The organism is Allobosea sp. TWI1241 (assembly GCF_039673065.1).
Classification (GTDB): Bacteria; Pseudomonadota; Alphaproteobacteria; order Rhizobiales; family Beijerinckiaceae; genus Allobosea.
The window spans coordinates 334,672-390,765 of record NZ_JBDJKW010000002.1; the positions used below are offsets into that span (position 1 = coordinate 334,672).

Sequence of the window (56,094 nt, forward strand, 5' to 3'; positions counted from 1 at the left end):
GCTCCAGCGCCAGCGCGACGGTGAAGCCGAGATTGGGAATGAACGGGAAGGGATGCGCCGGGTCGATCGCCAGCGGCGTCAGCACCGGGAAGACGTAGTGCAGGAAGCGGTCCTCGAGCCAGACCCGATCCTGCGCGTCGATATCGCCCTGCCCCAGCAGCACGATGCGGTTGGCCTGCAGCTCCTGCTTCAGCTCGCTCCAGCGGGTCTGCTGGTCCCGCGTCAGCGCCGCCACCGCCTCGCCGAGCGCCGCGAGCTGCTCGGCCGGGCTCAGCCCGTCCTGGCTCGGGGTCACGACACCGGCCTTAAGCTGCTCGCGCAGGCCGGAGACCCGCACCATGAAGAACTCGTCGAGATTGGCCGCCGAGATCGACAGGAAACGCAGCTGCTCGAGCAGCGGATGATTGCGGTTCGACGCCTCCTCCATGACGCGCCGGTTGAACTGCAGCCAGGAGAGCTCGCGGTTCATGAAGCGCTGCGGCGAATGGCGCAGCGCCTCGTCCATGGCGAGAGCCGCCGGCACCGGCGCGATCGGGGGGGTGATCTGCTGGTCCATCTGCTTCGCTCTCGCCCTCGACGCCGTCCGTGCCACTGCGGGCCCCTTACCTGTCGTTCGTGACAATCGCGTGCAGCGATCGGCCGCCCGCCCGGCCTTGAAGCCATCACCGCGTGACGCTTCGATGACACTCTGGACGATCGGCGCCGTTCGGCAAGAGCCGCGCGCGGCGCCGCCCGTCCTCAGTCGCCCGCCGGATCGAGGCTGCCGACGACTTCGGCCGCCATGGCGCGGGTGACGCGCCGTCCGCGTTCGAGCGAAAGCCGGTCGAGCGCATCGACGAGATCGCGCGCGGCGGCGAAAGAGCGCTCCATCCTGAGCGCCAGCGCCTCGATCGTGCCGGTGTCGACGATGAGCTGGCGGTCGACGAAGAGCTTGACCAGAAGCGCCCGCAATAGCGCGTCGTCCGGCGTGGCGATCTCGGCGCCCGGCGCCAGGCGCAGCCGGGAGAGCAGGTCGGGAACCGTCAGCCCCCAGCGATCCGGCGGGGTGCGCGCGGTCAACAGGACATGGCCGCCGCGCGCCTTCATCGCGTTGAGCAGGTGGAAGAGCGCCGGCTCGTCGAGCGTGCCGGTGTCGCAATCCTCGACGACGAGTGCCCCGCCAGAGACCAGATGCGGCACCTGCGCCGCGCCGATCTCGCGCGCCGGCACGGTCCAGGCATACGAGCGCGTCGCCCAGATCGCCGCGAGATGGGTCTTGCCCGCGCCCTCGGGCCCGACGAGGCGCAGCCAAGCATCGGGCCAGGCCGGCCAGCGCTCGACCAGCGCATAGGCCTGCTCGTTGGACGGGCCGACCAGGAAGTCTTCGACGCCGTGGCGGCTTTCCACGGGCAGGTCGAAGGCAAGCTGGCGGGGGCGTGCGGTCAGGTCAGCGGGCGACATCGTCTTGGGTATGGATGGCGGCGGCACGGGCGACGTCGCCTCCATGATAGAACTGGCTCTGGAGATACTGGCGCAGCGCGAAGCGCGCCAGCACGCCGATGATCGCGGCCAGCGGAACGGCGAGCAGCAGCCCGACGAAGCCGAACAGCGAGCCGAAGGCGAGCAGCGCGAACATCAGCCAGACCGGGTGAACGCCGATCGAATCGCCGACCAGCTTGGGCTGCAGGATATTGCCTTCGAGGAACTGGCCGGCGAGGAAGATCGACAGCGTCACCGCCGGCATCACCCAGTCCGGCCAGAACTGCACGGTGGCGACGCCGACCGACAGCACGAGCCCGGTCAGCGAGCCGACATAGGGGATGAAGGAGAGGAAGCCGCTGATGATGCCGATCAGCGCGCCGAAATTCACGCCCGCCAGGGTCAGGCCGACGGCGTAGAAGCCGCCGAGCAGGACGCAGACCAGCGCCTGGCCGCGCAGGAAGCCGGAGATCGAGGTGTCCATCTCGCGCAACAGCCCGCGGATGGTCTCGCGGTGGTCGAGCGGCAGCCAGCCGTCGACGGTGCGCACCATGCGGTCCCAGTCGATCAGCAGGTAGAAGGCGATCACCGGGGTCAGGACCAGCAGCGAGAACAGGCCGACGATGGCCGTGCCGCCGGACCAGAGCGACTGCAGCAGCCCGGCGACCCATTTGGTCGCGTCGGCGACGAGTGTGCCGAGCGAACTCTGCGCGTCCTCGGCCAGCTTGGAGCCGCCGAGCTTCTCGAGCATCGGCGCGCCGCGCTCCATCACCAGCGCCTGGAGCTTGGCGGCGTCGGCGGGAAGCCGCGCCACCAGCCCGGCGAATTGCTGGCTGAGCAAGGGGGCGAGTAGCACCAGCCCGGCGATGAACAGCAGCAGGAAGAAGCAGAGGATGACGATGGTCGCCGCCAGACGGCTCATGCCCATCCGCTCCAGCCTGTCGGCCAGCGGATCCAGCAGATAGGCCAGCGCGAAGGCCGCAATGAAGGGCAGCAGCACGTCCTGCAGCACCAGCAGCGAGACGATCAGGATCACGAGCGCGAGCGCCCAGAAGGTCATTTGCCGCTGAAGACTCATCTGCCCCGATCCGTCCTTGCGACTGCGTCCGCCTGTCGCGCCCCGTTGCGCCAGAACTAGGGAGCGATGGGCGAGGTTCCAAGCCTCACGATGCGAGATGGCGCATGCCGAAGGCGAGGTAGGCCCCCAGCGAAGCGAGCGTCAAGATGGTCACGACCAGCTCGGCGGCCGTGACGACATGGCCGCCGTCGATCCCCGCCGCCCGGAGGCCGAGCACCAGCGCGGCGAAGCCGATCTGCGCGGCGGTGTTGAGCTTGCTGACCAGGAATGGGGCCATCTGCAGCGGCCTGGCCAGGAGCCAGGACAGGATGACGCCGGCGACGATCATCACGTCGCGCGAGACGATGAGCACCACCAGCCATACCGGCACCACACCGACCAGCGCCAGCGTGACGTAGATCGAGACGATCAGCGCCTTGTCGGCCAGGGGATCGAGGAAGCCGCCGAGCTCGCTGCGCATGTCGAAGCGGCGGGCGATGAAGCCGTCGAGCGCATCCGAGAGCCCGGCCAGCACGAACAGCACGAAGGCGAGCTGCCACAGCCCGCTGGCGATCGCCATGATGACGAGCGGCACGAGGCCGAGCCGGCCGATCGTGATCAGGTTGGGCAGCGTCATCGCGGCTCCTTCCGCCTCGGGCCGACAGTGTAGCCCAGGCACCCTGCCGGGGCGAAATCCCGCCGGACAGGGCCGGATCGCGCCCCCGACCCTTGCCAGCGGCCCGTCCCTTGCCTATCGCTCCGGCGACGAAACGGAGCCATCCCATGAGCGAAGCCGGCAAGAACGGATTGACCTATGCGCAGGCGGGCGTCGACATCGATGCCGGCAACGCCATGGTCGAGGCGATCAAGCCGCTGGTGCGCGCGACGCGCCGGCCGGGCGCGGATGGCGAGATCGGCGGGTTCGGCGGCCTGTTCGACCTGAAGGCCGCCGGCTTCAGCGACCCGATCCTGGTCGCGGCCAATGACGGCGTCGGCACCAAGGTCAAGATCGCGATCGAGAGCGGCCGCCACGGCACGATCGGCATCGATCTTGTCGCCATGTGCGTCAACGACCTCGTGGTGCAGGGCGCCGAGCCCCTGCTCTTCCTCGACTATTACGCCACCGGCAAGCTCGACCCGCAGGCCGGCGTCGAGATCGTCCGCGGCATCGCCGACGGCTGCCGCCAGGCCGGCTGCGCGCTGATCGGTGGCGAGACGGCCGAGATGCCCGGCATGTATGCCGGAAGCGACTACGACCTGGCCGGCTTCGCCGTCGGCGCCGCCGAACGCGGCAGCCTCTTGCCGCAAGCCGACCTCGTGGCCGGGGACGTCGTCTTCGGCCTGCCCTCCTCTGGCGTGCATTCCAACGGCTATTCGCTGGTCCGCCGCATCGTCGCGCTCTCCGGCCTCGGCTGGGAGGCGCCGGCGCCGTTCGCGCCCGACCAGACGCTGGCCGAAGCGCTGCTGACCCCGACGCGCATCTATGTGAAGCCGCTGCTGCAGGCGCTGAAGACCGGCCCCGGCATCAAGGCCCTGGCGCACATCACCGGCGGCGGCTTCCCCGACAACATCCCGCGCGTGCTGCCGGACGATCTCGGCGTCAGCCTCGACCTCGGCAGCATCCCGGTGCCACCGGTGTTCGGCTGGCTCGCCCAGGTCGGCGGCGTCGCCGCGCACGAGATGCTGCGCACCTTCAACTGCGGCATCGGCATGATCGTCGTCGCCGAGGCTGCGCAGGCGGATGCGGTGGCGCAGGCGCTGCGCGAGGCCGGCGAGGCGCCGGTGCGTCTCGGCGAGGTCGTGCCGCGCGGCAGCGACGGCGCCGTGGTCTATCGCGGGGCGCTCGGGCTGTGAGCGGCGAGCGCCGCCGCACGCGCACCGCGATCCTGATCTCCGGGCGCGGCTCCAACATGGTCGCGCTGATCGAGGCCGCCCGCGACGAGGCCTACCCGGCCGAGATCGTGCTGGTCGCCGCCAACCTTCCGGATGCGGGCGGGCTGGAGCGGGCCGCCGCCGCCGGCATCGCGACGGCGAGCGTCGACCACCGCCCCTTCGGCAAGGACCGCGAGGCGTTCGAGCAGGCGCTCGACGCCGTGCTGCGCCAGCACGACATTGAGCTGGTGGTGTTGGCCGGCTTCATGCGCGTGCTGACGCCCTGGTTCGTCGGCCGCTGGCAGGGCCGCCTGCTCAACATCCATCCCTCACTGCTGCCGCTGTTCAAGGGCACGCACACCCATGCGCGGGCGCTGGAGGCCGGCGTCGCCGAGCATGGCTGCACGGTGCATTTCGTGGTGCCGGAACTCGATGCCGGCCCGACCATCCTGCAGGCCAGCGTCCCCGTGCTGCCGGGCGACGACGAGGCCAGCCTTTCGGCCCGCGTGCTGGCGCAGGAGCACCTGATCTACCCGCAGGCCGTGGCGCAGGTCGCCGCCGGCACTGTGCGGCTGGAGAACGGGGCTGTCGTCAGCGCCTGACAGCCCAGTGGGAAACGGCCCGTTTCCCAAATTCTTGTGTCACGACGCTCAAGTCCGCAACGAACACGTTATCGCTGCGGCCGCTACTGCACGGTGACCGGCTGCGGCGCGTCGAGTCGCTCGGAGGCGCGCCGCTCGGCGGCTTCCTGCTCCTCCTTCTGTTCCTTCTGCCAGCGGCGCAGCAGCTCGGCCCGGCGCGCGGGGTAGCGCTCCTCGCGCACCGTCATCTCGGCGATGCGGTCGGTGCGGAAATGCCGGAAGGCCTGGCGCAATTCGCACCAGGCGATGACCATGCGCACCCGCTCGTAGAAGGTCAGGCCGATCGGCCAGATCACCCGGCGGGACGGATTGCCGGCCTCGTCGCGATAGCCGATATCGAGCTTGCGGCCGTTGCGGATCGCCGCGCGCACCGCGGCGACATCGACCTGGTCGACCACCATGTCCTTGCAGAAGGCCGGCGCGAACAGCGCCCCGTCGAGCAGGATCGGCCGCAGGTGGCTGGGCAGCACGGCGGCGACCTTCGACAGCACGTCCTCGGCGGCGCGCGCCAGCGTCGGGTCGGCCCGCTCGGTGAGCCAGCGCATGCCGACCAGCACCGCCTCGATCTCGTCGGGCGAGAACATCAGCGGTGGCAGGTCGAAGCCGGCGTCGAGGACATAGCCGATGCCGGCCTCGCCGCGGATCGGCACGCCCTGGCGCAGCAGGGCGGCGATGTCGCGATAGACGGTGCGGACCGAGACGCCGAGCTCCCCCGCCAGCGTTTCGGCCGTGACGGGGCGACGCCTGCGGCGCAGGCCCTGAATCAGATCGAGCAGACGTTCGGCGCGCTGCATGGCGGACACCCATCGCGACAGGAGAGCACGGCACTCTGCCCCATCCTGCTGACATCTCTTGTCAACAGGATGGCAGCAGAACGCCAGGGCGTGCACTGGAACACAAAAGGATCAAAAAGGGAACAAAAATCTGCGAGACGTCAGGCGGCACCGCATGCCAAGCAGGTGCAGAGCCCCTCACCTGCGGATGTTGCCGGCGATTGCGGCTGTTCCGTGGAGGTTTCGGCGCGTGGGGACATGACGAGAGCCGGCGGAGCGCGACATGGCCGCCCGGCAGGTCGTCACGGTGAGCAGGATGTCAGGAAGCGGGCGATCCGGCGCCCGGGTCGGCCTGTCGCGCTGGGGCGAGCCCGCCACGCCGCGCGATCACCCGGCGCGACTACCGGGCGGATGGATGCGCCCCGGCGTACCTTAAGCGGGGCGCAGCCGGGCGGTGGTCGTCAGGGCCGCTTGAGCTTGCAGCTGTCGATGAAGCGATAGCCCTTCTCGCGGGCGGAATCGTTGAAGTAGCCGGTGTCGCGGAAGGCCTGGAGCTCGTCCTTGGTCATGGCGTTCACCGTGCCCTTGGCGTAGCAGCTGCAGGCGGAATGCACCGCCTCGCGGGTGGTGTTCATCAGGCGCGCCTGCGTGACCAGGCAGGCGTCGAAGGCGCGCAGCTGGATCATGTAGGGCGTGAGATTCTTGGCGGTCGGGTCGGGCGGCGGCAGGGCGCTCGGCCCGCTGGCGGCGAACGCCGCGCCGGCCATCGCCATGATCATGACACCCGCAGCTCCGAGAGCCGCAGAAAACCGCCGCTTCGTCATCGTTCGCTCAGCCCCATTTTTCGCGCACAGCCGATCGGATTCCGCGAATCCGTCCATCGAACCGGCAAGACCAGCATCGTCGCGGAGTGGACACAGTGCAACGCAAAACGCAAGCGCCGGATGATCACATAAGCTTGCGGAGCCAGACCTTGTTGTCGTGGAAGGCGGCGCCGCCATAGGGCGCGACCGCATCCGCCCCGGTGATGGTGTTGATGCCGCGCCCGCCGCGATGGGCGGCGTTGGGCCAGATCGATTCGGCGATCACCACGCCGCGCACCAGCCCGTCGAACAAGACGGCGTCGAGCTCGACCGTGCCGCGGCGGTTGCCGACGAGAATCGGGTCGCCCTGGGCGATGCCGAGCGCAGCCGCGTCTTCCGGGTGGATCATCAGCGTCGGTCCGCCCTCCTTCTTCAGCGAGGTCGGGGTCTCGGTGAAGGTCGAGTTGAGGAAGTTGCGCGCCGGGCTGGTGGCGAGGCGGAACGGATGCTCGGCCTCCGCCTGCTCGATCACCGCCCAATGGTCGGGCAGCGCGGGAATCGCCTCGTGCGGCCCGACGAGGCCGGCATTGGCGTTGGGAACCTTCGACCAGTCGGGCTTGAAGCGGAACTTTCCGTCGCGCCAGGCGAAGCCCCGGCGATAATGCGCCGTCTCGAAATCCGGCTGCACATCCTTGAAGTCGCTGGCGATCAGCTCCTCCAGCGTGCCGTGGCCGCTCTCGCGCAGCGTCCAGTCGACGATCTCGCGCGGCGACTTGGCGAAGCCGGGATGATCGGCGCCGAGGCGGCGGGCCAGCTCGCAGATCAGATCGTGGTTTGAGCGGCACTCGCCCGGCGGGTCGACCAGTTTGCCGCCCCACATCACATGCTGGTGGCCGCCGCCCTGATACAGGTCGTCATGCTCCATGAACTGGGTCGCCGGCAGCACGATGTCGGCCATCAGCGCTGTCTCGGTCATGAAGTGCTCGTGGACCACGGTGAAGAGGTCTTCGCGGGCGAAGCCGCGCTTCACCAGCTCCTGCTCGGGCGCGACCGTCACCGGGTTGGTGTTCTGGATCAGCAGGGCGCGCACCTGGCCGCCCTGGCGCAAGGCTTCGGCATCGCCGGTGAGCACGCGGCCGATCTGCGACTGGTCGAGCTGGCGCACGCTGTGGTCGACCTTGTCGAGCCCCTCGATCAGGCTCTTGCGCCAGTGATAGATCGCGCCGTTGTTGTGGAAGGCGCCGCCACCCTCGTACTGCCAGGCACCGGTAACGGTGGCGATGCAGGAGGCGGCGTGCATGTTGACCGCGCCGTTGCGCTGGCGGGCAAAGCCGTAGCCGAGGCGGAAGAAGGTCCTGGGCCGGGCGCCGACCAGCGCGGCAAAGGCCTCGATCTCGGCGACGCTCAGCCCGGTGATGGCTGACGCCCATTCCGGGGTGCGGGTGGCGAGATGGGCTTCCAGCTCCGCCGGCGCATCGGCGAATTCGGCGAGATAGGCGCGGTCGGCATGACCGTCGCGAAACAGCACGTGCATCACCGCGCAGGCGAGCGCACCGTCCGTGCCGGGCCGCAGGACCAGCGCCAGGTCGGCCTGGTCGAGCGTGGCGTTGCGGTAGATGTCGATCGCGACGATCTTGGCGCCGCGCTCCTTCCGCGCCTTGATGGCGTGGTGCATGACGTTGACCTGGGTGTGCACGGCGTTCGTGCCCCAGATCACCACGCAGTCGGCCTTCGACATCTCGCGCGGATCCGGCCCGGCGAGGCGGCCGGTGCCGGCGATGTAGCCGGTCCAGGCCATGGTGGTGCAGATGGTCGAGAACTGGCCGGAATAGCGCTTGGCGTGGCGCAGGCGGTTGATGCCGTCGCGCATCACCAGCCCCATGGTGCCCGCATAGTAATAGGGCCAGACCGCTTCAGCGCCGTGCTCGGCTTCGATGGCGAGGAAGCGGCTGGCGATCTCGTCGAGCGCCTCGTCCCAGCTGATGCGCTCGAAGGCGCCCGAGCCCTTGGGGCCGACCCGCTTCAGCGGATGCAGCAGCCGGTCGGGATGATGGATGCGCTCGGCATAGCGGGCGACCTTGGCGCAGATGACGCCGTCGGTGTAGCTCTGGCGCTTGTTGCCGCGCACGCGGCCGATGCTCTTGCCGTCGATGACCTCGACCTCGAGCGAGCAGGCCGAGGGGCAGTCATGCGGGCAGACGGAGGGCAGGCGCGCGACGCTGGAAAGCTCTGTCATGCCCTTTTCCTAGAACAGGTCCAGGATCGCCGGAAGAGCGAGGATGCGGGGCCGGGGCGCCGCGCGCGCAAGGCTGCCGGGCATCAACCCTCGATTAAGACTAATGTTTCAGATTGCGACCAACCACCTGAGACATGGCGCCGAGGCGCCGGAGTTCGTGCTGATGCGTCGCGTTGCGTACCTGGCCGCCGCCACGGCGGGCCTTACTGCCGCCCTGTCCGCCCCCGTCCGGGCGCAGTCCCCCGAATACACCCAGTACACCTCGCCGCAGCCGGCGCAGAACTGGCACCTGACGCTTGGCGCGGCCCTGCGCTACCAGCCCGACTATATGGGCTCGAACGACTACGTCTTCCGCCCGCGGCCGATCATCTCGCTGGGGCGCGGCACCAAGAGCACCTGGTGGTCGGCCGAGGACGATGCGATCAGCATCGGCTTCTTCTCCGGCTCGGCCTGGCGCGTCGGCCTGTCCGGCAACCTGCTCTGGGAGCGCAAGGCGAGCAGCTATCCGGCGCTGGCCTTCTCGGGCGTCGGCGACGCCAAGTTCGGCGCCGAGGCCGGTGCGTTCGTCGAGTTCTATCCGACCTCCTGGCTGCGCGGCCGCGTCGACGTCCGCCGCGGCATCGTCGCCCATGACGCGATGATCGCCGAGGTCAAGCTCGACGCCTTCCAGCGCATCGGCGCCTGGACGCTGGGCGTCGGCCCGCGCATGACCATCGCCGGCGCGGACTATGTCCGCACCTATTTCGGCGGAGCCTGGGCCGGCAATGGCGGCGTGCTCAAGCGCTACAATGCCGGCGTGCACACGGTTGGCGCCATCGCTCAGGCGACCTATCACTGGACCGAGAAGTTCCAGACCACCGCCTTCGTCGAGTACAAGCGCTATATGGGCGACGCCGCGCGCTCGCCGGTGGTCAGCGTCTTCGGCTCGCGCAACTCGGTCACCGTCGGCATCGGCGCGAGCTACGCCTTCGATCTCGGCTTCTGACGCCGGGCTGCAACAGCCGAGCAGTCACGAAAAAGGGCGGGTCCTTGCGGACCCGCCCTTCGTCGTTTCAGGACCGGAGAGGTCGGCTCAGCCGACGATCTCGTTGCCCGAGAAGAACTGCGCGATCTCGATCGCGGCGGTCTCCGGGGCGTCCGAACCGTGCACGGTGTTCTCGCCGACCGACTCGGCGAAGAGCTTGCGGATGGTGCCCTCGGCGGCGTTGGCCGGGTTGGTGGCGCCCATCACCTCACGATACTTGGCGATCGCCTCCTCGCCCTCGAGGACCTGCACGACGACGGGGCCGGAGGTCATGAACTCGACGAGCTCGCCGAAGAAGGGACGCTCCTTGTGGACGGCGTAGAAGGTCTCGGCCTGGGCCTTGGTCATCTGGATGCGCTTCTGCGCGACGATGCGCAGGCCGGCCTTCTCGATCACCGCATTGACGGCGCCGGTCAGGTTGCGCCGGGTGGCGTCGGGCTTGAGAATGGAGAAGGTACGCTGGACAGCCATCGTCGTTTCCTTGCGGCAAATCTGGAGATTGTGGCGCGCTTATAGCGATGGCCTCGGCCGGCCACAAGGCTCCGCGGCGGCGTGGCAGGCGCCGGCGCCTTTCCGCTTGGAAGGCGCGGCGCGATCGCCTACGGTTCACATCTAAACCATAACAAGCCGGCCAAAGTCATATGGGAGGAACGTCATGCGCAGAAGCATCATCGCCACCGCTCTGTTCGCCTTTGGCCTCGGAAGCGCCGCCGCCCAGGACGCCACCGGGACATGGCTGCGCGAGGGGGGCGGCTCGCGCGTCCGCTTCGCGGCCTGCGGGCAGGCGCTCTGCGGCACCGTCGCCTGGCTGCGCGACCCGTCGGGGCCGTCCAAGGTCGGCCAGCGCGTCTTCTTCGACATGAAGCCGGACGGCGCCGGCAAATGGAGCGGCAGCGCCTTCAACCCGGAGGACGGCAAGACTTATTCGGGCACGATGACGCTGTCGGGCAATGCGCTCACCACCTCGGGCTGCGTGCTCGGCGGGCTGATCTGCCGCTCGGTGAAATGGTCGCGCGTCAACTGACGCCGGACCTGCCGTGACATCCGACGAAAGCCCGCCTCACCGAGGCGGGCTTTCGCTGCTTCAGCGGGCCTTCTGGCCGAAGAGCACGTCGCGCTCTTCCTGCGTGCTCGGTCCGGCCGGGTTGCGCAGCTCCTGCGCCACGGCGAGCCCGCGCTGCACGGCCGGACGGGCGAGCATGGTCTCGAGCCAGCGCGCGACGTTCGGGAACTGCTTGATGTCCTGGCCCTGCTTCTCCCAGCCGCGGGCCCAGCCGATGCAGGCCATGTCGGCGATCGAATAGGCGTCGCAGATATACTCGCGGTTCTCCAGGCGCCGGTTCAGCACGCCGTAGAGGCGGTTGGCCTCGTTGGTGTAGCGGTCGATGGCGTAGGGCACCTTTTCCGGCGCGTAGATGCGGAAGTGATGGGTCTGGCCCAGCATCGGGCCGAAGCCGGACATCTGCCAGAACAGCCACTCGTCGACCGCGACGCGGGCGCGCTCGTCGGCCGGGTAGAACATACCGGTCTTGCGGCCGAGATACTGCAGGATCGCGCCGGATTCGAAGACCGAGATCGGGCGGCCGTCCGGCCCTTCCGGGTCGATGATCGCCGGCATGCGGTTATTCGGCGAGATGGCGAGGAATTGCGGCTTGAACTGGTCGCCCTTGCCGATGTTCACCGGCACGATGTGATAGGGCAGCCCGCACTCCTCGAGCATGATCGTGATCTTCCAGCCATTCGGGGTCGGCCAGTAGTAGAGATCGATCGGCTTGGCCTGCGACATGGTCGGCGTCCTCGTTGCTGAAAGCCTCGGCGGGAGGTTTAGGCGGTTTCGGGCATTTGCGAAAGGCGGCGCCGGGATGGCGCGGCGGCTCAGCCCAGCTCCTTCTTGAAGCCCTCATGGCTCTGGTCGAAGCCGAGGCGGCGATAGAAGCGGTGCGCGTCCTGGCGGGTCTTGTTCGAGGTCAGTTCGACCAGCCCGGCCCCCCTGTCCGCAGCGAAGGCGGTGGCGAAGGCGACCATCTGCGCGCCAATGCCGCCGCCGCGCAGCGCCGGGTCGACATGGACGCTCTCCAGCTTCGCCCGCCTGCGACCGCGCGCCACGAGGCCCGGAATCAGCGTGACCTGCAGCGTCCCGACCACCTCCCCGTCGCGCTCGGCAACGAAGAGCGTGTTGTCGGGGCTCGCGGCGACGGCATCGAAGGCCGCGAGATAGGCCGGGTCCGCCGCCTCTGCCTCGATCTCGGCGCGGGTGAGGCGCTGGACGGGCGCGCCCAGCATGATCAGTGCGGCGATGCGCGGGACATCGGCGCGCACTGCCTCCCGCATGGTGACGGAAGAGGTCGGGCGAGAGGCGTCGTCGGTCATGCTGAACTCCGGCCGTGCGGGCGGCGAGGCTTTATCAGGCGAGCTCGGGGAAGGGAACGATGGTCGACTTCACCGTCTTCATCGCCATCGCGTCGGCCACCGCTTGCGAAACGCCCTCCTCCGTGAAGGGATAGACCGTCTGCATCGCGAGCCAGGGATACTTGTCGCGCGTGCGATAGAGCATGTCGACGCCGAGCGGCAGGTCGTTGCCGGTGAAGGCCCAGGAGCCCAGCAGGTTGATGTCCTTGGTGCAGATGCGGTGCCAGTTGGTCTCGATCGCGCCCGCGTCGGTGAACTGGCCCATCTCGACATAGGTGCCGCCGTCGCGCAGGAACTCGATGCCCTCCGGCCCGGCGGTGGGGTGGCCCGAGCAGTCCATGACGAGGTCGGCCCCGAAGCCGCCGACGATCTCGCGGACACGCGCGATGCGCTCGGCCGCCGTGGCATAGGCGCCGATATCCACCGTCGCCTCCGCGCCGAAGCGACGCGCGAGTTCGAGGCGCGGGCTTTCCGGCGCGCCGACGCAGATCACCCGACCGGCGCCCATCTCCTGCGCGGCGGCTACGGCGAGGATGCCGATCGGCCCGGAGCCCTGGATAACGACGGTATCGCCCCAGTTGAAGCCCCCTGCCCGCTTGGCACGGTTGAAGGCGCGGATGCACGAGGTCAGCGGCTCGGAGAGCGAGCCGAGGCGCAGGCTCATGTCGTCGGGCAGCTTGTAGACCTTGGTGCCGGGGAGCATTTCGAGGTCGACATAGACGTATTCGGCCCAGCCGCCCCAGAGATGCGGCGCCTTGTCGAAGCCGAGATAGCGCCCGTAATAGACGGGCGTCAGGCATTTGTTGGCGCTCTCGGGGTAGTGCACGCAGTAGTTGCAGCGCCCGCACGGCATCAGCGGCGGGATCATCACCTTGGAGCCGACGGCGAGCGGCTTGCCCATGAAGTCCTCGGTGAAGTCGGCGCCCTTCTCGACGATCACGCCGCCGATCTCGTGGCCCAGTGTGAACGGCCAGGGCAGTGGCTTCGGCCAGTGGCCCTTCAGGATGTGCTGGTCGGTGCCGCAGACGCCGCAGGCGCCGATCTTGATCAGCGCGGCCTGTCGCGGCACCGCCGGCCAGGGCACCTCGCGGATGGTCGGCTGGCCGCCGGGACCGTCATAGGTAGCGACGCGGATCGGGTTGCGCTGCATATCGTTCCTCCCTCGGCCGACTTTGGCGCGGCTCTGGAGGGATTACGGCATCGGCAGGCGCCGCTCGGCAAGTGCGTCGGGGGAATGGCGCGGCCGAGCCCGGCGCTCAGGCGATGACCAGCCGCTTGGCCATCACCAGCGTATCGGGCTGGTCGTCGCGGCCGCCGAGCCGCGCCTGCCGCTGCAGGAAGAAGCCCATGCGCTCGTAGAAGGCGATCGCCGCCTCGTTGCGGCTCTCGACCTCGAGGCGCACCACGGGCGCCTCGGGAAAGCAGGCGAGCGCAACCTGGAGCAATGTGCGGCCGATCCCCTGTCCCTGGCGCACCGGCAGCACGTAGAGCCGCGTCAGGAAGGCGGTGCCGTCCGGCTCGCGCCGGGCCGATGCCGTCGCCACGATCTCCTCGCCGAGCAGCGCGACGAGGAAGGCGCCGCCGTCGCGCCCGAGCTGCGCCGCCAGCGCCTCGGGCGAATGCCAGGCATTGGTCAGCTCGGCGACGCGGCGCCAGCCATAGAGCCCGTCATAGGTGGCGTGCCAGGTCTCGACCAGGAGCGAGCGCACCGCCGGCAGATCCGCCGGCGTCGCATCGCGGATGGCGAGGCCCGGCGCGGTCACTCGATCCCGAGCTTGGCTTTCAGGATCTCGTTGAGAGCCTGCGGGTTGGCCTTGCCGCCGGAGGCCTTCATCGCCTGCCCGACGAACCAGCCGAGCATGGTCGGCTTGGCCTTGACCTGCTCCACCTTGTCGGGATTGGCGGCGATGATCTCGTCCACGGCCTTCTCGATGGCGCCGGTGTCGGTGACCTGCTTCATGCCGCGGGCCTCGACGATCGCCCGCGGGTCCAGAGGTCCGCTTCCTGCTTCTGTCCAGAGGATCTCGAACAGGTCCTTGGCGATCTTGCCGGAGATGACGCCTTCGCCGATCAGGTCGACCAGGCCGCCGAGTTGGGCGGCGGAGACCGGCGAGGTCGAGACCTCCCTGCCCTCCTTGTTGAGCCGGCCGAACAGCTCGTTGATCACCCAGTTGGCGGCCGCCTTGCCGTCCCGGCCCTTCGCCACCGCCTCGAAATAGTCGGCCTGGTCCCGCTCGGCGACGAGCACCGAGGCGTCATAGGGCGACAGGCCGTAATCGGCGATGAAACGCGCCTTCTTGGCGTCCGGCAGCTCCGGCAGCCCGGCCTTCAGCCCGGCCACGAAGGCGTCGTCGAATTCGAGCGGCAGCAGGTCGGGATCGGGGAAATAGCGATAGTCGTGCGCCTCTTCCTTCGAGCGCATCGAGCGGGTCTCGCCCTTGCCCGGATCGTAGAGGCGGGTCTCCTGGTCGATGCTGCCGCCATCCTCGATGATGCCGATCTGGCGGCGGGCCTCGACCTCTATCGCCTGGCCGATGAAGCGGATCGAGTTGACGTTCTTGATCTCGCAGCGCGTGCCGAAGGGCTCGCCGGGCTTGCGCACCGAGACGTTCACGTCGGCGCGGAGATTGCCCTTCTCCATGTCGCCGTCGCAGGCGCCGATATAGCGCAGGATGGTGCGCAGCTTGGAGACATAGGCCTTCGCCTCGTCGGCCGAGCGCAAATCGGGCTTGGAGACGATCTCCATCAGCGCCACGCCGGAGCGGTTGAGGTCGACGAAGCTCATGGTCGGATGCTGGTCGTGCATCGACTTGCCGGCGTCCTGCTCCAGATGCAGGCGCTCGATGCCAACGGTGATCTGCTCGGTCGGCGACAGGTCGACCGCGATCTCGCCCTCGCCGACGATCGGGTGCTTGTACTGGCTGATCTGGTAGCCCTGCGGCAGGTCCGGATAGAAATAGTTCTTCCGGTCGAAGACCGAGCGCTTGTTGATCTGCGCGTTGAGGCCGAGGCCGGTGCGCACCGCCTGCCGGACGCATTCCTCGTTGATGACGGGCAGCATGCCGGGCATGGCGGCGTCCACCAGGCTGACATGGTCGTTCGGCTCGGCGCCGAAACCGGTGGCCGCGCCCGAGAACAGCTTGGCGTTCGAGGTGACCTGCGCATGGATCTCGAGGCCGATCACCACTTCCCAGTCGCCGGTGGCGCCCTTCAGCAGCTTCTTGGGATCGGCGGGACGGGCATGGGCATTCATGACGAAATCCGGACTGGACGGCGGCGCGGGGCGCCGACGGAGACAAGAACGATGCGACTGAGGTAAATCCTTGTCGCTGTTGCAGCAAGCTTCTGTTGCGGCAGCGTAACACTAAAGGCACAGTGGTGCGCCGCAGCGCGCCTCCGAGGCATGCTGTCGAGTGACGGAACTTGACAATCGTCAGCGCCTGAGGGTTCTTGCCGCAACGGCCGGAATCCCGGAAAGGGTCTGCCGTGCCCGCATTCTCGGAGTTTCCCATGATCCGCCGCCGCTCCAGCCGGGTGTTCGTCGCCTTGGCAGTCCTGTTCCCGGGGCTGTCCGCCATGGCGCTCGCTCAGGGCGCCCCGCCCGCTCCGCCCGTTTCGGTGTCCGAGCCGCTCGCCAAGCGGATCGTCAACTGGGACGAGTTCACCGGCCGATTCGAGGCCAGCGAGCAGGTCGAGGTGCGCGCCCGCGTCTCCGGCTTCCTCGACAAGGTGCATTTCCGCGATGGCGACCTGGTGAAGGCCGGCGACCTGCTGTTCACCATCGATCAGCGCCCCTATGCGCTGGCCGTGGACGCCGCGCGCGCCGAGGTCGCCCGCGCCAAGGCCCAGGTCGACCTGACCCAGAACGAAGTCGAGCGCGCCGAGGCCCTGACGCAGAACCGCACCATCACCGCCCGCGACATCGACCAGCGCCGCGCCAACCTGAACAGCGCGCTCGCCTCGCACCAGGCGGCCGAGGCCAATCTGAAGACCGCCGAGCTCAATCTCGAATGGACCCAGGTCAAGGCGCCGCTGACCGGGCGGCTGTCCAACCGCCGCGTCGACGTCGGCAACCTGATCGCCGGCGGCCAGTCCGGCGCGACGCTTTTGACCACCATCGTCGCCGTCTCGCCGATCTACTTCACCTTCGACCTCTCGGAAGCCGACTATCTGCGCTATTCGCGCCTCGCCAGCCTGCGCCGCGAGAGCACGGACCAGAGCGAGAAGGGCACGCCGGCGATGGTGCGCCTCGCCGACGAGCGCGAGTGGACGCGCAAGGGCTCGGTCGACTTCATCGACAACGCCCTGAACGCCCGCAGCGCGACGATCCGCGGCCGCACGGTCTTCGCCAACCAGGACCAGTTCCTGACGCCCGGCACCTTCGGCCGCATGCGGCTGTTCGCCGGCGAGGGCGACGCCCTGCTCGTGCCGGATTCGGCCATCGTCTCGGACCAGGCCCGCAAGATCCTGCTGACCGTCGGCCCCGACAACAAGGTGGTGCCGAAGCCGGTGGAGCTCGGCCAGATGGCCTATGGGCTGCGCGTGGTCCGCAGCGGTCTCGACGCCAAGGACAAGGTGATCGTCAACGGGCTGGCCAATCCGATGGTCCGCCCGGGCGCGGCGGTCACGCCCAATCCCGGAGAGATCAAGGCTGCCGCGCAGCCCTGACGGCCGAAAGACGACACGACGCGCGCGGCGAAGGCGCCGCGCGCCCTGCCCTTCCGGCCAGGATGAAACCATGTTCCGCTTCACCCATTTCTTCATCGACCGCCCGATCTTCGCCACCGTGCTCTCGGTGCTGCTGACGATCGCCGGCGTCGTCGTCCAGCGCACCCTGCCGATCGCGGAATATCCCGAGATCGCGCCGCCGACCGTCTCGATCTCCGCCAGCTATCCCGGCGCCTCGGCCGAGGTCGTCGCCGCCACCGTGGCGACGCCGATCGAGCAGGAGGTGAACGGCGTCGACGACATGCTCTACATCACCTCGCAGTCGACGGGTGACGGGCGCGTGACGATCAACGTCGTCTTCAAGGCCGGCACCGATGTCGACCAGGCGCAGGTGCTGGTACAGAACCGCGTCGCGGCCGCCGAGCCGCGCCTGCCGCAGGAAGTGCGCAATTTCGGCATCCAGACCCGCAAGGCGTCGCCGGACCTGATGATGCTGGTCAATATGGTCTCGCCCGACAAGTCGCGCGACGCCCAGTATCTCTCGAACTACGCCACGCTCTACGTGAAGGACGTGCTGACCCGCGTCGACGGCGTCGGCAATGTGCAGGTCTTCGGTGCGCGCGACTTCTCGATGCGCATCTGGCTCGACCCCGCCAAGGTCGCGGCCCGCAACCTGACCGCGGGCGACGTGGTCGCGGCTCTGCGCGCCGCCAACGTCCAGGTCGCGGCGGGCGCGCTCAACCAGCCGCCGGCGCAGTCTGACGGCGCCTTCCAGCTCTCGGTCAACACGCTCGGCCGCCTGACCGAGATCTCGGAGTTCGAGAACGTCGTCGTCCGGGCCGACCCCGATGGCGGCACGATCCGCGTGCGCGACATCGCCCGCGTCGAGCTCGGCTCGCAGGACTACACCACCAACGCCTATCTCGATAACCAGGACACGGTCGCCATCGGCGTCTTCCAGCGTCCGGGCTCGAACGCGCTCGCGACCTCCGAAGCGCTCAACAACGCGATGAAGACGATGGAGCGGGACTTCCCGCCCGGCGTCGGCTACCGCATCATCTACAACCCCACCCAGTTCATCTCGCAGTCGGTCGACGCGGTGGTCAGCACGCTGATCGAGGCCGTGCTGCTGGTCGTGATCGTCGTCATCCTGTTCCTGCAGTCCTGGCGCGCCGCCATCATCCCGATCGTGGCGATCCCGGTCTCGCTGGTCGGCACCTTCCTGGTGATGAGCGCGGTCGGCATCTCGTTCAACACGATCTCGCTGCTCGCCATGGTGCTCGCCATCGGCATCGTGGTCGACGACGCGATCGTCGTGGTCGAGAACGTCGAGCGCTACCTCGCCGAGGGCATGACGCCGAAGGACGCGGCCCACAAGACCATGGACGAGGTCGGCGGCGCGCTGCTCGCCATCGCGCTGGTGCTCTGCGCTGTGTTCCTGCCCACCGCCTTCATCAGCGGCCTGCAGGGCACGTTCTACCAGCAGTTCGCTGTCACCATCGCCGCTTCGACCGCGATCTCCTGCTTCGTCTCGCTGACGCTGTCGCCGGCCATGTCGGCGATCCTGCTCAAGCCGCACAAGGCGCATGAGGAGCACGAGAAGCACGGGCTGTTCTACAAGCTCGGCGCGCCGGTGCGCGGCTTCTTCCACTACTTCAACAAGGGCTTCGACTGGCTCTCGCGCGCCTATGGCAAGGTGACCGCGCGGCTGATCCGCCTCTCGGTCATCCTGTTGCTGGTCTATGCCGCCCTGATCGCCGTCACCGGCCAGCGCCTGGCCTCGACGCCGACCGGCCTCGTGCCGCAGCTCGACCGCGGCTACTTCATCGTCGCGCTGCAGCTGCCGCCGGGCTCGTCGCTCCAGCGCACCGACGCGATGATCCATCGCGCGGCGGAACTCGCCCTGTCGCGTCCCGGCGTGGCGCACGCGGTCTCGATCGCGGGCCTCGACGGCGCCACCTTCACCATCGCGCCGAATGCCGGCGTGGTGTTCGTGACGCTGAGCTCCTTCGAGGAGCGCGCCAAGGCGGGGCAGACGCCGGCGGCGATCCTCAACGATTTGCGCCAGCAGATGGCGTCGATCGGCGAGGCCTTCGCCCTGGTGATCGAGCCGCCGGCGGTGCCGGGCATCGGCTCGGGCGGCGGCATCAAGGGCTATGTGCAGGACCGCGGCGGCCGCGGGCTGGCGGCGCTCGAGCAGGCGGCGTGGATCGTCGCGGGCTCGGCCGGCCAGACGCCGGGCATCCAGCAGCCCTTCACCCTGTTCTCGACGCGGACCCCGCAGATCTTCGCCGATATCGACCGCACCAAGGCGGAAATGCTCGGCGTGCCGATCAGCCGGATCTTCGAGACGCTCTCGGTCTATATGGGCTCGGCCTATATCAACGACTTCAACATGCTGGGCCGCACCTACCGGGTGACGGCACAGGCCGACAATCCGTTCCGCCTCGATGTGCGCGACGTCGCCAATCTGAAGACGCGCAACAATGACGGCGAGATGGTGCCGATCGGCTCGGTCGCCCGCTTCGAGAACCAGACCGGCGCCTATCGCGTGCCGCGCTACAACCTCTACCCGGCGGCCGAGGTGCAGATGTCGATGGCGCCAGGCTATTCGACCGGCCAGGGCATCGCGGCCGTCGAGAAGATCGCGCAGGAGCGGCTGCCCTCGGGCTTCGGCTTCGAATGGACCGAGATCGCGCTGCAGGAGAAGCTCGCCGGCAACACCGCGATCATCGCCTTCGGCCTCGGCGTCGTCTTCGTCTTCCTGCTGCTGGCCGCGCTCTACGAGAGCTGGCTCCTGCCGCTGGCGGTCATCCTGATCGTGCCGATGTGTATCCTGGCGGCGATGATCGGCGTGAACCTGCAGGGGCTCGACCGCAACGTCCTCGTCGATATCGGCCTGGTGGTGCTCGTCGGATTGGCGGCGAAGAACGCGATCCTGATCGTCGAGTTCGCCAAGCAGGCGGAGGACGAGGGCATGAACCGGCGCGACGCGGCGATCGCCGCGGCCCGCACGCGCCTGCGGCCGATCCTGATGACCTCGCTCGCCTTCATCCTCGGCGTGCTGCCGCTGACGATCTCCACCGGTGCCGGCGCCGAGATGCGCCACTCCATGGGCGTCGCCGTGTTCTCCGGCATGCTGGGCGTGACGCTGTTCGGCCTGCTCTTCACCCCGATCTTCTACGTGGTGGTGCGCTGGGTCGCCTCGCTCGGCCGCAAGCCGGCGGCGCCGACGCCGCAGCAGCCGCAAGCCCAGGCCCACTGAGCGGCGCTGCCGGACGATCCCGAACCCCGCCCCCGCCGTCCGGCGCGGGCGGGGTTTTTCGTTGGGTGGCAGGTTTGCGCGCGGCGCGGTGAACCCATCGGCCACGCCGTGCGTATGGAGAGCGCATAAGGATACCGCCCGTGACTGCCGCTTCGCTGTTCTGGTTTCGTGACGACCTTCGTCTTGCCGACAATCCGGGCCTGCGCGCCGCCTGCGCCAGGGGCGAGGCGCTCCTGGTCTACATCCTCGACGAGGGCGGCGACCGGCGCGCGCTCGGCGGGGCGGCGCGCTGGTGGCTGTCGCGCTCGCTGGCGGCGCTGGCGGAGCAGATCGCCCGGCGCGGCGGCGAGCTGCTGATCCTGCGCGGCGACCCGGCCACGCTGCTGCCCGACCTCGTGGCCAAGGCCGGCGTCGACTACGTCGCCTGGAACCGCCGCTACGAGGATGGCGCGCTCAGGCTCGACAAGGCGCTGAAGACGCAGCTGCGCGAGGCCGGGGTGACGGTCGAGAGCTTCAACGCGGCGCTGCTCAACGAGCCCTGGGAGGTCACCACCATGACCGGCCAGCCGATGAAGGTGTTTACGCCCTACTGGAAGGCCGCCCGTGCGCGCGGCGAGCCGGCGACGCCCCTGCCCGCCCCCGCCAAGATCCGGCCGGCCGGGATCCCGGCCAGGCTCGCCGGCCGGGTTCGCGACGTCGCCGCGCTCGGCCTCGAACCGACCGGCCCCGACTGGGCTGGCGGCCTGCGCGAGGCCTGGTCGCCCGGCGAGGCCTCGGCACGTAAGCGTCTCTCCGATTTCCTCGATAGCGGGCTTGCCGGCTATCGTGACGGGCGCGACAGCCCGGCGCGCGCCGCCACCTCGCGCCTCTCCCCGCATCTGCGCTTCGGCGAAATCGGCCCGCGACAGATCTGGCATGCGCTCGCCGCCGCGCGCGAGGCGGGCGAAGCGGCGGGCAGCGCGGCCGATGCCGAGAAGTTCCTGAGCGAGCTGGGCTGGCGCGAATTCAGCTACCACCTCCTCTTCCACAATCCGGGGCTGGAGACCCGCAGCTACAATCCGCGCTTCGCCGCGTTTCCGTGGGAGACGGACGCGGCCGCGCTGCGCGCCTGGCAGCGCGGGCTCACTGGTTATCCGATCGTCGATGCCGGGATGCGCGAACTCTGGCAGACCGGCTGGATGCACAACCGCGTGCGCATGGTCGTGGCCTCCTTCCTGATCAAGCACCTGCTCACCGACTGGCGCGAGGGCGAGGCTTGGTTCTGGGACACGCTGGTCGACGCCGACCCGGCGAACAATGCCGCGAGCTGGCAATGGGTCGCCGGGTCCGGAGCCGATGCGGCGCCCTATTTCCGGATCTTCAACCCAGTGACGCAGGGCGAGACGCACGACCCGGACGGCAGCTATGTCCGCCGCTTCCTGCCGGAGATCGCCGGGCTCCCCGACAGCCGCATCCACGCGCCCTGGACCGCCAGCGCCAAGGAGCTGAAAGCGGCTGGGATCACGCTCGGCGAAACCTATCCGCGACCGGTGATCGATCTCGCCTTCGGCCGCCGGCGCGCGCTCGAGGCGCTCGCCAGCCTGCCCGATACGCGCGGGGACGCCGCCGGGAACTGATCAGCCTGGGCCACGGTTGCGGCCCTTGCCCAGCCGGCGGTCGAGCCGCGCGACCAGCCAAGCATAGGCGGGATAGGGCAGGACGCGCAGCAGCTTGACCAGCCAGGCCATGCGGCGCGGAAAGGCGATCTCGAAGCCCGGCCGGCCGAGCCCGTCGACGATGCGGCGCGCCGCGTCCTCGACGGCGATCATCATCGGCTTGGCGAAGGACTGGCCCGCGACCATCGGCGTATCGACGAAGCCCGGCGCGACCAGCTTCAGCGCGATGCCGTGGCGCGCGCAATCGAAGGCCAGGCTCTCGCAGAGGTGGATCGCGGCCGCCTTCGACGCGCCATAGGCGGCGGCCCCAGGCAGGCCCCGATAGCCGACCAGCGAGGCGTTGACCGCGATGGTGCCCTGCCCGCGCGCCGCCATCCTGTCCATCAGCAGCGACAGCGGCCGGGCCACGCCCATCAGGTTGACGGCGAGCGCCTGCTCCAGCGCCGCGAGGTCGAGCCCGCCGGCATCGGAGCCGGGCGCGACACCGGCATTGAGGAAGGCGAGCGTGATCGGCCCGTGCACGCGCTCGATCGCGTTGACGGTCGCGGCGAGCCCGTCGGCATCGGTGACGTCGACGGGATGGGCGACGATCCGGCCTGACGCCTCTCCCGGCAGCGATTGCGCCAGGGCCTCCAGGCGCTCCGTCCGCCGGGCGGAGGCCGCGACCGTCCAGCCGCGGCGGGCGAGCTCGACCGCGACGGCCGCTCCGATCCCGGAGCTTGCGCCCGTGACCCAGGCGACGCGCGGGGCCGTGCCGGCGAGGCGATCGATTTCGAGACTCGTCACAATCGTCCGTTCCAGTTTACCTAAAGTCAGTCCGCGCCGTGCCTGCCTCGCGCCCGGCATCATCGCAGGGCCAGGGAGAACTTGCATGACAAAAACCATCACCGCGGCGCTCCTGGGCGGGTTGGCTGGCGCCGCGATGGCGATATCGGCCGCCGGGGCTGCCGAGCCGACACGCGCGCGCATCGACGCGCTGCTGCCGGAATTCGAGCAGCAGGTCGCCGCCGCGATGAAGGCCTTTTCCGTGCCTGGGGTCGCGATCGGCATCGTCCATGACGACGCGCTGATCTACGCCAAGGGCTTCGGCCTGCGTGCGCAGGGCAAGCCGGACAGGGTGACGGCCGATACGGTCTTCCAGGTAGGCTCGACTACCAAGGCGTTTCTCGGCGTCACCTTCGCGCAGGCTGTCGATGCCGGGCGGCTCGCCTGGGCGGACCGCGTCGTCGACCGTCATCCAGCCTTCCAGCTCGCCGATCCCTGGGTGGCGCGCGACTTCCGCATCCTCGACATCGCAGCCCAGCGCTCGGGGCTGACGCCCTATGTCAATGACGGGCTGGCCATGCTCGGCTTCGACGCCGCCACCATGATCCGGGCGATGCGTGCGGCCCCCCAACTGGGGCTGTTCCGCTCCGACTTCCGCTATCTCAACGTGCCGCACCTGGTCGGCGGCGAGATCGTCGCCACGGTCAACGGCAGCGCGAACTGGTTTGAGTCGCTCAAGGCGAGCGTGCTCGATCCGCTCGGCATGACGGCCACCAGCGCGAGCCCGGACGCGATCATGGCCGCCGCCGACCATGCGATCGGCCATCGGCTGGCCGAGCAGCCGGTCGCGGTGCCGTTCCACCAGGCCTTCCCCTATGCGCTCGGCCCGGCCGGGGCGCTGAACTCGACCGTGCCGGACATGGCGAAATGGCTCAGGCTCCAGCTCGGACGCGGTCATTTCGGCGACAAGGTCGTTGTCTCGGAGGATAATCTCGACGTGACCTGGACGCCGCGCGTCGCCATCAACGAGCGCAGCGCCTATGGCGTCGGCTGGGTGATCTCGACGACGCCGCGCGGGCGCATCATCTGGCACAATGGCGGCACGATCGGCTTCGGCGCCCATGCCGGCTTCCTGCCCGACGCCCGCACCGGAATCGTCGTCCTGACCAATCTCGAGAATGGCGGCATGCCGGACGCGCTGGCGCAATGGTTCTACGACCGGGTGCTCGGCAATCCGACGGTGGACAATATCGCGCTCGGCGCCGAAGCGGCACGGGAGCGCTACGCCGCGGCGAAGGCGGAGATCGAGAGCTTCGTCACCGGGCCGCTGCCGGCCAAGGCGGCCGATCTCGCCGGCACCTACACCTCGCCGATTCTCGGCAGCGCCACCGTCACGCGCGCCGAGGGCGGCCTGCGCCTCGTGCTGGAGAAGACGGATGCGGTGATCGCGCTCGCGCCGAACCGGGACGATCCCTTCCTGTTCCAGGCGACGCTGACGCCGGAGGGCGACTATGCCGGGCCCGCCGCCCTGTCGGGCGGGATGCCGTTCACGCGCGTGCGCTTCGAGACCGACAATGCCGGGCGCGTCGCCACGATGCGCTGGCTCTCGCCGGAGCTGCCGCACAGCTTCGACCGCAGCGCGGCGCCTTGAGGAGGTTGCAGCCATGACGTGTCCGTTCCCCACCCGTCGCTTCGGCGTCCGCCCTCTACCCGTCATCGCTCTCGGCGCCATGTTCCTTGCGCCCTTCGCCGTGAGCGCACCGGTTCTCGCCGCCCCGTTCCCGGTGGCGCTGCCGGCGGCCGTTCTCGCCTCGCCGGCCGAGCCCGCCCGCTCGGCGCTGCGCAACTTTCTCGATGCGCTGGCCGAGGACGACGTGCACGACGACCATTACGACGGCTACGGCTATCGTGAGCCGATGTCGCGCAAGGAGCGCATGCGCGACTATTTCGAAGCGCAGCGCGAGATGCAGAAGGACTACTGGAAAGGCCAGAAGGAGATGCAGAAGCGCGCGATCAAGGCGCAGCGCGGCTGGTAGCCGCCCACACCCGACACGTCAGACGCGCGCCAGCTCGACCGGCACGGAATGCGAGTGCTTCACCTTGCCGAGCGCGAAGCTCGATTCGATCGAGGCGACGTTGTCGAGCCGGGTGAGCTTGTCCTTCAGGAAGCGCTCATAGGCCGAGAGGTCGCTGACGATGATGCGCAGCAGGTAGTCGCGCTGGCCGGTCATCAGGTAGCAGTCCGCCACTTCCGGCCAGCGCGAGACCGCTGCAGCGAAGCGGTCCAACTCCTCCTCGCGCTGCCGTTCCAGCTTGATCGAGGCGAAGACGGAGACCGGCAGGCCGAGCTTCTCCTGGTTGACGATGGCGACATAGCCCTCGATCACCCCGGCATCCTCGAGCAGCCTGACGCGGCGCGCGCAGGGTGAGGGCGAGAGCCCGACGCGGCTCGCCAGATCCTGCACGCTCATGCGCCCGTCCGCCTGGAGCGTCTGGATGATGCGGCGGTCGATCTCGTCCAGCCGGTGCTCTGCCATATTCCGTCATCCCTGCCGCCCGTCCTTGGCGGAATCCGCCAAGGACGAAAGCGCGGGCCGACAACTTTGGCAAGTATCGCCACACGCAGCGGTGCATGATGTCAGGGTTGGAGGAAACGATGACCGATACCCGCCTGCCCGCGCTCGCCGAGCTGGAAAAGAAGATCCTGTGGCTCGCCGCCTGGACGATCCACAACGCCAACCATCTTCGTCCCAGCGAGGACGGCATGAAGGTCGGCGGCCACCAGGCCTCCTCGGCCTCGCTGGCGACGATCATGACGGCGCTCTACATGGCGGCGCTGCGTCCGCAGGACCGGGTCGCGGTAAAGCCGCACGCCTCGCCGATCTTCCACGCCATCAACTACCTGATGGGATTGCAGACGTGCGAGAAGCTGGAGAATTTCCGCGGCTACAAGGGCGCGCAGAGCTATCCCTCGCGCACCAAGGACATCGACGACGTCGACTTCTCGACCGGCTCGGTCGGTCTCGGCGTGGCCCAGACGCTCTTCTCCTCGCTGGTGCAGGACTATGTGAAGGCGCATGGCTGGGCGAAGGAGCACCCGGAAGGCCGCATGGTCGCGCTGATCGGCGACGCCGAGCTCGACGAGGGCAACATCTTCGAGGCCCTGATGGAGGGCTGGAAGCACGGGCTGCGCAACACCTGGTGGATCATCGACTACAACCGCCAGTCGCTCGACGGCGTGGTCCGCGAAGGGCTCTACGACCGCTTCGAGACCATGTTCCGCAATTTCGGCTGGGACGTCGTCACGCTGAAATACGGTTCGCTGCAGCAGGCCGCCTTCAAGGAGAAGGGCGGCGACCGGCTGAAGGCGTGGATCGATTCCTGCCCGAACCAGCTCTATTCGGCCCTGACCTTCCAGGGCGGCGCCGCCTGGCGCAAGCGGCTGATGGACGATCTCGGCGACCAGGGCCCCGTCACCAAGCTGATCGAGAAGCGCAGCGACGCCGAGCTCTCGGCGCTGATGTGCAATCTCGGCGGCCACGACATGCCCTCGATCCTCGAAGCCTTCGAGAAGATCGACCATGACCGGCCGGTCTGCTTCCTGGCCTACACCGTCAAGGGCTTCGGCCTGCCGCTGGCGGGCCACAAGGACAATCATGCCGGGCTGATGACCAAGGAGCAGCTCGACGGCTTCCGCAAGGCCAACGGCATCCGCCCCGGCCATGAATGGGACCTGTTCGAGGGGCTGGACCTGCCCGAGCCGGAGCTGCGCGACTTCCTGGCCTCTGTGCCGTTCTTCGCGGAAGGCCGGCGGCGGCTCTCGGCGCCGGCCCTGCCCGTCCCGGCGCGGCTCGAGGCCGGCATCCAGCCGGTGATGTCGACGCAGATGGGCTTCGGCAAGGTGCTCGACGAGATCGCCAAGGCCGGCGGGCCGCTGGCCGAGCGCATCGTCACCACCTCGCCGGACGTGACCGTCTCGACCAATCTCGGCCCTTGGGTGAACCGCCGCGGCCTGTTCGCGCGCGCCTCCATGGCCGACACCTTCCGCGACGAGCGCATTCCCTCGATGCAGAAATGGGAGTTCTCGCCGACCGGCCAGCATATCGAGCTGGGCATCGCCGAGATGAACCTGTTCATCAACCTCTCGGCGCTGGGCCTCTCGCATTCGATCTTCGGCGAGCGCCTGATCCCGATCGGCACGCTCTACGATCCCTTCATCTCGCGCGGCCTCGATGCGCTGAACTATGCCTGCTACCAGGACGCCCGCTTCATGCTGGTCGCCACGCCCTCGGGCGTGACGCTGGCGCCGGAGGGCGGCGCGCACCAGTCGATCGCCACCCCCCTGATCGGCATGAGCCAGGACGGGCTCTGCGCCTTCGAGCCGGCCTTCGTCGACGAGCTTGCGGTGATGATGCGCTGGTCGTTCGAGTACCTGCAGAAGGATGGCGAGGGCGACCCCGACGAGCGCACCTGGCTGCGCGACGAGACCGGCGGCTCGGTCTATCTGCGCCTGTCGACCCGCCAGCTCGAGCAGCCCTCGCGCGCAATGACGCCGGAGCTGGAGCGCGACATCATCGACGGCGCCTACTGGCTGCGCAAGCCCGGCCCCAACGCCTCGGTGGTCGTCGCCTATACCGGTGCTGTCGCGCCGGAGGCGATCAAGGCGGTCGGCCTGCTGGCCGAGGACCGGCGCGATGTCGGCCTGCTCGCCATCACCTCCGCCGACCGGCTCAACGCCGGCTGGCAGGCGGCCGAACGCGCCCGCCAGCGCGGCAACCACGCCGCGACCAGCCATATCGAGCGGCTGCTCGGCGAACTCTCGCGCGATTGCGGCATCGTCTCGGTGCTGGACGGGCACCCTGCGACCTTGGCCTGGCTCGGCAGCGTGCACGGCCACCGCCAGAAGGCGCTTGGCGTCGAGCATTTCGGCCAGACCGGCACGGTCGCCGACCTCTACCGGCATTTCGGCATCGACGCGAACGCCATCGTCCACGCGGCGCAGTCGGCGGCGCCGGGCCGCCCGGTGCGGTATCTGAAGGCGCTGCCCTGACGCACGCCGCCATGCCCGGGCCTTGGCCGGGGCATGGTCGTCTAGCGCTCGCGCCGGACGCTGACGCCGGCAATCAGCCAGGCGCCGAGCAGGAAGAAGCCGATCAGCACGGCCAGCCCTGCGCGCTGGCTGGCGAAGATCGTCGTCATCAGCGCGACCAGCGTCGGGCCGAGGAAGGACGTCACCTTGCCGGCGAGCGCGAACAGGCCGAAGAACTCGCCGATCCGCGCCGGCGGCGCCAGCCTGGCGAGCAGGCTGCGCGACGAGGCCTGCAGCGGGCCCGCCACCAGTCCGATCAGCAGGCCTAGCCCGAGATAGGCCTTCTCGGCCGCCGCCGCGAAGAGCCCGTCGCCGGGCACCGGCGGCGCCACCTCCACGACGAAGGCGAGATGGCCCGGCCCGAGCGAGAGGATGCCGAGGCAGGCGATCAGCAGGCAGGCGAGCGCACCGAGGATCACTGGTTTGCCGCCGATCAGATCGTCGAGCTTGCCGCCGAGAAAGGCGCCCAGCGTGCCGGTGATCGTCAGCAGGATGCCGAAGACGCCGAGCTCGATCGTACCCCAGCCGAACACGCCGGCGCCGTAGATGCCGCCGAAGGCGAAGAGCGCCACCAGCCCGTCCTGGTAGACCATGTTGGCGAGCAGGAAGCGGCCGAGGCCCGGCAGGCGCGGCAGCTCGGCCAGCGTATCGCGCACTCGGCGCACCCCGCCCTTGGCTGCGACCTTGAGCGAGACGCCGCTGCGCGGGCTGTCCGGCGTCAGCAGGAACATCGGCAGCACGAAGACCATGAACCAGAGCGCGGTCAGCGGCCCGGAGAAGCGATCGCCCTCGCGCGCGGCCGCGTCCAGCCCGAAGAGCGGCGTGAAGCCGGCCAGCGTCCGCCCGGTCAGCGGATCGGCGGCGAGGAAGCCCAGCGTCAGGGCGAGCGAGATCAGCCCGCCGAGATAACCGACCGCCCAGCCTGTGCCCGACAGCCGCCCGAGCCGCTCGGGCGGGACGAGGCGGGTCATCATCGCGTTGTTGAAGATCGTCGCGAATTCCGCGCCGATCGTCGCCAGCACGAAGCCTGCGAGCGCGATCGGCACCGCGATCGGCGAACCCGGCCGCGCATACCAGAGCATCGCCGAGCCGACGACCAGCATCGCGCCGAACACCGCGATCCACGGCTTGCGCGGGCCGGTCGCATCGGCGATGCCGCCGAGCAGCGGCGACATCAATGCGATGGCGAGGCCGGCGAAGCCGGTGGCATAGCCCCAGAGCGCCTGCCCTTGAGCCGCGTCGGCGGCCAGCGCGGACGCGAAGAACGGCGCGAAGACGAAGGTCGTGACCAGGGTGAAGAAGGGCTGCGCCGCCCAGTCGAAGAAGATCCAGGCGACGACGGAGCGCCGTGGCGGATAGGTGACGGGCGGGGTCCCGGCCGCGCTGCTTGCCTGCGTCATCGTCCACCCGATCCGGCGTCATGGTGCGGGTGGGCGACGCTGGAGGCGCGCCTCGTCCCGGGCTGGGCCGCCGCCCTTACGGCGGCGCGCCCGTCACTGCAGCGTGGTGTCCGACCCGGAACCGCCGCGCGCCAGCTCGATCTCGGTGATCGCGACCAGCACCTCGGCCCGGTGCTTCAGGCTCGGCGCCTCGAGCAGGGCCTGCTTTTCGCGCGGCCCGAACGGACACATCATCGATAGCGCGTTGACCAGCGCCTCGTTCGGCGCCTCGTTGACGCTCTTCCAGTCGATCTTGAGCTCGTTCGCTTTGGCGAAGCTACGCAGCGCCTGGACTAGGCCGGTGCGGTCGACCTCCTCCTCGCCGGCGCGCGCCTCGAAATCGACGGCGAAGAGCGTGTAATCCACCCGCGCCTGGCGATAGGGCGTCGTCACCGACAATTCCTCAACCAGCCGGAAGCGCGAGACGCCGGTCAGCGTGATCAGATAGCGATCGTCGCCCGTCTCGGCGAACTGCGTGATCCGGCCGAGGCAGCCGACTCCGACCAGCGGTGGCGCGGCGCCCTGCCCGTCGCTGTCGGGCTCCGGCTGGATGATGCCGATGAGTCGGTGCGTGCGCAGCGCCTCGTCTACCATGGCGAGATAGCGCGGCTCGAACACGTTGAGCGGCATCTGGCCGCGCGGCAGCAGCAGCGCCCCCTCCAGCGGAAACAGCGGAACCACGACCGGGCAATCGTCCGGGCCGCGATAGACTGCGTTCATCGCCATGCCGCCGCGCTCCCTACGCTCACGAGAACAGGACCGTCGAGAGCTTGCGACGGCCGGCGACGCTCTGCTCGTCCATCGGGCCCCACGCCTCGAAGAACTGCAGCAGCTGCTTGCGCGCCGCCTGGTCGTTCCAGGCGCGATCGGCCTTGATGATGGCGATCAGCTGGTCGACCGCCTCCCCGCGTCGTCCGCCGGCATTGAGCGCGATCGCGAGGTCGAAGCGGGCCTCGTGATCATTGGGATCGGCGGCGATCCGGGCCTCCAGCCCCGCGGTATCGCCGAGCGAGGCGGCCTGCTCGGCCAGCTCGATCGCAGCGCGGATGGCGGCGATCGCCTTGTCCTGCGCCTTGTCGTTCGCCTTGGCCTCCGGGACCATGGCGAGGAAGCCCTTGGCGCCTTCGAGATCGCCGGCGTCGAGATGCAGCCGGGCGAGCCCGGCGATTGCGGTCAGGTTCTCCGGCTCGGCCGCCAGAACCTCGGCATAGAGCTGGCTGGCGCCGGCGGCATCGCCCTGCTCGGCAGCCTCGGCCGCTGCTGCGAGCACCTCCTCCACCGGGCTCGGCCCGGCGGGTCCGGCGATGCGGTCGATGAAGGCCTTGATCTGGCTCTCGGGCTGGGCGCCCATGAAGCCGTCGACAGGCTGGCCGCGCTGGAAGGCGATCACGGCGGGAATCGACTGGATGCCGAGCTGGCCGGCGATGGCGGGATGCTCGTCGATGTTCATCTTGACGAGCTTGACCTTGCCGCGCGCGTCGCGAACCGCCTTCTCGATCACCGGCGTCAGCTGCTTGCACGGGCCGCACCAGGGAGCCCAGAAATCGACGAGCACCGGCTGGTTCATCGACTCGGCGATCACGTCCTGTCGGAACCCCTGCGTCGTCGTATCCTTCACCAGCTCCCCGGCGGGAGCCGCATCGCCATTGACCAGCATGGGCCGTCCTTCATCCTGTCTGCCGCCGCCCCTCGGGGCGCTATCCTGTCGAGCCTTTTAGGCGATCCCTGCCGTATTCGAAACCTCGGCGCGCATCTCGGGCGCCGCCCAGGCCAGGCTCTCCCGCCCTAGATGGGAAGCGCGGGCGCCGCTGTCCATCACCCGGCGTCGCTTTGCGCCGCAGGTGGCGCCGGCAGCGCCAGGATGCGCGGCGCGTGCCCGACGGCCTCCAGGAAGCGCAGCATGTCCTCGCGCGCGATCGTCAGGGTCGCGGTGTTGACCAGCGGGTGGAAATTGAGCGGCGCCCCGTCCATCAGCGCGGCGTCGAGCACCATGGTCACCGCTCCTGCCCGGTCGTTGGCGACGGCGAAGGCCGTGACCGAACCCGGCGTGACGCCCAGCGTCGCCATCAGCAGCTCGGCCGAGCCGAAGGAAAGCCGCCCGGAGGCGCCGAGCGCTTCGTGCAGGCGCTTCAGGTCGATCGCGGTGCTCTCCAGCGCCGAGACCAGGAAGAGCCGGCCCTTCTTGTCCTTCAGGAACAGGTTCTTGGTGTGGTGCCCCGGCAGCGCGATGCGCAGCGTCTTCGATTCCGCCACGGTGAACACCGCGACATGATCGGTGCGCGCCGTCGCGATGCCGAGGCCGTCGAGCAGCGCGACGAGATCCTCGGGCGTCAGCGGCGTACGGACGGCGGTTTCGGGCACGGGCAGATCGGACATCGGCGATTCTCTTGGGTCTGGCGTGCTGGAGCACCCCGATTCCGTGCCGCATCGCGCCGCGGCGGGCAATCCCCCGGCTCGCCAGCGGCCGGGTCGCAGCCAGCCGGCGAAATTATCCACAGCCCCACCACAGCGCGCCTTGCGGGTTTCCCAGCGAAAATGCGTGATTTTCGCCGCGAAACGCCGGGGTCCAGCCTGGCGCCGTTCACACCTCCCCCGGCGATCGGCAGCCCATCGCGATTTTCTCGCAAGAAGGCGCTTGCGCACCGCCCGGCTTTGGGGCAATAACCCGCCAACGCCGCAGCGAGCGGCGCCACTGTCCGGATGCGGGTGTAGCTCAGGGGTAGAGCACAACCTTGCCAAGGTTGGGGTCGAGGGTTCGAATCCCTTCGCCCGCTCCAGATGGTCTCTGATGAAGAGAAGCATGCAAGCGTCGGGTCTCCCGGCGCTTTTTGCTTTTCTGGCCTGGGCGGCTCGAGGCAGCTTCTGAAGGCTTCCGGAAGTCCATGGTTACCTCGTTGTACAGGTCCGGTTCCGGCGCCGCTCGGGGTCTTTCGGCCCCATGCCCGCTGCTCCTCACTGTTTGAAGCAACTTTCGCGGCGCACCCCAGCAACCCCTCCGAGCCAATACAGGCCGCGGCGTGCATGCGCCCGCGGAGCTGTCGCCGGCGGGGCGGCCTGGTGCGACCGCCTCGATCCTGAATTCAGGTCCAAACCGTCTTCGACCCGTGTGCCGTGCCGAGGCTCATCATCCCCCGAATGTCGCGGGTCATGAAACCACCTCAGGCTGCCGGATCGTCCCAGGGACATGGTGTTCGCCGATCTTAACAAGGGGCGACGTCGTGTTCAGCCAGGCGAACATCGCCGGCCGCCCAGATCGGCGTGCGTCACGCGTAAATGATTGAATTACCGAGATTATCGATCGACTAGGCCATTGGCACGTTTCTTCCAGTTCCAAGATCCGAAACGGATCGGGCAGGAATGGATCTCGCACTCGTCGTCTTCATCGCTTTCGCCTCGGCGCCGCTCGCCGCCTGGCTCGGCGGCCGCTCGTCGCCCGTCATGGCCTGCGTGCCGCTGGTGCTGGCCATTTGTTTCCTCGGCTTTGCGCCGCTCGTGGCAGAGGGGCAGGCCGTCACAGCCGCTCGCGACTGGATCCCGTCGCTGGGCATCACCGCGGCATTCCGGCTCGACGGGCTCTCGCTCGTCTTCGCGCTGCTGATCACCGGCGTCGGCACGGCCGTCTTTCTCTATGCGTCGCTCTACCTGAAGGCCTATCCGCGCCTGCCGCGTTTCTACGCGGCGCTGACGCTGTTCATGGCGGCGATGCTCGGCGCCGTTCTGGCTGACGACCTGCTGCTGCTCGTCGTCTTCTGGGAGCTGACCAGTCTGACCTCCTTCCTGCTGATCGGTTTTTCGCCGGAGAAGGCGGCCTCGCGCCGTGCTGCGCAGCAGGGGCTACTCGTCACGGTGGGCGGCGGGCTCGCCATGCTTGCGGGCGTGATCATTCTCGGCCAGATCGCCGGGAGCTATTCGATCTCCGGCCTGATCGCCCGCAAGGCGGAGATCGCGGGCCACCCGCTGGCTTCGACGATCATCTGCCTGCTCGCGGCAGGCGCCTTCGCCAAGTCTGCGCAGGCGCCGCTGCATCCATGGCTCGCCAACGCCATGGTCGCGCCGACCCCGGTCTCTGCCTTCCTGCATTCGGCCACCATGGTGAAGCTCGGCGTCTATCTGCTGGCGCGGCTGAGCCCGGTCTTCGAGGGGCACCAGAGCTGGGTTCTGCTGCTGACCGGGTTCGGCGGGCTGACCATGCTGGTCGGCGCGGTGCTCGCCCTGCGCGAGACGGATCTCAAGCGCGTGCTGGCCTATTCGACGATCATCTCGCTCGGCACGTTGGTGCTGATGATCGGCATCCCGGGCGATCTCTCGGCCATGGCGGTCGTGACCTTCCTCGTGGTCCACGCGCTCTACAAGGCCTGCCTCTTCCTCGTGGCCGGCATCGTCGACCACGAGACCGGAACGCGGGATTCCGCGGCGCTCGGAGGTCTGCGCCACGCCATGCCGCTGACCGCGCTCGTCGCTTTCGCCGGCAGTCTCTCCATGGCGGGACTGCCGCCCTTCATCGGCTTCGCCGCGAAGGAACTGGTCTACGAGACCGGCCTCGCGGCCTCCACCTCGTGGCTGGTCGTCGCCGTCGCGCTCGTCGCCAATGCGGTCATGGTGGTGATCGCCTGCATCGTCTCGTGGCGCTGTTTCGCCGGCCCACCCCGGCCCACGCCGAGGAAGCCGCACGACCCCGGCGTCGCCATGCTGGCCGGCCCCTTGGTGCTGGCGTCGCTGGGCCTGGTGTTCGGGCTCGCGCCCTGGCTCGTCAGCGACACCCTGATCCTGCCCGCGGCGGCCGCGGTCGCGGGGCATCCGATCGACTACAACCTCGCCCTCTGGCACGGCTTCACGCCGATGCTGCTCCTCAGCCTCCTGACGCTTGGTCTCGGCGTCGCGGCTTTCGGGAGCTGGACGCGCATCCGGACGCAGCTGAGCGGCGTCGAGCAGATCGCCCTGTGGGGGCCGGATCGCGTCTACGACCGGGCCATGGAAGGCCTCCAGTCCGTGGCGCGCTGGCAGACGCAGGCCATCCAGTCGGGAAGCCTGCGCAGCTATACCGGCTATACCGTCGCGGTGGCGGCGCTCGCGGGTTTCGCCACGCTGATCTCGCAAGGCGGTTTCGCATGGCCGAGCTTCGCCGGGATCTGGCAGCCCGAGCTCGTCATCGCGGTGCTGCTCGTCGCGGCGACCCTCGCAGTGCTCCGGGCGCGCAATTTCGTCGCCGGCATCGCGGCCGCCGGTCTCGTCGGCTTCGCGGTGGCGCTGCTGTTCCTGTTCCAGGGCGCGCCTGACCTCGCCTTCACGCAGTTCTCGGTCGAGGCGCTCTCGATCGTGATTCTGCTCGCGATCGTCGGGCGCCTGCCCTTCCGCGACAGCGACTATCGCCGGCGCGGCGAAAAGCTGCGCGACGGCACGATCGCACTCGGCGCGGGCGTCATGGCGACACTCGTCATGCTGTCGGTGCTGGCGCAGCCTTTCGATGCGCGCCTGTCGGACTTCTTCCGGGCCGAGAGCGTGCCGCAGGCTCATGGTCGCAACCTCGTCAACGTCATCATCGTCGACTTCCGCGCGCTGGACACGCTCGGCGAGATCGCCGTGCTCGGGCTGGCGGGGATCGCGGCCGCTGCGGTCATCGCCGGCCTGAGGCGCGCCACTACGGGAGGCACTCGATGAATTCGCTGATCCTGCTCACCAGCAGCCGCATCGTTCTGCCGGTCGCGATTCTCTTCTCGGTCTATGTGCTGCTGCGCGGCCACAACGAGCCCGGCGGCGGATTCATCGGCGGGCTGATCGCGGCAGCCGGCATCGCAGTGCACAGCCTGCCGCGCGGCCGCAACGCGCTGGTGCGGCTGCTCCGGGTCTCGCCCAAGGCGCTGATCGGCAGCGGGCTGATGCTCGCCTTGCTGTCCGGGCTGCCGGGACTTCTGCTGGCCGAGCCGTTCCTGCAGCACCAATGGGCCTTTCCAGGAGGCCTGCCGCTGAGCACGACCCTCGTCTTCGACGTCGGGGTCTATCTCTGCGTCATCGGCGCGGTGCTGACCTTCCTCGCCTATTATCTGGAGGCGTGACGATGGAGCCCGTCTTCGCGCTGGCCTTCGGCGTCCTCGTCGCCGCGTCGGCCTATCTCGTGATGTCGCGCAACGTGCTGAGGATCGTGCTCGGCCTGCTCCTGCTCGGCAATGCGGCCAATCTCTCGCTCTTCCTGGCCGGGCGGATGGGATCGCGCACGCCGCCGCTGGTGCCGGACGGGGCCGAGGCCCTGGTGGGCGGCGGCAATCCCCTGCCCCAGGCGCTCATCCTGACCGCGATCGTGATCTCCTTCGCGCTGATCGCCTTCACCGTGATCCTGTTCGAAAGCGCGCATCGCCGCTTCGATACGCTCGACACCGAGGAGCTGCGCGCCGCCGAGCCGCGGGCGGCCAAGGCGGCGGCGCCGTCGCCCCCGCCAAGCCACTCCCCCGCGCCGCCCGTGACGGAGCCGGCCCGATGAGCACCCATCTCCTGCTCTCGATGCCGATCCTCTGGCCGCTTCTGGGCGTCGCGCTCTGCTGCGTCTTCTGGCAGAGGCCGCGCGCCCAGCGGATCGTCAGCCTCGCCGCGAGCGCCGGGCTGCTGCTGTCGTCCCTCGCATTGCTTGCGGCGACGCGGGACGGGACCGTGCCGGCGACACAGTTCGGCGGCTGGGCAGCGCCGTTCGGCATCAGCTTCGTCGGCGACATGCTCTCCGCCGCCATGGTGGTCATCACCGGGCTGATGGCGGTCGCGGTCGGCATCTACGGCCTCGTCGATGATGCCGAAGCGCGCGAGGCGTCGCTTTACCATCCGCTCTATCAGGGCCTGCTGCTCGGCGTCACCGGCGCCTTCCTGACCGGCGACATCTTCAACCTCTATGTCTGGTTCGAGGTGATGCTGATCTCGTCCTTCGGCCTGCTGGCGCTGGGCGGCACGCGCGAGCAGCTCGACGCAGGGGTGAAATACGTCACCCTCAACCTCGTCGCGACGACGCTTTTCCTGATCTGCGTGGCCTTCCTCTACGGGCTGACCGGCAGCCTCAACATGGCCGATATCGCCCGCGTGCTGCCCACGGTCGAGAACCAGGGGCTGGTCACCACCATCGCAGTGCTCTTCCTCGTCGCCTTCGGCTCGAAGGCGGCGGTGTTCCCGCTGTTCTTCTGGCTGCCAGCCGCCTACCACACCGCCTCGGCACCGATCGTGGCGATCTTCGCCGCGCTGCTGACCAAGGTCGGCGTCTATGCCATCCTCCGCAGCTTCACGCTCATCTTCGATCTCTCGCTTGGCTTCACGGCGTCGATCATCGGGGTCGTCGCCGCGTTGACGATGGTCACCGGCGTGCTGGGCGCGGCGGCGCATTTCGACGTGCGCAAGATCCTGTCGTTCCACATCATCAGCCAGATCGGCTACATGCTGCTCGGCATCGCGGTCGCCACCCCGCTCGCGATCGGCGGCGCGATCCTCTACGTCATCCACCACATCGTGGTGAAGGCGAACCTGTTCCTGCTGGCGGGCGTCATCAACCGTGCCGGCGGCTCCTTCGAGCTCAAGCAGGTCGGAGGGCTCTACCGGACCCTGCCCTGGCTCGGCGTCCTCTTCCTGATCCCGGCCCTCTCGCTGGCAGGCCTGCCGCCGCTCTCCGGCTTCTGGTCGAAATTCGTGGTGGTAAAGGCGAGCCTCGACGCCGGCCATGTCGTGCTCGCGGGGACGGCGCTCGCAGTCGGCGTGCTGACGCTCTACTCGATGCTGAAAATCTGGAACGAGGCCTTCTGGAAGGCCGCGCCGGCCGAAAGCACAGCCGCGACGCAACGCTGGCTCGCCGAGCCCGGTACGCGCCGCACGATGCTGACACCCATCGTCCTGCTCGCAGCCGTCACCCTGACGATCGGCCTGATGGCCGAGCCTTTCGTGGCCTTCTCGCTGCGTGCGGGCGAGCAGTTGCTCGACAAGAGCGCCTATATCGAGGCCGTGCTCGGCGCCGATGCGCAGCGCACGGCGGAGGCCCGGCCATGAAGGCTTTCGCGAATGCCACGCTCGCCTGGGGCAGGCTGGCCGCACTCTTCCTGAAGGAGCTGTCGCTGTCGGTGAAGGAGGTGACGCTTACCGTCCTCGATCCCGAGCGGGCCAACCGCTCGGCCATCGTCGCCGTCCCGCTCGATGTCCGCAGCGATGCGGGCATCACCCTGCTCGCCAACATGATCACGCTGACGCCGGGAACCGTGAGCCTGCATGTCAGCGAGGACCGCTCGACCCTCTACGTCCACGTGATGAACGTGTCGGACCTCAGCGTCGACCAGATCAAGGAGGGGTTCGAACGCCGTGTGAAGGAGGTCCTGCCATGAGCGCCGAGTCCGTCCACCAGATCGCGGTCGCCCTGGCGGCGCTGCTCGTCCTGGCGGCGCTGGTCTGCGCGGGGATACGCATCGTGCGAGGCCCCGGAGGGCCGGACCGCGTGGTCGCGCTCGACATGCTGAGCCTGCTCGGCGTCGCTGCCACCGGGCTCGCGGTCGTCGTGTCCGGATCCGCCGCCTTCCTCGACATCGCTCTGGGCGTGGCGCTGGTCGGCTTCCTGACGACGGTCGCCTTCGCCGCCTTCATCGAGCGCGGCTCGATCAACGAAGAGGAGCGCTGACCATGCTGTGGCTCTCGTCGGTCTGTCTGGTCGCCGGCGCGGCGATCTGCCTCGTGGCGGCGGCGGGCGTGCTGCGCCTGCCCGACTTCTTCATGCGGATGCACGCCGCCACCGAGGCCGGCGTGGCCGGCTGCGGCCTGATCCTGATCGGCGTCGCCTTCGCCTATCCGTCGCTCGAGATCTGGGTGAAGGTCGTGCTCGGCGTTGGCTTCCTGCTCGTGACCACGCCGATCGCCGGCCACCTGCTCGCCCGCGCCGGCTATGTCGGCGGGGTGCCCCTCTGGACCGGCACGAGCGGCGACGAACTGGCAGGCGCGCTGCAGCGCGGCTCATTCGACCAGCCTTCGGCGCGCTCCGCGCGCCGGCCCGGCAGTCCGGAAGCCGCGCCCGGGCGCTTCCAAGTCGTCCTCGCCCTGTCGTCGGGGCCGCTCGGCGACGAGCTCGTGGCGCAGGCGATCGCGCTGGCGAAGGCCCATGGCGGCGAAGTCAGGGCGATGGCGATCGTCGACACGAAGATGCTGGCCAATGTCGGCCCGGTTCCGCTCGGCGGCAATCATTATGCGGCTCGCCTTCGGACGACGCGCATCGAGGAGGCGAGGCGCCGGCTCGCGGTGAGCGTCGAGCGCTTCGAGGCCGCCGTCACGCAGGCTGGAGTGCCGTATGGCATCCGGCTCGACGAGGGCGATCCCGCGGTCTTGCTGCGCTCGCACCTGCCGCATCATGGGCTCCTGCTGATCGACGCCCGGCACTGGTTCGATCACGGCGCCGGCGAGGGCGTCGCGGATCCGCCGAACCACCTGGTCGCGCGCGGCGTCTACCCGCTCGCGGCGATCGCGGCCAGGGCCGATCCGGTCGAGCGTGCCGTCCTTCTGCATGACGGCACGGCCCACAGCAACCGTACCCTCTCCTGGCTGCTCGCCACCGATCCCTGGCCTGACACCCGGCTCGCCATCCGCGCGGTGGAGGGCGCCGACGAAGCGGCCGTAGCGGACTCGGTGCGGCGGGCCTTTGCGGCCGAAGGACGAGAGCCGCCGCAGGTGGAAAGCCGACAGGCGCCACTCGCCGCCGCGGTGGTCATCCACGGCAATCACCGCCACCGGAGCTGGATCGGCACGTCGCGACGCACGCAATCCGACACGCGGCCGTCACCGGTTGTCATCTTCGGCTGAGACGACCTAGGGTCCACGTTCCGACAGTCCTGCGCGGGAGCGAGCCCTGACATTTTCGATCGCCGCGCTGCCGGTCGCGATCCGGCTGCCGCTCGCCGCCGCGGCCATGATCTTCCTGGCGGCGGTGGCCTCGACGCAGGCCGCCCTGTTCGTGATGGCGCGTCATACCGAGCGGCAGACCGAGTTGCTGGGGCAGATCTATCTCGACGGCCTGTCGGCCGCCGTGCTGCCCTACGCCCGAATCGGCGACGCCGCGGCGGTCGAGGACGCGCTGCGCCGGGCTCTCTCGTTCCACGACGGCATCGTCGAGCGCCAGGTCGGCTTCGTCGATTCCCGCCAGACCGTCACCACACTGGCGCGCAACGACAGCGCCCCGCTGCAGCCGCTGCCGGAGGCCGTCATGGTGCAGCCGGCCGGGGTTCTCCGGAGCGACGATGAAAGCGTCTGGTTCTGGAGAGCGCTTCGGCTCGGCGACCAGTCCTATGGAACGGTGGCCGCCCATCTCGACGTATCCGGTTTCCGCGGCGACCGGGAGCGGCTGCGCTGGTTCCTCCTGTTCGCCGATCTCGTCTTCTCGGGGCTTTGCGCGATCGCCGGCTTCTTCATGATGCGCCGGATCCAGCAGCCGGTAACGGTCATCGCGCAACGCCTCTATCAGGCGGCCCTGGGGACGCCGAAACCGATCGAGACCGGTGCCATGCCGGATGAGGAGCAGTCGCGGATCATGTTCCACGCCTTCAACGCCATGGTCCACGCCAGCCGCGAGCGGGAGGGCCTGCTCGCGCATATGGCCGAGCAGCAGCGCAAGGCCGATCTCGGCCAGCTCGCCGCGGTGATCGCGCACGAGGTCCGCAATCCGCTGGCGGGCATGCGGACGGCGATCTCGACGCTTCGGCGTTTCGGCGATCGGACATCGACGCGCGAGGAGACGCTCGGATTCCTGGATCGTGGCGTCGACGCGCTCGGACGGGTCGTGGACGCGACACTCGCCAGCTACCGCCCCCAGGCGGACTGGCGTCCGCTGACGCTCCGGGATTTCGACGATCTTCGCCTGCTGGTCGAGGCCGACAGCCGGGCGCGGAAAGTGAAGCTCGTTTTCGACGTTGCGCTGCCGGACACCCTGCCGGTTCCGGCGCTGGAGGTCAGGCAGGTGCTGCTCAACCTCCTGCTGAACGCGATACGGGCGACGCCGCAAGGCGGCCGGGTCGGGCTCTCGGCCCGCATCGAGCAGGCTTCGCTGCTGCTCGCGGTCTTCGATACCGGCGAGGGCATGCCGTCATCGCTGGCGCGCGCCTACGAGAAGGGCCCCGAGGAGCTCGAAGGGCCCGGTCTCGGCATCGGCATCGTGATCCGCCTCGTCGAGCGCCTGAACGGCCGGATCGCGATCGACGCGTCGCCGCAGACCGGCACCACGGTGACGCTGACGCTGCCGCTGGGAGCGGAGGAGCCTTCATCATGAGCGGCGATACCGTGATCCTCGTGGTCGAGGACGATCAGGTCCTGGGTGGCGCACTCGCGCAGCGCCTGAAGCTCGAGGGCTTCGAGCCTGTCTGGGCACAGGACATGGTCTCCGCGCTCGCGGCGATGCGGCGCCGCAGCCCGGCCTTCGTGCTGTGCGACATCCGCCTGCCGGACGGCTCCGGCGAGGACTTCTACCGCGAGGCACAGAGTTTTCTGGGCCTCACGCCGATCGTCTTCGCGACCGCCTATGGCGAGGTCGAGCAGGCGGTGCGTCTCGTCAAGGCCGGGGCCGACGACTATCTGACCAAGCCCTACGACGTCGACGATCTCGTCGGGCGCATTCGCGCCAGGCTGCGGCCGGTCGCAAAGAGCCGCCCGGCCGCAAGGCCGGTCGCTCCATCGGGTGCGATGACGGTGCTCGGCAGGCAGCTCGAACGCGCGGCGGGCTCCCGGTTGCCGGTGTTGATGACCGGCGAGACCGGCGTCGGCAAAGAGGTGGCGGCCCGGCGTCTGCACGAGGCGTCGGCCTGGTCGGCCGAGCCTTTCGTCGCCGTGAATTGCGGAGCGATCCCGAAAGACCTGCTCGAAAGCCAGTTCTTCGGCCATCGGCGGGGCGCCTTCACCGGGGCGTTGCAGGCCCATGTCGGGCATTTCGAGGAGGTCGGAGCCGGCACGCTCTTTCTCGACGAGATCGGGGAGCTCGACCTGCGGCTGCAGGCGGCGCTGCTGCGCGTGCTGCAGGACGGCCGGTACCGTCCTGTCGGCGCGGCGCAGGACGGCCAGTTCCGCGGCAGGATCGTCGCGGCCACCAATGCCGACCTCGAGCAGATGCGCCGGGACGGGCGATTTCGCGACGACCTGTTCTTTCGCCTCTCCGTGCTGACCTTCGCAATCCCGCCGCTGCGCGAACGGCTGAACGAGATCATGCCGCTCGCCATGCTTTTCCTCGACGAGTCGACGCAGGACGACGCGGGAGAGAAACAGCTCTCCGCAGAGGCAGACACCGCCCTGATGAGCCATGACTGGCCGGGCAATGTGCGCGAACTGCGCAACCGGATCGCCCGCGCCTGCGTCATGGCCGATGGCCCCGTCATCGGACCGGGCGACCTTTTTCCCGAGCGACGTCTCGCGGATGTCCCGAGACCCGACCTGTCCCGCGCGCGGGCCGCGGCGGACGCCGCCGAGATCGAGAAGGCCCTGGCGCAGGCGGGCGGGAATCTCGGGGAGGCCGCCAAGCTGCTCGGTATCTCCCGGACGACGCTTTGGAAACGGCGCTCGTCGGGTGGCGTGGACAGATAGCGTCAGTGTCGTTGGAAGCGGCGTTCCTGCCGAGATGAAGTCCTGTTTCAGCGGTAGGACGCGCTCCGGTGGGAACCGGCCGTGCGTCACCGGCCGATCGATGCGCGCTCGGGCCGCGCGATGGAGAGCCTGCGATAGGCGGGCCGCCGCAGGCGCAGAGTCGCGACCTGCCGGGGTTCAGTCGGAGCGCAGCCAGTAAGCTCGTCCCTCGATCAGGATCGTGTCAGGCGGCGTGCCCTTCGCAGTCTCGGGGACGGCAAGAAAGCGACGCTCCTCGCCTTGCGCGGTCGCGAGGACCAGAGCGAAGCCATCAATGCGATAGCGCGCGGTCGTCTCCGGCTGGCGGGCGCCGCTGACGATCATGTAGCTCGTGCCGACATTGCCGGCGACGAAGCCGTCCCGGCGATCGGTCGCGGTCCCGTCCGCAGAGAAGGTGATATGGCGCTCGCCTCTGGCCCCTCCGGCCGCGACGGTCAGATAGCGATAGCGGCCTTCGAGCCGGCGCGCCGTCAGCGGTCGCAACGCTTGTGCCTCGCCGAGCGCGATGGTTTCGCCCCGCTCGGCGCCACCTGTTGCCGTCAGGACGGTCCGCTCGCCCTGCCCGCGCCAGGTGAACCAGCGCTCGGGCTCGCGCCGGCGCGAGAGCGCCGCCGCGAAATCGCTGACGGGAAAGCCCCAGTCGTGGCGATAGGCAGTGCCGTCGCGCAGCAGCACGTACACGGCCTCGCCGCGGTCGACATAGCCATTGCCGAAGCCGTCCATCCGCGTCGCGAAGCTGGAGGCATAGAGGATCCTGTCGATCTCGCCCGGCGCGATGCCACGATCAGGACCGGCATTGGCTTCCTCGGCGGAGAGCGGCCGAGCGGTCAGGCCGGCCTCGTCGGGTACGTCGGCGAAGGGGCGGCCCGCCTCCTCGCGCGTCATCAGGCTGCAGCGGTCGAGCGTGACGCGGCCGCCGGCCGCATCGTCGAGCACGAGGCGCGGGCTGCCGGCCACGACCATGTCCCGGCCGCGCGACGCCACCATGCGTTCGGCAGCCGCGTCGTTTGCGAAGGACTGGCAGCGCGCTGCGAACAGCGACTGCCGGTCGCCCCGCCATTCGCGCAGCTCGCGCTCGCCGGTGACACGCCCGAACAGCAATTGCAGCCCCTCGGAGGCCAGCCAGCGCCCGGCATGGTCCTGCCGGGCGCGTCGCAGCGACGGCGAGCGACGCGCGCCCTCCCGACTGCCGATCTCGGCCATGGTCCGCTCCAGCCGGGCCGACAGCAGCGCGAGCCGCTGGATCTCGGCTGCCTCCAGGCTCTGCACGCGCGGCGGGGGCGGAGGCGGTGCGGCCGTGTCGACGCCGAGCCGGCGGGAGAGCGAGATCAGGCGGCGGACAGCGGATTTGACGTCGAACTGCTTACCGGCAAGCAGTTTCCCGAAATCGCGGCACTGGCCCGGCGATTTCTCGAGGTCCTCGACGATCAGCGCGGCCAGCTTACGGCTCTGCCCGTCGATCTGCGTCGCGATGTCGGGCGATCGCCGCACCAGCCCATCGAGCACACGCCGATAATCGTCGGTGAGGTTGTCGTGACGCCAGGCGGCCAGCGCATCCTTGCGCATCTGCGCACCGTCGGGCTCGCGACGGTCGCAGGCCTCGCCATAGAGCCGCGCCGCCTCGAACGCGCCGACAGCCTTGCCGAGATGGCCGACGAGCTCGTCGGCATCCTGTGCCGCAAGCGCCGTCGCCGACAGCGCGAGCAGACCCGCCGCGAGGCCTAGCCTCAGCGGCATGGCCCGACGATCCGGTCGACGCGGAGGACGGGCGCGGCGTCGGCTGTCGCGGGCCGGGCGATCGCCCCGACGATCTCGAGACAGGCCATGGCGTTCCAGGCCGACGAGATGCGCGACGCGTCGGCCGCCTTCGCCTGGAGATCCGGCAGACGTGTGCCGGCCCAATAGGGGCGAAGGAAATCCCGACCCGGCTGGTCGATCCGCACCACGCCCCGCCGCGGACAGGGATCCTTGACGCAGGCAATGCCGGTGGCGCCGATGGCGAGCCGCTCGCCGGGGCCATGCGTATCGCGTGCCGAAGCCGCGCCGGCCAGCATCGCCGCCAGCATACCGATCACCAGTCCCCGCCGCACCGGCATGGCGTCATCCTTCCCTGTTCGCGGCGCTCGCGGCCGTGCTTCCGCAGCCGACCCGCGTCTTTCCAAAGGGATGCGGCCGGCTGTGCGTGCGCAATCTGACCGGCGATCGTGATCGGGATATGGCGCCGGGGCCGCTGCCGCTCTAGCCTACCGCGCGGCCGCTCGCCCTGTTCAGGGCACGGGCGCCATGGCCAGGGCCGGTCCGGATCGCATCTGCACCCGATCCGGTCGCCGCCCTGTCGCCGTCATCGGATGCGACTGCGAGCGCGAGGCGGACGGAGGCGCCGCTCGTCGAAAGGGCTGAGGCATGGGCCGCAAGACAGCGATGATCATCGGCGCGCTGGGCCTGCTCGCCGCTCTCGGCGTCATCGTCGGCGAACCCGGCGCGCAGCGCGGCGCGACGCCGGTGCGACAGCCGGCTGAGCCCGGTGCGATCCCGCCGGCCGCAGCGGACGGGACGACGGCGCTCGAACAGGCGATCATCGACGACAGCTACAGCACCTTTCTCGACCTGCTGCGCCGCGGCGCCGACCCGAATGCGGTGAGGCGCGACGGTTCGACTGCGATCCATCTCGCCGCCCAGCATCGCAACCAGCGCTATCTCGAGCGGCTGCTCGACCATGGCGGCAATCCCGACAGCGTGGCGCGCCGGCTCAAACGGACGCCGATCTTCAACGCGCTCGACAGCCGGCGGCCGGACAATCGCGACCTGCTGATCGCACGCGGGGCGAATATCGAGCATGCTGACAGCATGGGCAGCCGGCCGCTGGCGCATGCCGCGGCTATCAACGATTTCGGCAGCGTCTGGCGGCTGTTGCAGGCCGGCGCGGATCCGACGGCGACGAACAATCTCGGTACGACGTTCCAGTCCTCCTTCTTCCGAACCGACCCGGCGATCATGTCCTGGGAGGCGCTGAGACTGCGCCGGAAGGTTGTCGATCTCCTCGAAGCGCGCGGCATCCCGCTCGATCCCAAGGCCAAGCGCACTCCCTGACACGCCCCGACACCGGAACAACCCGCGCCGGGTGGCGTTAGGGAAGCTGGACCGGTCGTCGCTGTCGGGGTGGGAGGGTCAGGATTGGTGAGGTCTGCCGGCATTCCCTATTGCGGGTGGCCACCCACGCCCGCGGAACTCGCGGGCAGCTGGAACCTCGACCCCAACCTGCTCGCAGCACTCGGCCTCGCTGCCCTCGCCGGGGCGATGTTCGGCGGCGGACGCCGTCTCGCCTGGCTCGCCGGCATCGCTGTCCTCGCCATTGTCTTCGTCTCGCCGCTATGCGCGCTGGCCTCGGCCCTGTTTGCCGCGCGCGGCCTGCATCACCTGATCGTTGCCGCGATCGTGGCCCCGCTTCTGGCGATCGCCCTGCCCGCGCCGCGCGCGACCACCACCGTGCCTGCGCTGGCCATATCGAGCGCGGCACTCTGGCTCTGGCACTGGCCGGCGCTCTATACGGCCGCCTATTACGAGACGACGGTCTACTGGCTGATGCAGCTTGCCCTGCTCGCGAGCTTCGTCTGGTTCTGGCGCGCCGTGCTGTCGCTGCGCGTGCCGGCCATCCCCGCTCTGCTCGCCATCGGGGCCGGCGCCGGCCAGATGGGGCTGCTCGGCGCTCTCCTGACTCTGGCTCCTCGCCCGCTCTACGAGCCGCATGCGCTGGCGCCGCTGCTCTGGGGCCTCGATCCGTTGCAGGATCAGCAACTGGCCGGCCTGCTGATGTGGGTGCCGGCCTTCTTCGTCTATGGCGGCTTCGCCCTCCTTGCCGCGCGCCGGATCGACCGGACCGCCTTCGGATGATCACCGGGCTGAAATTTCTGCACATCGCCGCGCTCTCGGTCTGGTGCGCGGGCCTCCTGCTTCTGCCGATCCTGCTGGCGCGCGCCGACAATCCCGTCCGGCCGGGCGAAGCCGCGCGCATGCGCGTCTTCGCGCATTACGCCTATAATTTCTGCGTCAGTCCGGCGGCGGTGATCGCGACCACGGCCGGCGGCGCGCTGCTGTTCGGCCGCTGGCTGTTCGAGCCGTGGATGCTCCTGAAGCTGGCCGAGATCGGCGCGCTGGTCGTCCTGCACACCTATCTCGGACATTGCGTCACCCGCCTCGGCGAGGAGGGCTATGTCCGCCCCGTCGTGCCGCCGGCCGCCCTCCTCCTCGCCGGGCTGGCCGTGATGACCGCGATCCTCGTCACCGTCCTGGCCAAGCCGCATCTCGACGCTGCGATGATGCCCGATTGGCTGCGCCAGCCCCTCAACCGTCAGCTCCTGCTGTCGCCGGCGCCGAGCCGGTAATCGAAGACGAGCTTCCCGCCATGCCAGCCCGTCAGCCCCGTGAAGCCCGCGCAGAGCAGCGAGAGCAGCAAGCCGAAGGGCAGCACGGCCGCCTCGTAGCCGCCGAGCCGCAGGCCGTAATTGGCGCCGAGCATGGTCAGCAGCGCCACCGCGATGACGAAATGCGTCCAGCTCGGCGGGCGGGCCCGGATGCCGGGCACCAGCAACAGCTCCACCGTGCCCGAAATGCCGGCGAGCAGGCCGATCAGGAACGCCGCGCCGATCGCCCAGAGCGCGACGCGCGCCCAGAACACGTCGCCCGTCCACCAGTAGAACAGGTCGGCGCCGAGCGTGCAGAAGGTCAGCGAGACCGGGAAGGCGACCAGCATGGCGTGGATCGGATGGCCAGCGACCGCGACCCGGGTCTCGGTGTCGCTGAACACCGTGTCGGCGTGGAGCGGGTCGAGATCGTCCTCGCGGCGCTGCGGCGCCGTATCGCCGCTCACAAGCTCGCTCCCCTGCTGGCCGTGACGCTGATCGCCGGCGGCTGCTCGGGGCCGCTCTCGGCGCTCGATCCGGCAGGGCCGGCGGCGGCGAGCATCCTCACCCTGATGTCGGTGCTGCTCGGGCTGGCGGCTGTGTCCTTCGTCGTCATCTTCGGGATCTTCCTCCTGGCGTTGCGCCGCAATCGCAGCCGCGAGGCGTCTCTGCGCCTGTTCATGATCGGCGGGGGGCTGGCCTTCCCGCTCGTCCTGCTGACCGTCGCCACCGTCTATGCCGTTGTGCTCGGCGAGCGGATCGTCGGCGCCCGCACCGACGCCGACCTCACCGTCGAGGCGACGGCGCAGCAATGGCGCTGGCAGTTTACCCGCCAGACGGCGGGAGGTTCCGCCAGCCGAACCGGTATCCTCGACATCCCCGCCGGGCGGACCATCGAGGTGCGCGTGGCGAGCACCGACGTGATCCACAGCTTCTGGGTGCCGCGGCTCGGCGGAAAGATCGACGCCATCCCCGGCACGGTCAACCGCATCCTGATCCGGGCCGACGTGCCGGGGCGCTATGGCGGGGTCTGCGCCGAGTTCTGCGGCACCGGCCATACGGGCATGGATTTCACGGTGGTGGCCCACGACGCCGACGCCTGGGCGCGGATCGAAAACGGGGGCGAGCCATGAGCGCGCTGAAGCTGCATGGCGAGCTCGACGTGATCTGGCGGCCCGAGCGCGGCTGGCGCGGCGTGCTGACCAACGTCAACCACAGCGATCTCGGCATCCGCTTCATGGTCGCGGCCGGGGTCTACTTCGCCATCGGCGGGGTGCTGGCCATGCTGATCCGGGCGCAGCTGGCGACGCCGCGCTCGGCCTTCGTCGGGCCGGAGATCTACAACCAGCTGTTCACGATGCATGGCAGCCTGATGATGTTCATGTTCGCCATCCCCTTCTTCGAGGGGCTGGCGATGTACATGCTGCCGAAGCTGCTCGGCGCGCGCGATCTCGCCTTCCCGCGCCTCTCCGCCTTCGGCTGGTGGTGCTACCTCTTCGGCGGCTTCATCCTGCTCACGGCGATGGCGCTCGGCCTGGCGCCGGATGGCGGCTGGTTCATGTACACGCCGCTGGCCTCGAAGACCTACACGCCCGGCATCAATGCCGATGTCTGGCTGCTCGGCGTCACATTCGTCGAGGTCTCGGCCGTCTGCGCCTCGATCGAGATCACCGTCACCGTGCTGAAGCTGCGCGCGCCCGGCATGTCGCTCGGCCGCATGCCGATCTTCGCCTGGTACATCCTGGTGACGGCGCTGATGATGGTGGTCGGCTTTCCGCCTCTGATCCTGGCCTCGACGCTGCTGGAGATCGAGCGCGCCTTCGGCTGGCCGTTCTTCGATCCCGAGCGCGGCGGCAATCCGCTGCTCTGGCAGCACCTGTTCTGGCTGTTCGGCCATCCCGAGGTCTACATCATCTTCCTGCCGGCCGCCGGCGTGGTCTCGACCGTGCTGCCCGTGATGGTCCGCCAGGCGCTGCTCGGCTATGGCTGGGTTGTCGGCTCGATCCTGGTGCTGGGCTTCTTCAGCTTCGGATTGTGGGTGCACCACATGTTCGCGACCGGCATCCCACATCTGGCGCTGGCGCTGTTCTCGGCCGCCTCGGCGCTGGTCGCGGTGCCGACCGTCGTACAGCTCTTCGCCTGGCTCGCCACCATGTGGGCGGGCCGGCCGCAGATGCGCCTGCCGATGCTCTACATCGCCGGATTCTTCTTCAACTTCCTGCTCGGCGGGCTGACCGGCGTGATGCTGGCCATGGTGCCGTTCAACTGGCAGGTGCACGACACCGCCTTCGTCACCGCGCATCTGCACTATGTGCTGATCGGCGGCTTCATCTTCCCGATGCTGGCGGGGGTCTATTACTGGCTGCCGCGGCTCTCGGGACGGCGGACGCATCCGCTGCTCGGCAAGCTCGCCTTCTGGCTGATCTTCACAGGCTTCAACGCCACCTTCCTGGTGATGCATCTCACCGGCCTGCTCGGCATGCCGCGGCGCGTCTATGGCTATCCCGGGGGGCTGGGCTGGGACTGGCCGAACCTGATCTCCTCCGTCGGCTCCTTCGTGATGACCTTCGGCTTCGCCACGCTGGTGATCGACATCGGCCTGGCGCTCGCCTTCGGCCGGCGCTCGTCGCGCAATCCCTGGCGGGCGAGCACACTGGAATGGGCGCTGCCGATGCCGGCGCCGGCCTACAACCTCGCCAGCCTGCCGCATGTCACCTCGCGCGATCCGCTCGACCGCCGCCACGCGCTGGCGCAGAGCCTCGCCCGCGGCGAAGGCTATCTCGGGCGCAGCCGCGACGGTCTGCGCGAGACCATCGGCGTCGAGATGGCGAGCGGCGCCGCGAGCGAGATCGTCATCCTGCCGGGCAATTCCTGGCTGCCGGTCGTCACCGCGCTGGCGCTCGGTGGCTTCTTCCTTGCCTTGCTGTTCGGCGTCTACTGGCTGGCACCCGTCGCGCTGGTGATCGTCGGCGCGCTGGCCTGGCGCTGGGCGGTGACGCTGGGCGCCGACCGGGACCTCGGCGCTCTGCCGATCGGGCGCGGCGAGGCGGTGCCGCCGCATCACGAGGCGAAGGAGGCGCCCGGCTGGTGGGGCAGCATCTTCGCCTTGGTGACAGACGCCACCTTCTTCGCCTCGCTGCTGTTCGGCTACGCCTTCCTGGCGGCGATCGGACCGGGCTGGCCGCCGCCGCGGCTGGTGGAGCCCTCGCTCGGCGCAAGCGCGATCCTCGCGAGCGCGGCGCTGGTGGCCTTGCTGGCGGAGCGCGCCGGGTTCGCGGCCGCGGGGCGAGGCGAACGCGAGGCCGCGACACGGGCCTATCGCGTTGCCTGCGCTGCCCTGCTGGCCTGCGCCGGCGCGCTGCTCGTCTTCGGCCTGCTCGGCCTGCCCTCCCCGCGCCAGCACGCCTATGGCGCCGTGACCTGGGTGATGCTCGGCTACGGCCTCGTCCATGGCGCGATCGCGCTCGCTATGCTGGCCTTCGTCGCGCGCCGGATCGGCACCGGCTTCGTCTCGCCGGCGCGGATGCTGGAGCCGCGCGTCGTGCGGCTGTGGCTGCACTACACGCTCGCCGCGATGCTGCTGGTCCTCGTCGCGATCGCCCTGCCCGGAGCCGCATCATGGCGCTGGTGATGCGCCTGATGGTGGCGCTGCTGCTCTGGGCCGCCGGGTTCTCGGCGCTCTACGCCGTCCACGGCCTCGGTTGCGGGCTCGGCTGGGGCGACCGGCCGGCCCTGCCGCCCTTCACCCTCCTGAATCTCGTTCTGGTCCCGCTCTGGCTGCTGTTTCTCGCCCTGGCGCTGCTTCTGCTGCGGCGCGAGGCCCGCCGGCGCGATCTCGACAGCCGGCCGGCGATTCGCCGGGCGACACTCGCAGCCGGCTGGGCAGGCCTCCTCGGGCTCGTCTTCATGGGCGCACCGGTTCTGCTGCCGGCCCACTGCCTCTAGCCGCGAAAGCCCGCCGAAACGGGCGATGCGACACATCATCCCCCTACGGAACCATAGCGGCGCCGGTCGATTGGATTTCTCGACGGTTTCATTCGAGGAGGACGGCATGACCCGGCGCGCACGCTACAGGCCATACGAGCAGCCCACCGGCGGATGGGGCTCGGTCAAATCGCTGGCCAGGCATGCGACCCGGCAGCGCGCTCTGAGCACCGCGCCCGGCCTGCTCAAGGATCACAACAAGCCCGGCGGCTATGCCTGTACCAGCTGTGCCTGGGCCAAGCCCGGCGAACCGCATGCGGCGGAATTCTGCGAGAACGGCGCCAAGGCGACCTTCTGGGACAGGACGGCACGGCGGACGACGCCCGACTTCTTCGCGCAGCATACGGTCAGCGAGCTGCGCGGCTGGTCGGACTTCGCGCTGGAGGATGCCGGACGGCTGACGCATCCGATGCGCTACGACGCCGGCAGCGATCGCTATGTCGTAGTGTCCTGGGAGGAGGCCTTCGCCGATATCGGCAATCGGCTCAAGGGCTACGATCCGAAGCGGACGGTGTTCTACGCCTCTGGCCGGGCCTCGCTGGAAACCTCCTACATGTACCAGCTGTTCGCCCGGCTCTACGGTCACAACAACCTGCCCGACAGCTCCAACATGTGCCACGAGACCACCTCCGTGGCGCTGCCGCAGAGCATCGGCACCCCGGTCGGGACGGTGCTGCTCGAAGACTTCGCGAAATGCGACTGCATCCTCTCCTTCGGCCAGAATGTCGGGACCAACGCGCCGCGGCTGCTGCATTCGCTGCAGGAGGTGCGGGAGCGCGACGCGCCGATCGTCGTGTTCAACCCGCTGCGCGAGCGTGGCTGGGAGAGCTTCGTCAATCCGCAGCGTCCCGGCCAGATGCTGACCAACGCGCCGACCGAGCTGGCGACGCAATATCATCAGCTGCGCGCAGGCGGCGACATCGCCGCGATGCTCGGCATGGGCAAGGCGCTGCTCGCGCTCGACGAGGAAGCCAGGGCTGCCGGACGGGCGCGTGTGCTCGACGAGGCCTTCATCGCCGAGCACACGCAGGATTTCGCGGCGCTGGAAGCGAAGCTGCGCGCGGTGAGCTGGGCCGAGATCGTCGAGGCCTCCGGGCTGCCGCGCGCCGCGATCGAGGCGGCGGCCACCACCTTCGCCAAGGCGAACGCCGTGATCGCGATCTACGGCATGGGCCTGACCCAGCATCGCCACGGGGTCGAGAGCGTGCAGATGCTGGTCAACCTGCTGCTGATGCGCGGGCAGATCGGCAAGCCCGGCGCCGGCATCTGCCCGGTGCGCGGCCATTCCAACGTCCAGGGCCAGCGCACGGTCGGCATCGCCGAGAAGGTGGAGCTTGTGCCGCTCGACCGCATGGCCGAGCAGTTCGGTTTCACGCCGCCGCGCGAGGATGGGATGGCGACCGTCGACGCCTGCGAGGCGGTGGTCGCCGGCGAGGTCCAGGCCTTCATCGGGCTCGGCGGGAATTTCATCCGGGCAATTCCTGAGCGCGAGCTGATGGAGGCGAAATGGGGCGGCATCGACCTCTCCGTGCAGATTGCCACCAAGCTGAACCGCTGCCACCTCTTCACCGGCAAGACCAGCTATCTGCTGCCGACGCTGGTGCGCTCGGAGATCGACGAGCAGGCCGGCGGGCCGCAGATCGTCACCGTCGAGGATTCGACGACCTGCATCCACGCCTCGCGCGGCGTCTGGGCGCCGGCGGCCGACACGCTGCTCTCGGAACCGGCGATCGTGGCCGGGATGGCGAAGGCCACGCTGCCGCCCAATCCCAAGGTGCCCTGGGACGACTGGGTCGCCGATTACGGGCTGGTGCGCGACGCGATCGAGGCCACCTTCCCCGACCAGTTCAGCCGCTTCAACCAGCGGCTCGACATCCCCGGCGGCTTTCCGCGTCCTGTGGCCGCGCGCGACCGGATCTGGGAGACCGACAGCGGCAAGGCCAATTTCCTGGTGCCGAAGGCGCTGTCGGCGAGCTTCGACGACGGCAGCGACCCGACCGTGCTGCGCTTGATGACGCTGCGCTCCAACGACCAGTTCAACACCACCGTCTACGGCTATGACGACCGGCTGCGCGGCATCCACGGCTCGCGGATGATCGTGATGATGAATCGCGACGACCGCATCCGCTTCGGCATTCCCGAGAAGGGCCGCGTCAGGATGACCACCGCGGTCGATGACGGCATCCGGCGCAGCATGGGCGGGTTCGAGGTCATCGACTACGACGTGCCTGCCGGCACCTGCGCCGCCTATTTCCCCGAATGCAACGCGCTGATCCCGCTCTGGCACCATGCGCAGGAGAGCAAGACGCCCGCCGCAAAATCGGTCCCGATCCGGGTGGAGGCGGAATGAGCGACTCAGCGACCATGCCGGCACCGCCCGGGCTGCATGCCACCGTCTTCGCGGCGCTGGCCGAGAAGGCCGCGCTGCCGCTGCGCCCCATGCTGGTGCTCGGCGTGCTGGCCGGGCTCTATATCGGCTTCGGCGGCCTGTTCGCCACCATCGCGCTGACCGGGGCCGAGGCCCTGCCCCACGGCGTCGGACAGGTGATGGCGGGCCTCGTCTTCGCGACGGGGCTGGCGCTGGTGATGATCGCCGGTGCGGAACTCTTCACCGGCAACACGATGATGACCGGCGCCGTGCTCGCAGGGCAGATCCCTGCCGGGCAAGCAGCCAGGGCGCTTTCGCTGGTCTTCCTCGCCAATTTCGCCGGCGCGCTGTTGCTGGCCGTCCTGGTCTGGGGCGCCGGCGTGCACGACGCGGCCGAGGGCGCGGTCGGGCGTGCCGCGGTGGCGCTCGCGCAGGGCAAGATGGAGGCAGGCTTCCTCGCCACGCTGGCCAGCGGCATCCTCGCCAACATGCTGGTCTGCCTCGCCGTCTGGTCGGCCTATGCCGGACAGACCGTGACGCAGAAGCTCGCCGGGCTGACCTTGCCGGTCGCCGCCTTCGTCGCGGCCGGGCTCGAGCACTCCATCGCGAACATGTACCTGCTGCCCTATGGCTGGCTCGTCGCCGCGACCATGGACGGCGAGGCGCCGCTCGCGCTCTCCGGCATCGCCGGCAATCTCGTGCCGGCGACGATCGGCAACCTCATCGGCGGCTGCGTCGTGGCGATCGCCTATTGGCTGGCCTTCGCCGAACCGGACGAGAGCGGAGCGGAAGCGTGATGACGGCTATGCTTCATCCCGCTCCCGCCTGCCAGCCGGTCGCGAGCACGCGCTGGCGCTATGCCGACGAGGCCGTGCTGGCGCGCGATACCGAGGTCGCTGTCGAATGGCCGGTCAATATCCGCTACGGGCCGCTGCCCTATGCCGTGATGATGGCGACGCCGCTCGACCTGGAGGACTTCGTCACCGGCTTCAGCCTGACCGAAGGGGTGATCGAACGCCAGGACGACATCCGCGGCATCCGCATCGTGCCGGAGGCCGAGGCGACGACGGTCGAGGTGACGCTCGCTCCCGCCCGGTTGCGCGCGCATCTCGGCCGGCGCCGCAGCCTGGCGGGCCGGACATCCTGTGGCGCCTGCGGCGTCGAGGATGCGGCGCAACTGCCTCGCGCCGCCACGGCGCGTGCCATGCCGGTCGCGATCGATGCGGCCTCCGTCGCAGCCGGCGTCGCGGCGCTACGCGGCTGGCAGCCGCTGCACGCCCGGACCCGCTCTGTCCACGGCGCCGCCTGGTGCGACCTCACCGGGCGCATCCTGCTGGCACGAGAAGATGTCGGCCGGCACAACGCCCTCGACAAGCTCGCCGGCGCCGTGCTGCGGGCCAGGCTCGCCGCTGCGGACGGCTTCGTCGTGGTGACCAGCCGTGCCTCCTACGAGATGGTCGAGAAGACCGCGATCCTCGGCGCGCCTGCACTCGTCTCGGTCTCGGCGCCGACCTCCCTCGCGGTGACGCGGGCCAGGGCGAGCGGGCTCACCCTCGTCTCGGTCGCGCGCGACGAGGGCTGCGAGGTCTTTGCGGGCCGCCTGCGCGGCTGAGGAGCCCGCCGACGGCGCCTCAGTGGCCCGAGAGCGCCGCGCCGCCTGCCTTGTCGTGCACCGCGAGCCGATCGACCATCGTCGCGGTGGCCAGGTTCATGCCGACGATCTCGACCGGGATGGCGTGATGGCGAAACTTCAGCACGACACGGTCGAGCGCATTGATCGCCGTGATGTCCCAGAAATGCGCTTCGCCGAGATCGATCGCCACCTTCTCGAGCCCGTCCTCGCGGAAGTCGAAGGCGGCGTGGAAGGCTTCCGCCGTGGCGAAGAAGATCTGCCCGCCGACGCGATAGGTCCGCGTGCCGCCCTCGCGCGCGGATGTGACGGCGAAGAAGCGGGTGACCTTGTGGGCGAAGAACAGCCCGCTCAGCACCACGCCGAAGAGCACGCCCTTGGCGAGGTCATGGGTGGCGACGACGACCGCGACGGTGCCGAGCATGACGACGCTTGAGCTCTTCGGATGGATCAGCAGCGAGCGGATCGAGCGCCACTGGAAGGTGTTGATCGAGACCATGATCATCACCGCGACGAGCGCCGCCATTGGAATGCGCGCGACATAGGGACCGAGCACCACGATCAGGAAGAGCAGGAAGCCGCCGGCCCAGAAGGTCGAGAGGCGCCCGCGCCCGCCGGAGGAAACGTTGATGACCGACTGGCCGATCATCGCGCAGCCAGCCATGCCGCCGAAGCAGCCGGAGACGATGTTGGCGAGCCCCTGCCCGGCGCATTCGCGGTTCTTGTCGGAGGTGGTGTCGGTCATCTCGTCGACGATCGCCGCCGTCATCAGACTTTCGAGCAGGCCGACCATGGCGAGCGTCAGCGCATAGGGCGTGATAATCGCCAGCGTCTCCAGCGTCAGCGGGATTTGCGGCAGCGCGAAGACCGGCAATTCGCTCGGCAGCGCGCCCATGTCGCCGACGGTGCGGATATCGAAGCCGAAATAGATCGCGATGCCGGTCAGCAGCACGATGGTGACGAGCGGCGAGGGAATCGCGGTGGTCAGGCGCGGCAGCAGGTAAATGATGGCGAGCCCGGCGGCCGTCATCGCGTAAACGGTGGAACCGCGGCCGATCAGCTCCGGCATCTGCGCCAGGAAGATCAGGATCGCCAGCGCGTTGACGAAGCCGGTGACCACGGAGCGCGAGACGAAGCGCATCAGGTTGCCGAGCCTCAGCAGGCTGGCGACGATCTGGAACACGCCGGTCAGCAGCGTGGCGGCGAGCAGGTACTGCAGGCCGTGCTCCTTCACCAGCGTGGTCATCACCAGAGCCATGGCGCCGGTCGCGGCCGAGATCATGGCCGGGCGGCCGCCGGCGATGGCCGTGATCACCGCGATGCAGAAGGAGGCGTAAAGGCCGACCTTGGGGTCGACGCCGGCGATGATCGAGAAGGCGATGGCCTCGGGGATCAGCGCGAGCGCGACGACCGTCCCGGCGAGGAGTTCGCGCGTGACGTTGGGGGCCCATTCGGCCCGGAGACGAGAGAGGTTCATGGCACGGCATTCCTGGCCCTGACGGCGCAGCCGAGGGCGATCGATATCGGCCGCATGGGGCGGCAGCGAACGGAGGAAGAGGCCGGCGCCTAAGGCGGAGTCGGGCGCGTGCGGAAGAACCTGATGAGCGCGATCATGCGCCGATGCCTAGCAGAAGCCTGCCGCACCGCAATCTTCGCCGGCGCGCAGCCGGCATGCGTCGGGGCGGCCGGGCCTTCGCTCCGGCCGCCAAGCACCCGATCAGGCGCTGCGCACGCATTCCTGGATGAGCCGGGCGACCAGGGCCGGCGCCTCGACATGCGGCATGTGGCCGATGCCGGCGAGCTGATGGCGGGCCGCCTGCCCGGGCAGGCGCTCCTGATGCCGCGCTGGTACGATGCGGTCCTCGCGGCCCCAGATCACCCGCAGCGGACCCGGGAAGCGCTCGATGGCATCGGCGACCGACACGGCCTGCGCGCCATCGGGAAACAGCCGCCGCGCGATC

52 protein-coding genes and 1 tRNA gene (2 of these 53 cut by a window edge) are annotated in these 56,094 nt (G+C 69.4%); 29 read left to right on the forward strand and 24 right to left on the reverse strand.

Annotation, left to right across the window (positions count from 1 at the left end; all coding sequences use genetic code 11):
• The 4 genes from ABE438_RS04585 to ABE438_RS04600 form a co-directional block, all read right to left on the reverse strand.
• Positions 1–556, reverse strand: the beginning of a protein-coding gene (locus tag ABE438_RS04585; RefSeq protein WP_346501349.1) for an RNA degradosome polyphosphate kinase. 1,640 nt of this gene lie to the left of the window's left edge; 556 of the gene's 2,196 nt are visible here — the first part of the coding sequence; its start codon is at positions 554–556; its stop codon lies beyond the left edge, outside the window.
• Positions 557–738: 182 nt separating this feature from the next.
• Positions 739–1,440 carry a P-loop NTPase family protein gene (locus tag ABE438_RS04590; protein ID WP_346501350.1) on the reverse strand — a complete coding sequence of 234 codons (702 nt, stop codon included), beginning with the start codon at positions 1,438–1,440 and terminating at the stop codon, positions 739–741.
• Positions 1,427–2,536 (reverse strand): AI-2E family transporter, encoded by a 1,110-nt coding sequence (locus ABE438_RS04595; RefSeq protein ID WP_346501351.1) that lies wholly within the window; start codon positions 2,534–2,536, stop codon positions 1,427–1,429. Before ABE438_RS04595 ends, ABE438_RS04590 begins: the two co-directional genes overlap by 14 nt.
• An 85-nt stretch (positions 2,537–2,621) precedes the next feature.
• Positions 2,622–3,152, reverse strand: coding sequence for a CDP-alcohol phosphatidyltransferase family protein (locus ABE438_RS04600; protein WP_346501352.1), 531 nt, complete (start codon positions 3,150–3,152; stop codon positions 2,622–2,624).
• A 146-nt stretch (positions 3,153–3,298) separates the two neighbouring features.
• On the opposite strand from ABE438_RS04600, the gene purM reads away from it, so the two are divergent.
• Together purM and purN are read left to right on the forward strand one after the other, a co-directional pair.
• Positions 3,299–4,369 (forward strand): phosphoribosylformylglycinamidine cyclo-ligase, encoded by a 1,071-nt coding sequence (gene purM / locus ABE438_RS04605; protein WP_346501353.1) that lies wholly within the window; start codon positions 3,299–3,301, stop codon positions 4,367–4,369.
• Positions 4,366–4,989: a phosphoribosylglycinamide formyltransferase gene (gene purN / locus ABE438_RS04610; protein ID WP_346501354.1), complete on the forward strand. Its 624-nt coding sequence runs from the start codon at positions 4,366–4,368 to the stop codon at positions 4,987–4,989. The genes purM and purN overlap by 4 nt, the downstream gene beginning before the upstream one ends.
• A gap of 83 nt (positions 4,990–5,072) precedes the next feature.
• Here purN and ABE438_RS04615 read toward each other — a convergent pair whose 3' ends face one another.
• The 3 genes from ABE438_RS04615 to ABE438_RS04625 all read right to left on the reverse strand — a co-directional run bounded on the left by ABE438_RS04615 (position 5,073) and on the right by ABE438_RS04625 (position 8,840).
• Positions 5,073–5,822 carry a helix-turn-helix transcriptional regulator gene (locus ABE438_RS04615; protein ID WP_346501355.1) on the reverse strand — a complete coding sequence of 250 codons (750 nt, stop codon included), beginning with the start codon at positions 5,820–5,822 and terminating at the stop codon, positions 5,073–5,075.
• A 440-nt stretch (positions 5,823–6,262) separates the two neighbouring features.
• Positions 6,263–6,580, reverse strand: coding sequence for a hypothetical protein (locus ABE438_RS04620; protein ID WP_346501356.1), 318 nt, complete (start codon positions 6,578–6,580; stop codon positions 6,263–6,265).
• Positions 6,581–6,749: 169 nt separating this feature from the next.
• Entirely contained in the window at positions 6,750–8,840 is a 2,091-nt protein-coding gene (locus ABE438_RS04625) for a molybdopterin-containing oxidoreductase family protein (RefSeq protein WP_346501357.1), read from the reverse strand.
• Positions 8,841–9,003: 163 nt separating this feature from the next.
• On the opposite strand from ABE438_RS04625, the gene ABE438_RS04630 reads away from it, so the two are divergent.
• Positions 9,004–9,825, forward strand: coding sequence for a MipA/OmpV family protein (locus tag ABE438_RS04630; protein WP_346501358.1), 822 nt, complete (start codon positions 9,004–9,006; stop codon positions 9,823–9,825).
• 87 nt (positions 9,826–9,912) lie between these two features.
• Here ABE438_RS04630 and ndk read toward each other — a convergent pair whose 3' ends face one another.
• Positions 9,913–10,335 (reverse strand): nucleoside-diphosphate kinase, encoded by a 423-nt coding sequence (gene ndk / locus ABE438_RS04635; RefSeq protein ID WP_346501359.1) that lies wholly within the window; start codon positions 10,333–10,335, stop codon positions 9,913–9,915.
• A gap of 184 nt (positions 10,336–10,519) precedes the next feature.
• Between ndk and ABE438_RS04640 the strand changes: the two genes are divergently transcribed.
• Positions 10,520–10,888 (forward strand): DUF2147 domain-containing protein, encoded by a 369-nt coding sequence (locus tag ABE438_RS04640; RefSeq protein WP_346501360.1) that lies wholly within the window; start codon positions 10,520–10,522, stop codon positions 10,886–10,888.
• A gap of 60 nt (positions 10,889–10,948) precedes the next feature.
• On the opposite strand, the gene ABE438_RS04645 is transcribed toward ABE438_RS04640, so the two are convergent.
• The 5 genes from ABE438_RS04645 to gatB all read right to left on the reverse strand — a co-directional run bounded on the left by ABE438_RS04645 (position 10,949) and on the right by gatB (position 15,526).
• Complete coding sequence (locus ABE438_RS04645) at positions 10,949–11,650, reverse strand: glutathione S-transferase N-terminal domain-containing protein (RefSeq protein WP_346501361.1); 702 nt, start codon at positions 11,648–11,650, stop codon at positions 10,949–10,951.
• 89 nt (positions 11,651–11,739) lie between these two features.
• Positions 11,740–12,234 (reverse strand): GNAT family N-acetyltransferase, encoded by a 495-nt coding sequence (locus ABE438_RS04650; protein WP_346501362.1) that lies wholly within the window; start codon positions 12,232–12,234, stop codon positions 11,740–11,742.
• 34 nt (positions 12,235–12,268) lie between these two features.
• On the reverse strand, positions 12,269–13,423 hold the full coding sequence (locus ABE438_RS04655) for a zinc-binding dehydrogenase (protein WP_346501363.1): 1,155 nt from the start codon (positions 13,421–13,423) through the stop codon (positions 12,269–12,271).
• A 106-nt stretch (positions 13,424–13,529) separates the two neighbouring features.
• On the reverse strand, positions 13,530–14,036 hold the full coding sequence (locus ABE438_RS04660) for a GNAT family N-acetyltransferase (protein ID WP_346501364.1): 507 nt from the start codon (positions 14,034–14,036) through the stop codon (positions 13,530–13,532).
• Positions 14,033–15,526 carry an Asp-tRNA(Asn)/Glu-tRNA(Gln) amidotransferase subunit GatB gene (gene gatB, locus ABE438_RS04665; protein ID WP_346501365.1) on the reverse strand — a complete coding sequence of 498 codons (1,494 nt, stop codon included), beginning with the start codon at positions 15,524–15,526 and terminating at the stop codon, positions 14,033–14,035. The genes ABE438_RS04660 and gatB overlap by 4 nt, the downstream gene beginning before the upstream one ends.
• Before the next feature lie 257 nt (positions 15,527–15,783).
• On the opposite strand from gatB, the gene ABE438_RS04670 reads away from it, so the two are divergent.
• The 3 genes from ABE438_RS04670 (at position 15,784) to ABE438_RS04680 (ending at position 21,822) form a co-directional block, all read left to right on the forward strand.
• Positions 15,784–16,941, forward strand: coding sequence for an efflux RND transporter periplasmic adaptor subunit (locus ABE438_RS04670; RefSeq protein WP_346501366.1), 1,158 nt, complete (start codon positions 15,784–15,786; stop codon positions 16,939–16,941).
• Positions 16,942–17,011: 70 nt separating this feature from the next.
• Positions 17,012–20,206, forward strand: a complete 3,195-nt coding sequence (locus tag ABE438_RS04675; RefSeq protein ID WP_346501367.1) for an efflux RND transporter permease subunit — start codon at positions 17,012–17,014, stop codon at positions 20,204–20,206.
• A 140-nt stretch (positions 20,207–20,346) separates the two neighbouring features.
• Positions 20,347–21,822 (forward strand): cryptochrome/photolyase family protein, encoded by a 1,476-nt coding sequence (locus ABE438_RS04680; RefSeq protein WP_346501368.1) that lies wholly within the window; start codon positions 20,347–20,349, stop codon positions 21,820–21,822.
• On the opposite strand, the gene ABE438_RS04685 is transcribed toward ABE438_RS04680, so the two are convergent.
• Positions 21,823–22,647, reverse strand: a complete 825-nt coding sequence (locus ABE438_RS04685) for an SDR family NAD(P)-dependent oxidoreductase (RefSeq protein WP_346501369.1) — start codon at positions 22,645–22,647, stop codon at positions 21,823–21,825.
• An 85-nt stretch (positions 22,648–22,732) separates the two neighbouring features.
• On the opposite strand from ABE438_RS04685, the gene ABE438_RS04690 reads away from it, so the two are divergent.
• Both ABE438_RS04690 and ABE438_RS04695 read left to right on the forward strand, forming a co-directional pair.
• On the forward strand, positions 22,733–24,277 hold the full coding sequence (locus ABE438_RS04690; protein WP_346501370.1) for a serine hydrolase: 1,545 nt from the start codon (positions 22,733–22,735) through the stop codon (positions 24,275–24,277).
• 13 nt (positions 24,278–24,290) lie between these two features.
• Positions 24,291–24,662, forward strand: coding sequence for a hypothetical protein (locus ABE438_RS04695; protein ID WP_346501371.1), 372 nt, complete (start codon positions 24,291–24,293; stop codon positions 24,660–24,662).
• A gap of 18 nt (positions 24,663–24,680) precedes the next feature.
• On the opposite strand, the gene ABE438_RS04700 is transcribed toward ABE438_RS04695, so the two are convergent.
• Positions 24,681–25,163 (reverse strand): Lrp/AsnC family transcriptional regulator, encoded by a 483-nt coding sequence (locus ABE438_RS04700; protein WP_346501372.1) that lies wholly within the window; start codon positions 25,161–25,163, stop codon positions 24,681–24,683.
• Positions 25,164–25,282: 119 nt separating this feature from the next.
• On the opposite strand from ABE438_RS04700, the gene ABE438_RS04705 reads away from it, so the two are divergent.
• The gene (locus ABE438_RS04705) at positions 25,283–27,676 is read left to right on the forward strand and encodes a transketolase-like TK C-terminal-containing protein (RefSeq protein WP_346501373.1); all 2,394 of its coding nucleotides are present in this window, start codon (positions 25,283–25,285) and stop codon (positions 27,674–27,676) included.
• 41 nt (positions 27,677–27,717) lie between these two features.
• Here ABE438_RS04705 and ABE438_RS04710 read toward each other — a convergent pair whose 3' ends face one another.
• The 4 genes from ABE438_RS04710 to ABE438_RS04725 form a co-directional block, all read right to left on the reverse strand.
• Positions 27,718–29,115, reverse strand: coding sequence for an MFS transporter (locus tag ABE438_RS04710; protein ID WP_346501374.1), 1,398 nt, complete (start codon positions 29,113–29,115; stop codon positions 27,718–27,720).
• 93 nt (positions 29,116–29,208) lie between these two features.
• Positions 29,209–29,880 carry an LON peptidase substrate-binding domain-containing protein gene (locus ABE438_RS04715; RefSeq protein WP_346501375.1) on the reverse strand — a complete coding sequence of 224 codons (672 nt, stop codon included), beginning with the start codon at positions 29,878–29,880 and terminating at the stop codon, positions 29,209–29,211.
• Between the two features lie 19 nt (positions 29,881–29,899).
• A complete protein-coding gene (gene trxA, locus ABE438_RS04720) occupies positions 29,900–30,811 on the reverse strand; it encodes a thioredoxin (protein WP_346501376.1) in 912 nt (303 codons plus the stop codon).
• Positions 30,812–30,969: 158 nt separating this feature from the next.
• Complete coding sequence (locus tag ABE438_RS04725) at positions 30,970–31,530, reverse strand: prolyl-tRNA synthetase associated domain-containing protein (RefSeq protein WP_346501377.1); 561 nt, start codon at positions 31,528–31,530, stop codon at positions 30,970–30,972.
• 326 nt (positions 31,531–31,856) lie between these two features.
• On the opposite strand from ABE438_RS04725, the gene ABE438_RS04730 reads away from it, so the two are divergent.
• The 10 genes from ABE438_RS04730 (at position 31,857) to ABE438_RS04775 (ending at position 41,712) form a co-directional block, all read left to right on the forward strand.
• Positions 31,857–31,931: transfer RNA gene (locus ABE438_RS04730), tRNA-Gly, on the forward strand.
• Between the two features lie 580 nt (positions 31,932–32,511).
• On the forward strand, positions 32,512–34,812 hold the full coding sequence (gene mbhE / locus ABE438_RS04735) for a hydrogen gas-evolving membrane-bound hydrogenase subunit E (protein WP_346501378.1): 2,301 nt from the start codon (positions 32,512–32,514) through the stop codon (positions 34,810–34,812).
• Entirely contained in the window at positions 34,809–35,207 is a 399-nt protein-coding gene (locus tag ABE438_RS04740; protein ID WP_346501379.1) for an MnhB domain-containing protein, read from the forward strand. Before mbhE ends, ABE438_RS04740 begins: the two co-directional genes overlap by 4 nt.
• Before the next feature lie 2 nt (positions 35,208–35,209).
• Positions 35,210–35,629: an NADH-quinone oxidoreductase subunit K gene (locus ABE438_RS04745; RefSeq protein WP_346501380.1), complete on the forward strand. Its 420-nt coding sequence runs from the start codon at positions 35,210–35,212 to the stop codon at positions 35,627–35,629.
• Positions 35,626–37,164 carry a Na+/H+ antiporter subunit D gene (locus ABE438_RS04750; RefSeq protein ID WP_346501381.1) on the forward strand — a complete coding sequence of 513 codons (1,539 nt, stop codon included), beginning with the start codon at positions 35,626–35,628 and terminating at the stop codon, positions 37,162–37,164. Before ABE438_RS04745 ends, ABE438_RS04750 begins: the two co-directional genes overlap by 4 nt.
• Positions 37,161–37,493, forward strand: a complete 333-nt coding sequence (locus ABE438_RS04755; RefSeq protein ID WP_346501382.1) for a Na+/H+ antiporter subunit E — start codon at positions 37,161–37,163, stop codon at positions 37,491–37,493. The genes ABE438_RS04750 and ABE438_RS04755 overlap by 4 nt, the downstream gene beginning before the upstream one ends.
• Positions 37,490–37,783: an MrpF/PhaF family protein gene (locus ABE438_RS04760; RefSeq protein WP_346501383.1), complete on the forward strand. Its 294-nt coding sequence runs from the start codon at positions 37,490–37,492 to the stop codon at positions 37,781–37,783. Before ABE438_RS04755 ends, ABE438_RS04760 begins: the two co-directional genes overlap by 4 nt.
• Positions 37,784–37,785: 2 nt before the next feature.
• Positions 37,786–38,952 (forward strand): monovalent cation/H(+) antiporter subunit G, encoded by a 1,167-nt coding sequence (mnhG, locus tag ABE438_RS04765; RefSeq protein ID WP_346501384.1) that lies wholly within the window; start codon positions 37,786–37,788, stop codon positions 38,950–38,952.
• 106 nt (positions 38,953–39,058) lie between these two features.
• A complete protein-coding gene (locus tag ABE438_RS04770; protein ID WP_346501385.1) occupies positions 39,059–40,411 on the forward strand; it encodes a sensor histidine kinase in 1,353 nt (450 codons plus the stop codon).
• A complete protein-coding gene (locus ABE438_RS04775) occupies positions 40,408–41,712 on the forward strand; it encodes a sigma-54-dependent transcriptional regulator (protein ID WP_346501386.1) in 1,305 nt (434 codons plus the stop codon). The genes ABE438_RS04770 and ABE438_RS04775 overlap by 4 nt, the downstream gene beginning before the upstream one ends.
• Positions 41,713–41,889: 177 nt before the next feature.
• Here ABE438_RS04775 and ABE438_RS04780 read toward each other — a convergent pair whose 3' ends face one another.
• Both ABE438_RS04780 and ABE438_RS04785 read right to left on the reverse strand, forming a co-directional pair.
• Positions 41,890–43,488 (reverse strand): hypothetical protein, encoded by a 1,599-nt coding sequence (locus ABE438_RS04780; protein ID WP_346501387.1) that lies wholly within the window; start codon positions 43,486–43,488, stop codon positions 41,890–41,892.
• Positions 43,479–43,847, reverse strand: a complete 369-nt coding sequence (locus ABE438_RS04785) for a hypothetical protein (protein ID WP_346501388.1) — start codon at positions 43,845–43,847, stop codon at positions 43,479–43,481. Before ABE438_RS04785 ends, ABE438_RS04780 begins: the two co-directional genes overlap by 10 nt.
• A gap of 307 nt (positions 43,848–44,154) precedes the next feature.
• Here ABE438_RS04785 and ABE438_RS04790 point away from each other — a divergent pair, with 307 nt between their 5' ends.
• From ABE438_RS04790 to ABE438_RS04800, 3 genes are all read left to right on the forward strand, one after another.
• On the forward strand, positions 44,155–44,841 hold the full coding sequence (locus ABE438_RS04790; RefSeq protein ID WP_346501389.1) for an ankyrin repeat domain-containing protein: 687 nt from the start codon (positions 44,155–44,157) through the stop codon (positions 44,839–44,841).
• Between the two features lie 87 nt (positions 44,842–44,928).
• Positions 44,929–45,642, forward strand: a complete 714-nt coding sequence (locus tag ABE438_RS04795; RefSeq protein WP_346501470.1) for a cytochrome c oxidase assembly protein — start codon at positions 44,929–44,931, stop codon at positions 45,640–45,642.
• Positions 45,639–46,133 carry a CopD family protein gene (locus tag ABE438_RS04800; RefSeq protein ID WP_346501390.1) on the forward strand — a complete coding sequence of 165 codons (495 nt, stop codon included), beginning with the start codon at positions 45,639–45,641 and terminating at the stop codon, positions 46,131–46,133. The genes ABE438_RS04795 and ABE438_RS04800 overlap by 4 nt, the downstream gene beginning before the upstream one ends.
• Here ABE438_RS04800 and ABE438_RS04805 read toward each other — a convergent pair.
• Positions 46,100–46,618, reverse strand: coding sequence for a DUF2231 domain-containing protein (locus ABE438_RS04805; protein WP_465248551.1), 519 nt, complete (start codon positions 46,616–46,618; stop codon positions 46,100–46,102). The genes ABE438_RS04800 and ABE438_RS04805 overlap by 34 nt on opposite strands.
• 21 nt (positions 46,619–46,639) lie before the next feature.
• On the opposite strand from ABE438_RS04805, the gene ABE438_RS04810 reads away from it, so the two are divergent.
• From ABE438_RS04810 to fdhD, 6 genes are all read left to right on the forward strand, one after another.
• On the forward strand, positions 46,640–47,284 hold the full coding sequence (locus tag ABE438_RS04810) for a cytochrome c oxidase subunit II (RefSeq protein ID WP_346501391.1): 645 nt from the start codon (positions 46,640–46,642) through the stop codon (positions 47,282–47,284).
• Positions 47,281–49,782 carry a cytochrome c oxidase subunit I gene (ctaD, locus tag ABE438_RS04815; RefSeq protein ID WP_346501392.1) on the forward strand — a complete coding sequence of 834 codons (2,502 nt, stop codon included), beginning with the start codon at positions 47,281–47,283 and terminating at the stop codon, positions 49,780–49,782. Before ABE438_RS04810 ends, ctaD begins: the two co-directional genes overlap by 4 nt.
• On the forward strand, positions 49,770–50,096 hold the full coding sequence (locus ABE438_RS04820) for a hypothetical protein (protein ID WP_346501393.1): 327 nt from the start codon (positions 49,770–49,772) through the stop codon (positions 50,094–50,096). The genes ctaD and ABE438_RS04820 overlap by 13 nt, the downstream gene beginning before the upstream one ends.
• A gap of 106 nt (positions 50,097–50,202) precedes the next feature.
• A complete protein-coding gene (locus ABE438_RS04825) occupies positions 50,203–52,485 on the forward strand; it encodes an FdhF/YdeP family oxidoreductase (protein ID WP_346501394.1) in 2,283 nt (760 codons plus the stop codon).
• A complete protein-coding gene (locus tag ABE438_RS04830; RefSeq protein ID WP_346501395.1) occupies positions 52,482–53,300 on the forward strand; it encodes a formate/nitrite transporter family protein in 819 nt (272 codons plus the stop codon). Before ABE438_RS04825 ends, ABE438_RS04830 begins: the two co-directional genes overlap by 4 nt.
• Complete coding sequence (gene fdhD / locus ABE438_RS04835) at positions 53,300–54,115, forward strand: formate dehydrogenase accessory sulfurtransferase FdhD (RefSeq protein ID WP_346501396.1); 816 nt, start codon at positions 53,300–53,302, stop codon at positions 54,113–54,115. Before ABE438_RS04830 ends, fdhD begins: the two co-directional genes overlap by 1 nt.
• A gap of 19 nt (positions 54,116–54,134) precedes the next feature.
• On the opposite strand, the gene ABE438_RS04840 is transcribed toward fdhD, so the two are convergent.
• The gene (locus ABE438_RS04840) at positions 54,135–55,610 is read right to left on the reverse strand and encodes a SulP family inorganic anion transporter (RefSeq protein ID WP_346501397.1); all 1,476 of its coding nucleotides are present in this window, start codon (positions 55,608–55,610) and stop codon (positions 54,135–54,137) included.
• 240 nt (positions 55,611–55,850) lie between these two features.
• Positions 55,851–56,094, reverse strand: partial view of an acetoin dehydrogenase dihydrolipoyllysine-residue acetyltransferase subunit gene (locus tag ABE438_RS04845; protein WP_346501398.1) — the 3' portion only. It continues 1,019 nt past the right edge of the window; the window shows 244 of its 1,263 coding nt (coding positions 1,020–1,263); its start codon lies off the right edge, out of view; the stop codon is at positions 55,851–55,853.

Coding starts and splice junctions, on each gene's coding strand:
- ABE438_RS04590 (WP_346501350.1), bottom strand. CDS start 1,440: ATGTCGCCCGCTGACCTGACCGCACGCCCCCGCCAGCTTGCCTTCGAC.
- ABE438_RS04595 (WP_346501351.1), bottom strand. CDS start 2,536: ATGAGTCTTCAGCGGCAAATGACCTTCTGGGCGCTCGCGCTCGTGATC.
- ABE438_RS04600 (WP_346501352.1), bottom strand. CDS start 3,152: ATGACGCTGCCCAACCTGATCACGATCGGCCGGCTCGGCCTCGTGCCG.
- purM (WP_346501353.1), top strand. CDS start 3,299: ATGAGCGAAGCCGGCAAGAACGGATTGACCTATGCGCAGGCGGGCGTC.
- ABE438_RS04615 (WP_346501355.1), bottom strand. CDS start 5,822: ATGCAGCGCGCCGAACGTCTGCTCGATCTGATTCAGGGCCTGCGCCGC.
- ABE438_RS04620 (WP_346501356.1), bottom strand. CDS start 6,580: ATGATCATGGCGATGGCCGGCGCGGCGTTCGCCGCCAGCGGGCCGAGC.
- ABE438_RS04625 (WP_346501357.1), bottom strand. CDS start 8,840: ATGACAGAGCTTTCCAGCGTCGCGCGCCTGCCCTCCGTCTGCCCGCAT.
- ABE438_RS04630 (WP_346501358.1), top strand. CDS start 9,004: ATGCGTCGCGTTGCGTACCTGGCCGCCGCCACGGCGGGCCTTACTGCC.
- ndk (WP_346501359.1), bottom strand. CDS start 10,335: ATGGCTGTCCAGCGTACCTTCTCCATTCTCAAGCCCGACGCCACCCGG.
- ABE438_RS04640 (WP_346501360.1), top strand. CDS start 10,520: ATGCGCAGAAGCATCATCGCCACCGCTCTGTTCGCCTTTGGCCTCGGA.
- ABE438_RS04645 (WP_346501361.1), bottom strand. CDS start 11,650: ATGTCGCAGGCCAAGCCGATCGATCTCTACTACTGGCCGACCCCGAAT.
- ABE438_RS04650 (WP_346501362.1), bottom strand. CDS start 12,234: ATGACCGACGACGCCTCTCGCCCGACCTCTTCCGTCACCATGCGGGAG.
- ABE438_RS04655 (WP_346501363.1), bottom strand. CDS start 13,423: ATGCAGCGCAACCCGATCCGCGTCGCTACCTATGACGGTCCCGGCGGC.
- gatB (WP_346501365.1), bottom strand. CDS start 15,526: ATGAATGCCCATGCCCGTCCCGCCGATCCCAAGAAGCTGCTGAAGGGC.
- ABE438_RS04670 (WP_346501366.1), top strand. CDS start 15,784: ATGATCCGCCGCCGCTCCAGCCGGGTGTTCGTCGCCTTGGCAGTCCTG.
- ABE438_RS04675 (WP_346501367.1), top strand. CDS start 17,012: ATGTTCCGCTTCACCCATTTCTTCATCGACCGCCCGATCTTCGCCACC.
- ABE438_RS04690 (WP_346501370.1), top strand. CDS start 22,733: ATGACAAAAACCATCACCGCGGCGCTCCTGGGCGGGTTGGCTGGCGCC.
- ABE438_RS04695 (WP_346501371.1), top strand. CDS start 24,291: ATGACGTGTCCGTTCCCCACCCGTCGCTTCGGCGTCCGCCCTCTACCC.
- ABE438_RS04700 (WP_346501372.1), bottom strand. CDS start 25,163: ATGGCAGAGCACCGGCTGGACGAGATCGACCGCCGCATCATCCAGACG.
- ABE438_RS04705 (WP_346501373.1), top strand. CDS start 25,283: ATGACCGATACCCGCCTGCCCGCGCTCGCCGAGCTGGAAAAGAAGATC.
- ABE438_RS04710 (WP_346501374.1), bottom strand. CDS start 29,115: ATGACGCAGGCAAGCAGCGCGGCCGGGACCCCGCCCGTCACCTATCCG.
- ABE438_RS04715 (WP_346501375.1), bottom strand. CDS start 29,880: ATGGCGATGAACGCAGTCTATCGCGGCCCGGACGATTGCCCGGTCGTG.
- trxA (WP_346501376.1), bottom strand. CDS start 30,811: ATGCTGGTCAATGGCGATGCGGCTCCCGCCGGGGAGCTGGTGAAGGAT.
- ABE438_RS04725 (WP_346501377.1), bottom strand. CDS start 31,530: ATGTCCGATCTGCCCGTGCCCGAAACCGCCGTCCGTACGCCGCTGACG.
- mbhE (WP_346501378.1), top strand. CDS start 32,512: ATGGATCTCGCACTCGTCGTCTTCATCGCTTTCGCCTCGGCGCCGCTC.
- ABE438_RS04740 (WP_346501379.1), top strand. CDS start 34,809: ATGAATTCGCTGATCCTGCTCACCAGCAGCCGCATCGTTCTGCCGGTC.
- ABE438_RS04745 (WP_346501380.1), top strand. CDS start 35,210: ATGGAGCCCGTCTTCGCGCTGGCCTTCGGCGTCCTCGTCGCCGCGTCG.
- ABE438_RS04750 (WP_346501381.1), top strand. CDS start 35,626: ATGAGCACCCATCTCCTGCTCTCGATGCCGATCCTCTGGCCGCTTCTG.
- ABE438_RS04755 (WP_346501382.1), top strand. CDS start 37,161: ATGAAGGCTTTCGCGAATGCCACGCTCGCCTGGGGCAGGCTGGCCGCA.
- ABE438_RS04760 (WP_346501383.1), top strand. CDS start 37,490: ATGAGCGCCGAGTCCGTCCACCAGATCGCGGTCGCCCTGGCGGCGCTG.
- mnhG (WP_346501384.1), top strand. CDS start 37,786: ATGCTGTGGCTCTCGTCGGTCTGTCTGGTCGCCGGCGCGGCGATCTGC.
- ABE438_RS04770 (WP_346501385.1), top strand. CDS start 39,059: ATGATCTTCCTGGCGGCGGTGGCCTCGACGCAGGCCGCCCTGTTCGTG.
- ABE438_RS04775 (WP_346501386.1), top strand. CDS start 40,408: ATGAGCGGCGATACCGTGATCCTCGTGGTCGAGGACGATCAGGTCCTG.
- ABE438_RS04780 (WP_346501387.1), bottom strand. CDS start 43,488: ATGCCGCTGAGGCTAGGCCTCGCGGCGGGTCTGCTCGCGCTGTCGGCG.
- ABE438_RS04785 (WP_346501388.1), bottom strand. CDS start 43,847: ATGCCGGTGCGGCGGGGACTGGTGATCGGTATGCTGGCGGCGATGCTG.
- ABE438_RS04790 (WP_346501389.1), top strand. CDS start 44,155: ATGGGCCGCAAGACAGCGATGATCATCGGCGCGCTGGGCCTGCTCGCC.
- ABE438_RS04800 (WP_346501390.1), top strand. CDS start 45,639: ATGATCACCGGGCTGAAATTTCTGCACATCGCCGCGCTCTCGGTCTGG.
- ctaD (WP_346501392.1), top strand. CDS start 47,281: ATGAGCGCGCTGAAGCTGCATGGCGAGCTCGACGTGATCTGGCGGCCC.
- ABE438_RS04820 (WP_346501393.1), top strand. CDS start 49,770: ATGGCGCTGGTGATGCGCCTGATGGTGGCGCTGCTGCTCTGGGCCGCC.
- ABE438_RS04825 (WP_346501394.1), top strand. CDS start 50,203: ATGACCCGGCGCGCACGCTACAGGCCATACGAGCAGCCCACCGGCGGA.
- ABE438_RS04830 (WP_346501395.1), top strand. CDS start 52,482: ATGAGCGACTCAGCGACCATGCCGGCACCGCCCGGGCTGCATGCCACC.
- fdhD (WP_346501396.1), top strand. CDS start 53,300: ATGACGGCTATGCTTCATCCCGCTCCCGCCTGCCAGCCGGTCGCGAGC.
- ABE438_RS04840 (WP_346501397.1), bottom strand. CDS start 55,610: ATGAACCTCTCTCGTCTCCGGGCCGAATGGGCCCCCAACGTCACGCGC.